Annotated in this window: 49 protein-coding genes and 1 pseudogene (1 of these 50 running past the window's edge); 24 read left to right on the plus strand and 26 right to left on the minus strand. The window is 58.0% G+C overall.

The features are described 5' to 3' along the window. On the minus strand, positions 1-468 hold a 468-nt coding region (locus J5286_RS21325), incomplete at its 3' end, for an acyl-homoserine-lactone synthase (RefSeq protein WP_209215382.1). Positions 469-856: 388 nt separating this feature from the next. Here J5286_RS21325 and repA point away from each other — a divergent pair. The 5 genes from repA to J5286_RS21350 all read left to right on the plus strand — a co-directional run bounded on the left by repA (position 857) and on the right by J5286_RS21350 (position 7,295). Then, positions 857-2,047, plus strand: coding sequence for a plasmid partitioning protein RepA (gene repA, locus J5286_RS21330; protein WP_209192016.1), 1,191 nt, complete (start codon positions 857-859; stop codon positions 2,045-2,047). An 84-nt stretch (positions 2,048-2,131) separates the two neighbouring features. Further along, complete coding sequence (gene repB / locus J5286_RS21335) at positions 2,132-3,127, plus strand: plasmid partitioning protein RepB (RefSeq protein WP_209192017.1); 996 nt, start codon at positions 2,132-2,134, stop codon at positions 3,125-3,127. A gap of 155 nt (positions 3,128-3,282) precedes the next feature. Continuing rightward, positions 3,283-4,527, plus strand: coding sequence for a plasmid replication protein RepC (repC, locus tag J5286_RS21340; protein WP_209192018.1), 1,245 nt, complete (start codon positions 3,283-3,285; stop codon positions 4,525-4,527). 158 nt (positions 4,528-4,685) lie between these two features. Then, positions 4,686-5,984 carry a hypothetical protein gene (locus tag J5286_RS21345; RefSeq protein WP_209192019.1) on the plus strand — a complete coding sequence of 433 codons (1,299 nt, stop codon included), beginning with the start codon at positions 4,686-4,688 and terminating at the stop codon, positions 5,982-5,984. Between the two features lie 57 nt (positions 5,985-6,041). Next, positions 6,042-7,295 (plus strand): DUF4062 domain-containing protein, encoded by a 1,254-nt coding sequence (locus J5286_RS21350; RefSeq protein ID WP_209192020.1) that lies wholly within the window; start codon positions 6,042-6,044, stop codon positions 7,293-7,295. Between the two features lie 161 nt (positions 7,296-7,456). On the opposite strand, the gene J5286_RS21355 is transcribed toward J5286_RS21350, so the two are convergent. Further along, on the minus strand, positions 7,457-8,593 hold the full coding sequence (locus J5286_RS21355) for a site-specific integrase (RefSeq protein WP_209192021.1): 1,137 nt from the start codon (positions 8,591-8,593) through the stop codon (positions 7,457-7,459). 197 nt (positions 8,594-8,790) lie between these two features. Here J5286_RS21355 and J5286_RS21360 point away from each other — a divergent pair, with 197 nt between their 5' ends. After that, a complete protein-coding gene (locus tag J5286_RS21360; protein ID WP_142843346.1) occupies positions 8,791-9,921 on the plus strand; it encodes an RHE_PE00001 family protein in 1,131 nt (376 codons plus the stop codon). 110 nt (positions 9,922-10,031) lie between these two features. Here the strand turns inward: J5286_RS21360 and J5286_RS21365 are convergent, their stop codons facing one another. From J5286_RS21365 to J5286_RS21380, 4 genes are all read right to left on the minus strand, one after another. Continuing rightward, positions 10,032-10,496, minus strand: a complete 465-nt coding sequence (locus J5286_RS21365; protein WP_142843347.1) for a hypothetical protein — start codon at positions 10,494-10,496, stop codon at positions 10,032-10,034. Positions 10,497-10,538: 42 nt separating this feature from the next. Then, positions 10,539-15,401 carry a P-loop NTPase family protein gene (locus J5286_RS21370; RefSeq protein ID WP_237681481.1) on the minus strand — a complete coding sequence of 1,621 codons (4,863 nt, stop codon included), beginning with the start codon at positions 15,399-15,401 and terminating at the stop codon, positions 10,539-10,541. A 59-nt stretch (positions 15,402-15,460) separates the two neighbouring features. Beyond that, positions 15,461-16,918, minus strand: a complete 1,458-nt coding sequence (locus J5286_RS21375) for a Shedu immune nuclease family protein (protein WP_142843348.1) — start codon at positions 16,916-16,918, stop codon at positions 15,461-15,463. Between the two features lie 253 nt (positions 16,919-17,171). Continuing rightward, positions 17,172-17,792, minus strand: a complete 621-nt coding sequence (locus tag J5286_RS21380) for a hypothetical protein (RefSeq protein ID WP_142843349.1) — start codon at positions 17,790-17,792, stop codon at positions 17,172-17,174. A 154-nt stretch (positions 17,793-17,946) separates the two neighbouring features. Here J5286_RS21380 and istA point away from each other — a divergent pair. Continuing rightward, positions 17,947-19,516, plus strand: a pseudogene (gene istA / locus J5286_RS21385) (IS21 family transposase). Beyond that, positions 19,446-20,180, plus strand: a complete 735-nt coding sequence (istB, locus tag J5286_RS21390) for an IS21-like element helper ATPase IstB (RefSeq protein ID WP_142843351.1) — start codon at positions 19,446-19,448, stop codon at positions 20,178-20,180. Before istA ends, istB begins: the two are co-directional and overlap by 71 nt. A 114-nt stretch (positions 20,181-20,294) precedes the next feature. Here istB and J5286_RS21395 read toward each other — a convergent pair whose 3' ends face one another. The 7 genes from J5286_RS21395 to J5286_RS21425 all read right to left on the minus strand — a co-directional run bounded on the left by J5286_RS21395 (position 20,295) and on the right by J5286_RS21425 (position 26,736). Beyond that, entirely contained in the window at positions 20,295-20,720 is a 426-nt protein-coding gene (locus J5286_RS21395) for a protein NO VEIN domain-containing protein (RefSeq protein WP_161991476.1), read from the minus strand. After that, positions 20,717-21,268, minus strand: a complete 552-nt coding sequence (locus J5286_RS21400; protein ID WP_142843352.1) for a hypothetical protein — start codon at positions 21,266-21,268, stop codon at positions 20,717-20,719. The genes J5286_RS21395 and J5286_RS21400 overlap by 4 nt, the downstream gene beginning before the upstream one ends. A gap of 124 nt (positions 21,269-21,392) precedes the next feature. Then, the gene (locus J5286_RS21405) at positions 21,393-22,241 is read right to left on the minus strand and encodes a hypothetical protein (RefSeq protein WP_142843353.1); all 849 of its coding nucleotides are present in this window, start codon (positions 22,239-22,241) and stop codon (positions 21,393-21,395) included. Continuing rightward, on the minus strand, positions 22,195-23,217 hold the full coding sequence (locus J5286_RS21410) for a hypothetical protein (RefSeq protein WP_142843354.1): 1,023 nt from the start codon (positions 23,215-23,217) through the stop codon (positions 22,195-22,197). Before J5286_RS21410 ends, J5286_RS21405 begins: the two co-directional genes overlap by 47 nt. A gap of 90 nt (positions 23,218-23,307) precedes the next feature. Then, positions 23,308-25,341 (minus strand): hypothetical protein, encoded by a 2,034-nt coding sequence (locus J5286_RS21415; protein WP_142843355.1) that lies wholly within the window; start codon positions 25,339-25,341, stop codon positions 23,308-23,310. Next, positions 25,338-25,826, minus strand: coding sequence for a helix-turn-helix domain-containing protein (locus J5286_RS21420; protein ID WP_142843356.1), 489 nt, complete (start codon positions 25,824-25,826; stop codon positions 25,338-25,340). Before J5286_RS21420 ends, J5286_RS21415 begins: the two co-directional genes overlap by 4 nt. Then, positions 25,816-26,736, minus strand: a complete 921-nt coding sequence (locus J5286_RS21425) for a hypothetical protein (protein WP_237681482.1) — start codon at positions 26,734-26,736, stop codon at positions 25,816-25,818. The genes J5286_RS21420 and J5286_RS21425 overlap by 11 nt, the downstream gene beginning before the upstream one ends. 451 nt (positions 26,737-27,187) lie before the next feature. Between J5286_RS21425 and J5286_RS21430 the strand changes: the two genes are divergently transcribed. Together J5286_RS21430 and J5286_RS21435 are read left to right on the plus strand one after the other, a co-directional pair. Then, the gene (locus J5286_RS21430; RefSeq protein ID WP_142843357.1) at positions 27,188-30,517 is read left to right on the plus strand and encodes a DEAD/DEAH box helicase; all 3,330 of its coding nucleotides are present in this window, start codon (positions 27,188-27,190) and stop codon (positions 30,515-30,517) included. 94 nt (positions 30,518-30,611) lie between these two features. Next, complete coding sequence (locus J5286_RS21435; protein WP_142843358.1) at positions 30,612-30,926, plus strand: VpaChn25_0724 family phage protein; 315 nt, start codon at positions 30,612-30,614, stop codon at positions 30,924-30,926. 244 nt (positions 30,927-31,170) lie between these two features. On the opposite strand, the gene J5286_RS21440 is transcribed toward J5286_RS21435, so the two are convergent. From J5286_RS21440 to J5286_RS21455, 4 genes are all read right to left on the minus strand, one after another. Next, positions 31,171-32,805, minus strand: a complete 1,635-nt coding sequence (locus tag J5286_RS21440; RefSeq protein WP_142843359.1) for an FAD-binding protein — start codon at positions 32,803-32,805, stop codon at positions 31,171-31,173. Between the two features lie 11 nt (positions 32,806-32,816). Beyond that, entirely contained in the window at positions 32,817-33,548 is a 732-nt protein-coding gene (locus J5286_RS21445; RefSeq protein WP_142843360.1) for a GntR family transcriptional regulator, read from the minus strand. Positions 33,549-33,635: 87 nt separating this feature from the next. Beyond that, positions 33,636-34,292: an amino acid ABC transporter permease gene (locus tag J5286_RS21450; RefSeq protein WP_237681488.1), complete on the minus strand. Its 657-nt coding sequence runs from the start codon at positions 34,290-34,292 to the stop codon at positions 33,636-33,638. Between the two features lie 5 nt (positions 34,293-34,297). Continuing rightward, positions 34,298-35,041 (minus strand): amino acid ABC transporter permease, encoded by a 744-nt coding sequence (locus tag J5286_RS21455; RefSeq protein WP_161596375.1) that lies wholly within the window; start codon positions 35,039-35,041, stop codon positions 34,298-34,300. Between the two features lie 91 nt (positions 35,042-35,132). Between J5286_RS21455 and J5286_RS21460 the strand changes: the two genes are divergently transcribed. The 3 genes from J5286_RS21460 (at position 35,133) to J5286_RS21470 (ending at position 37,713) form a co-directional block, all read left to right on the plus strand. Continuing rightward, complete coding sequence (locus tag J5286_RS21460) at positions 35,133-35,894, plus strand: SDR family NAD(P)-dependent oxidoreductase (protein WP_142843363.1); 762 nt, start codon at positions 35,133-35,135, stop codon at positions 35,892-35,894. Between the two features lie 64 nt (positions 35,895-35,958). Beyond that, entirely contained in the window at positions 35,959-36,861 is a 903-nt protein-coding gene (locus tag J5286_RS21465; RefSeq protein WP_161596376.1) for a substrate-binding periplasmic protein, read from the plus strand. Between the two features lie 51 nt (positions 36,862-36,912). After that, complete coding sequence (locus tag J5286_RS21470) at positions 36,913-37,713, plus strand: amino acid ABC transporter ATP-binding protein (protein WP_269835159.1); 801 nt, start codon at positions 36,913-36,915, stop codon at positions 37,711-37,713. 339 nt (positions 37,714-38,052) lie between these two features. Here J5286_RS21470 and J5286_RS21475 read toward each other — a convergent pair whose 3' ends face one another. The 3 genes from J5286_RS21475 to J5286_RS21485 are packed head-to-tail and all read right to left on the minus strand — an operon-like array spanning position 38,053 to position 39,890. Further along, positions 38,053-38,601, minus strand: a complete 549-nt coding sequence (locus tag J5286_RS21475; protein ID WP_142843365.1) for a gamma carbonic anhydrase family protein — start codon at positions 38,599-38,601, stop codon at positions 38,053-38,055. Further along, positions 38,598-39,266 carry a dioxygenase family protein gene (locus tag J5286_RS21480; RefSeq protein WP_142843366.1) on the minus strand — a complete coding sequence of 223 codons (669 nt, stop codon included), beginning with the start codon at positions 39,264-39,266 and terminating at the stop codon, positions 38,598-38,600. The genes J5286_RS21475 and J5286_RS21480 overlap by 4 nt, the downstream gene beginning before the upstream one ends. A gap of 15 nt (positions 39,267-39,281) precedes the next feature. After that, on the minus strand, positions 39,282-39,890 hold the full coding sequence (locus tag J5286_RS21485) for a dioxygenase family protein (protein WP_142843367.1): 609 nt from the start codon (positions 39,888-39,890) through the stop codon (positions 39,282-39,284). A gap of 78 nt (positions 39,891-39,968) precedes the next feature. Here J5286_RS21485 and J5286_RS21490 point away from each other — a divergent pair, with 78 nt between their 5' ends. Beyond that, positions 39,969-40,760, plus strand: a complete 792-nt coding sequence (locus J5286_RS21490; RefSeq protein WP_142843368.1) for an IclR family transcriptional regulator — start codon at positions 39,969-39,971, stop codon at positions 40,758-40,760. Positions 40,761-40,762: 2 nt separating this feature from the next. Here J5286_RS21490 and J5286_RS21495 read toward each other — a convergent pair whose 3' ends face one another. Both J5286_RS21495 and J5286_RS21500 read right to left on the minus strand, forming a co-directional pair. Beyond that, a complete protein-coding gene (locus tag J5286_RS21495) occupies positions 40,763-41,638 on the minus strand; it encodes a beta-keto acid cleavage family enzyme (protein WP_142843369.1) in 876 nt (291 codons plus the stop codon). Position 41,639: 1 nt separating this feature from the next. Further along, positions 41,640-42,980: an aspartate aminotransferase family protein gene (locus J5286_RS21500; protein WP_142843370.1), complete on the minus strand. Its 1,341-nt coding sequence runs from the start codon at positions 42,978-42,980 to the stop codon at positions 41,640-41,642. Positions 42,981-43,068: 88 nt separating this feature from the next. Here J5286_RS21500 and J5286_RS21505 point away from each other — a divergent pair, with 88 nt between their 5' ends. From J5286_RS21505 to J5286_RS21550, 10 genes are all read left to right on the plus strand, one after another. Beyond that, a complete protein-coding gene (locus J5286_RS21505; RefSeq protein ID WP_142843371.1) occupies positions 43,069-44,247 on the plus strand; it encodes a CaiB/BaiF CoA transferase family protein in 1,179 nt (392 codons plus the stop codon). After that, the gene (locus J5286_RS21510; protein ID WP_142843372.1) at positions 44,244-45,122 is read left to right on the plus strand and encodes an SMP-30/gluconolactonase/LRE family protein; all 879 of its coding nucleotides are present in this window, start codon (positions 44,244-44,246) and stop codon (positions 45,120-45,122) included. Before J5286_RS21505 ends, J5286_RS21510 begins: the two co-directional genes overlap by 4 nt. Before the next feature lie 14 nt (positions 45,123-45,136). Further along, positions 45,137-46,036, plus strand: a complete 900-nt coding sequence (locus J5286_RS21515; protein WP_142843373.1) for a dihydrodipicolinate synthase family protein — start codon at positions 45,137-45,139, stop codon at positions 46,034-46,036. Beyond that, a complete protein-coding gene (locus J5286_RS21520; protein ID WP_237681483.1) occupies positions 46,036-46,329 on the plus strand; it encodes a (2Fe-2S)-binding protein in 294 nt (97 codons plus the stop codon). The genes J5286_RS21515 and J5286_RS21520 overlap by 1 nt, the downstream gene beginning before the upstream one ends. Then, positions 46,326-47,747, plus strand: a complete 1,422-nt coding sequence (locus J5286_RS21525) for an NAD(P)/FAD-dependent oxidoreductase (protein ID WP_142843374.1) — start codon at positions 46,326-46,328, stop codon at positions 47,745-47,747. Before J5286_RS21520 ends, J5286_RS21525 begins: the two co-directional genes overlap by 4 nt. Then, complete coding sequence (locus J5286_RS21530) at positions 47,744-48,844, plus strand: NAD(P)/FAD-dependent oxidoreductase (RefSeq protein ID WP_142843375.1); 1,101 nt, start codon at positions 47,744-47,746, stop codon at positions 48,842-48,844. The genes J5286_RS21525 and J5286_RS21530 overlap by 4 nt, the downstream gene beginning before the upstream one ends. Then, positions 48,841-49,626 (plus strand): SDR family NAD(P)-dependent oxidoreductase, encoded by a 786-nt coding sequence (locus J5286_RS21535; RefSeq protein WP_142843376.1) that lies wholly within the window; start codon positions 48,841-48,843, stop codon positions 49,624-49,626. The genes J5286_RS21530 and J5286_RS21535 overlap by 4 nt, the downstream gene beginning before the upstream one ends. Before the next feature lie 136 nt (positions 49,627-49,762). Continuing rightward, a complete protein-coding gene (locus J5286_RS31635) occupies positions 49,763-51,295 on the plus strand; it encodes a sensor histidine kinase (RefSeq protein WP_142843377.1) in 1,533 nt (510 codons plus the stop codon). After that, a complete protein-coding gene (locus tag J5286_RS21545) occupies positions 51,292-51,891 on the plus strand; it encodes a response regulator transcription factor (RefSeq protein ID WP_142843378.1) in 600 nt (199 codons plus the stop codon). The genes J5286_RS31635 and J5286_RS21545 overlap by 4 nt, the downstream gene beginning before the upstream one ends. A gap of 114 nt (positions 51,892-52,005) precedes the next feature. Then, positions 52,006-52,494 (plus strand): GlcG/HbpS family heme-binding protein, encoded by a 489-nt coding sequence (locus J5286_RS21550; RefSeq protein WP_237681484.1) that lies wholly within the window; start codon positions 52,006-52,008, stop codon positions 52,492-52,494. Between the two features lie 513 nt (positions 52,495-53,007). Here J5286_RS21550 and purU read toward each other — a convergent pair. The 4 genes from purU to J5286_RS21570 form a co-directional block, all read right to left on the minus strand. Then, a complete protein-coding gene (gene purU / locus J5286_RS21555; protein WP_142843379.1) occupies positions 53,008-53,892 on the minus strand; it encodes a formyltetrahydrofolate deformylase in 885 nt (294 codons plus the stop codon). 79 nt (positions 53,893-53,971) lie between these two features. Next, entirely contained in the window at positions 53,972-54,907 is a 936-nt protein-coding gene (locus J5286_RS21560; RefSeq protein WP_142843380.1) for an electron transfer flavoprotein subunit alpha/FixB family protein, read from the minus strand. 25 nt (positions 54,908-54,932) lie between these two features. Next, entirely contained in the window at positions 54,933-55,682 is a 750-nt protein-coding gene (locus J5286_RS21565) for an electron transfer flavoprotein subunit beta/FixA family protein (protein ID WP_142843412.1), read from the minus strand. A gap of 30 nt (positions 55,683-55,712) precedes the next feature. Further along, positions 55,713-57,671: the 3' portion of a GcvT family protein gene (locus J5286_RS21570; protein WP_142843381.1), read on the minus strand. Its footprint extends 483 nt past the window's final position; only the last 1,959 of its 2,442 coding nucleotides appear in the window; its start codon lies beyond the right edge, outside the window — the gene reads right to left on this strand; the stop codon is at positions 55,713-55,715.

A 57,671-nucleotide genomic window follows, 5' to 3' on the forward strand; every position in this document is an offset into this window, starting at 1 on the left:
AGCAAGGATGCGCTCGAATCGGAGATCGGTCACTGTGACAATCTCGGTGTAGCCATTCGCGAAGCACCATTCGATGATGCCGGCGAACATGGTCAGCGTAGCCTCATGGATGGAACCGTCGCCCCTCCCCTCTGCGAGGGCCGTGTCGACGCAGAAGCGAGAACTCTCGATCATCGCGGCATGACCGATAAGTTGACCGTCGGGGAGAAGCGACGGGAAAACATCGGCCACCATTGTCGGACCAAGCGTAGGAAGGAGCCTCGCGCACCCCGCCAGTTGGCCCGTCTCAGCGATGGCGAGAATATAGGTCGGCCGAAGCGCGTCGAAACCATCCGACTCGCACCCAGCCGATACATCGACTTCCCAACCCAGGCGATCGGAAAAGACCCGCGCACGAAGCTGGTAGTGGATGTGGAGGAGGTGTGCCTCTTGAATCGTCCGTGGCATTGAGAGCGCGAGAATCTGCATGATTTTCTCCGTCGTTGTTGGTTGGCGGGAATTCAGCACAGATCTGGATGGGTTGGCAGTTGTAGGATCCTACAAGGCGCACTCACGTGAGTCGGCCAGGACAAGTGATAAAGAGCGATCGAGGGCGGCCTTGTGTGCCCACATAAAAGCGGGCGAGTTGTAGGATTCACAGTAAAACAGAGCATGAACGCGGTAGGCCATGCCGCTTGCTAAACACATGAAAACGCAACAAAAAGAATTTTGAAACGTGCAGCACGTCGATTTCGCGTTAACCCTTTGTTAACCTTAAATCTCTTGCGGCTATGTGAGAATCGGGAGATAGTTGCGAAAATTATGGCTGTAGGGCCATTTTTTCGAAAGTTTAGCCTCCCAGGAAATAGTTTGCAAAATGAGCCATCAGCAGCCCAACCGGTTTGATATCGAGATTGCCCAGCAAGGGGCGAAGATCTCAAATGCGTTGCATATGCTGCGCAGTCAACAATATCCGCCAGATGCTCGCAAGGGATTGCGCAAGTTTCAACTGGGAGAGGTCGCTGACTTCATCGGGGTCACCCAAAGTCATCTTCGACAAATTCATGCGGAAGGTAAGGGCCCCGAGATAGAATCGGTCAGTGGACGGCGCTACTACACGGCTGATCAGATGTTGGAGCTTCGCGACTATCTTGAAGCCAATAAAAAATCCGACAAGCGATATTACGTTCCCCGGCGTCGTGAAGGCGAGCCGATGCAGGTCGTGTCGGTTGTGAATTTCAAGGGCGGAAGCGGAAAGACCACGACCGCTGCGCACCTTGCACAATATCTCGCCCTCACCGGCCATCGCGTACTTGCGGTCGATCTCGATCCACAGGCATCGCTGACGTCCCTGTTCGGAATTCAGCCTGAACTTGATGATACCGCATCTCTGTACGAGGCGCTTCGTTTCGATGACGAGCGGAAATTCATCTCGGAGGTTATACAGCCAACCAACATTCCGGGCCTTGATGTAGTTCCGGCAAATCTGGTCCTGCAGGAATACGAGTATGACGTGCCCCTGGCAATCTCCTCCAAGAAGGGAGAGGACGGGCGGCTATTCTACATGCGTATCTTCAATGCGCTGAAACAGGTGGACGGCAGGTACGATGTGGTTGTCATCGATTGCCCGCCACAGCTGGGATACCTGACGATCACCGCGCTTATGGCTTCGACAGGCATTCTGATCACTATCCATCCTCAGATGCTGGATATCATGTCGATGAGCCAGTTCCTGATGATGTTGGGGGGCATAATGGGTCCGGTCGCAGAGGCTGGCGCCGAAATGCGTGTCGAATGGTTCCGCTATCTCGTCACGCGCTTCGAGCCGACGGACATCCCGCAGGCGCAGATGGTCGGGTTTATGCAATCAATGTTCGCTCAGCAAATGTTGCGAAATCACGTTCTAAAGTCGACGGCCATTTCTGATGCTTCGATAAAAAAGCAGACTTTGTACGAGGTCGAGCGAGGCGATTTCGTCCGTTCTACCTATGACCGGGCAATGGAAAGCCTAAATGCAGCCAACGGCGAAATCATGGAACTAATCCACGGCGCATGGGGGCGGAAATGACTCGTTTGTCAGCCGTTTTTTCGCGGGGATTAATAAAGTATATCAACCATTTGGCGACGTTCAAAGCGAATTTGGAGGCCTGCTATGGCGCGTGAAAATCCTTTTGCGAAACTGGACATAGCTTCCATCGCGTCTAACCAGACACCGACAAAGCCTGGCTACGGCATGACGGGGGCAGCTAAGACTGTCGTTCGGTCCATTGAGGATCTGGCGGAGAACACCAAGAAGCTGATGGAAGGCGAGGTGATCGTGGATCTGGATCCGCGTTTGATTGACGTTTCCTTTGTCGCCGATCGCCTTTCCGACGATGGCGAAGAGTACCAGGAACTTAAGCAGGCGATCAAGGAGTCCAGCCAGACGACGCCCATTCTGGTTCGACCCAGTTCGTCGGATAGTCAACGCTTCATGGTCGTCTTCGGTCACCGCCGTCTCAAAGTCGCCAAAGAGCTTGGAATTCCGGTCAAGGCAGTTGTCAAAAAACTGGACGACATCACGTCCGCGATCGCCCAGGGGCAGGAAAATTCCGCACGCTCCAACCTGTCGTTCATAGAGCGCGCGTACTTCGCACAGAACCTACTTGCGTCTGGAATGATGAAGGATGTGGTCCGGTCGTCGCTCGCGATCGATGAGGCGATGCTTTCGAAAATGCTCGGTGTCGTGGAGGCCGTCCCGGCGTCGATCCTCAAAGTGCTCGGGGCCTCCAAGAAGATCGGGCGCGACCGGTGGCTTAGCCTCCGTCAATTGCTTCTTGCTCCTGCCCTCCTGAAGGTTGCTACGGAGTATGTCGAAACGGCAGGCTTCGTTGAGCTGACTGAAGACAAGCGGTTCGATGAGCTCCATGACTACCTGAAGCGCTACAAGGCCAAATCGGCTGCAAAGAAGCCCAAGGCCAGTGTGTCCGGGAGGGATTGGACTTCGAGCGATACGTCACTGAATTTCGTGATGAATGCCAAATCGAAGAAGGTTGCGATCGAGCTTTCGAATGTCGAAGCGAAGCCCTTCAGCGAGTGGCTATCAGCTCACATGGATCGTTTGTACGACGAGTACAGAGGATCGAAGCAGGAAAACAACGGAGACTAAACCGCAAAAGAAAAAGGCCCCCAAACGGTAAACCGTGGAAGCCTCTCTCGTATCTCTCGCAGGATTGAGAATCGCATTTCCCGGAATCACAGTCAAGAGTCTTGGCACCGATTTGGTGAGCGGATTTCTTTTGCCTAGCGGAAGGTGAGAGAGAAATGCAGACGGGACAGGTAACGACGCCCTTTGGGCGGCGGCCGACGACGCTTGCCTTGGTGAAAGGGCAATTGGCGGTCGCGGCATCAACACCAGGCACGCGTGTAGAAAAATGGAAAGTATTTCGCGATGTGTGCGAGACGAGGGAGCGCTTCGGTTTGCAAGACAGAGCGCTTGCCGTTCTCGATGCCCTTTTAACCTTCTACCCCGACGCAGAGCTCCACGCTGAAAACGGGCTCGTTGTATTTCCATCCAATGCGCAGCTATCCGTTCGCGCTCATGGGATTACGGAAAGTACACTGCGCCGCCAGCTCGGCGCACTCGTCGATGCGGGACTTATCCAGCGTCGTGATAGTCCGAATGGGAAGCGATACGCACATCGCAGTCGAGACGGTGAAATCGAGCAGGCTTACGGCTTCGATCTGAGCCCGCTGCTTGCGCGTGCCGCCGAGCTTGCCTTGCTGGCTCAGGACGTAGCCGCGGAGCGTATGCGCTTTCGCCGGGCGAAGGAAGCACTCACGATCTGCCGCCGAGATGTCCGCAAGCTGATTACAGCCGCCATTGAGGAAGGCGCTCCCGGCAATTGGGCACATGTTGAAACGATATATGTTGGTATTCTCGGGCGGCATCCTCGCTACCCGGACAGAAAGCAGGTCGAAGCAACACTCGATGAGATGAGACTCCTGCGGACAGAGGTCCTTAACCTTCTGGAAATGAGGTCAGAAACTGAAGATATGCACGGCAATGCCATGCTAAATGACCGCCACATACAGAATTCAAATACCGAATCTATCTATGAAGTTGAACCTCGCTCAGAAAACGCGCGGGGCGAAAGCGTGGCGGAAGAGCCGCACGCAAGGAGTGTGGCTCCCGGAAAGACAAAGGCAAAGCTCGAACAGATCAAGGCGTTCCCGCTGGGAATGGTCCTTCGAGCTTGCCCGCAGATTGCTGACTATGGGCCGGGGGGCGGCATTGCCCATTGGCGCGAGCTTATGACCGCGGCTGTGATGGTCCGCTCGATGTTGGGTGTCAGCCCGTCAGCCTATGAGGAGGCCTGCGATGCGATGGGGCCAGAAAATGCCGCAGTGGCGATGGCCTGCATTCTTGAGCGATCGAACTTTATCAATTCTGCCGGCGGCTATCTGCGGGATTTGACAAAGCGTTCGGCGCAGGGCGAGTTTTCCCTCGGGCCGATGCTATTTGCCCTTTTGAAGGTCAATAACGAAGACAAGCGAAACACTGCTTAGACGTGGCACCGCGGTAAACGTTACGAGCTTCGTCGAAACCGATTCTGCTTGAACCATGGGAACCAGGCATACTTGTCAGCCGTTTTTTTTCATGATTTCCTCTTCTGATACAATGAGTTATTAGCGGTGAAGAACAAATTTCCAGAGGGAACGGCGCGATGTGGAAGGCGAAGGAGAAGCAGCTGAGTGTCGAGCAGATCACTGGTCATGCTGCGAAGAGGCACCGGTTAATCGTCGGTCGAGCACCTGAAAGCACCGAAATGCTGTTCACGCCGGCCGAACTTTACGGTGCTATGGCGCAGTGCTCGAGCAGAGCGAAGATGGATCAGCATGCGGCGAGAGCTCAGGTTCAGATGTGCCGCCACCTCATCGCCAGGCACGTCGATGACAAGAATGATCGATTCGCTCTGTTGGATACTGCCCGGACCCTGAAGGACTATGTCGGAAAGGCCATGACCGGCCTCGTTGGTGATGGCATCGCCTATCTTCAGATGGTTCGAGATGGATACCGTTGGATAGATCATTTCGAAAACCACGCCGTCCATGGTAAGCCGCCAACCACCCGGTCGCCAGACTATGTCTTCAGCCGCACAGGAGATTTGTTCGTCGCCCTTACAGAGTCAAAAGCGACCAAGGGAGCTTCTAGGGCCGCTTTTACAAAAACTGTCAGAGACGGCTACCAAGAACAAGTCGAGCCTTATCTGGGCCGTAAGATTGGCACCTGGATCGCGTCTCATGGCTATGCCGTCGGCAGCTGGATGAAGTCGGTGAAGAAGGCCGAGATTTTCATCGACCACACAGTGAGTTCAGGTTCGTCATCCGGTAATGGCGACGACCCTTCAGAAAAGTCTGATCCGCGGAGCGTGCGGTTCGGCAGCTATTGCGGCGTCCTCACTCTCCTGTTCGGGCCTGATATCGGAGAGGCAGCGCGCGATCGCCGCTGGAGACCTTCCGAGCAGACCTTCACCACCGTTGACTGGCTCAACCGGACATGGATTGTTGGAGAAGACGCCGAGTGGGAGCCGTTGGTCGTCATTGGCGAAGAGCGCCCGATTTTCAAATCAGGACCGGTGCGATTTGTGAATGGTATGGCGCTGGATATGGAAGTTGCTCGGCGGGTCTTTGCTTTGATCGAGTCGAGCGAAGGGGATTTGGATCTCATAGGAGAGCTTCCGGAGTTCCCTGCGGATCTCGTCGAGACAGGTAAGCGTTCCGGTGGCGCAATCTTCCTAGATGGTTTTGCCGTTCTCGGCCGTGACGAAGATCTGAGCAAGTTTCAGAGGATATCGGTGAATCCCCCGGCGCAATCCTCCGCTGTGCTGACTGAGGCTGAAGTCGACATGACCGCCGCGATCACGACGGCACCTCATCGTGTGGAAAGACGACTGCTAACGGCCGGCGAATCTGGCGAGGGCAATCAAGGGGCGCTTGCGCTCATTTATGTCGCTGAAGGGTAGGACTGCCGCGCTGCCACCGTCCACACCCTCAATCAGGCTCAAACAGCGAGAATAATCATGATGAAGCGACCCACGCTATTTCTGTCGTCGACCGTGTATGATTTTGGTGATCTGCGAAGCGCGCTGAAAGATTATCTGGAACTGCGAGGATGCCGGGTTTTGGCGTCCGAGTTCACGGACTTCACGCGACCGCTGGATGAGCATTCATACCAGGCGTGCCTCAACACAATCGAGCAGGCCGACCTGTTCGTCCTGTTCATTGGTCGGCGCGTTGGCGGTTGGTATGATCAGCAAATGCAGATCAGCATTACCCGCGCTGAATTCCGTCATGCCTACAAGCTTGCACAGCAACGCCGCATACGCATCCTGTGCTTCGTTCGTAGTGATGTGTGGGAGCATAGGCAAAGCGTCCGCGATCTTGAAAAGGCTCTGAGAGACGACCCCGAACTGAGTGATCAGCAGCGTGAGCGATATGCCAAGTATCCGACGATGGCGATGGACAACGCGAACGCCATCATCTCATTCATCGACGAAGTCACCAAGAACAACGAGACCGCCAAGGCGGTGAGGGGGCAGGGGGTGGCGCCAATTGCCAATTGGATTTGGCCGTTCTCAACCTTCAGCCAAGTCCGTGAGGCGATCGATCCGCTGGTTCTCAACGGGCTTCCCGTCGCAGATGCTGCCGGCAGAAAGGCTCTCGAGGAGCAACTGTATGTTCTGCTTCAGAAGGCCGTCCCGCAGGCGAGCAAGTCGGTCGTCAACCCGGTGAGCAGTGTTCTGAAGCTGCGGAATGCACTCAACCTAAACAGCGGTGACCTAACTCGGAAAATGCAAGTCCCGGCAGATCGGTGGAACACCTTGGTCTTTCTTTTGACGCTGTCATCGAAAGCGCAACCTGACGTATCCGCTGTCACGTCGCATTTGGGTTCCGGGCTTCTTCTGGCCTATGACCCGAAATCTGGCGCCTTCGAGCAGACGCCGGAATATGATCTCCTGGTCCGGGTGGTCGATCAAGGAAATCTCCTCCAAAAGACTTCGGCGACCGATATGAGGGAGCTGTTCGAACATGGCCGCCAGGTGACGACTGAGGGCGATCGGGTCGTTCCATGCCACCTCTTGGTCATATGGCTGCATGGCCTGATGCGTTGGGTGGAATTCATCGCCTGTGCAAAGGCACTTGCACGATCGCTGAGCGGTAAACCGCTGGTCCAGCCTACGGTGATTCCTACGACGCCGATTATCGATCAAGAGGAGTCGTTGGCCGCGGAATTTGTATCTATCGAGGAGATCAGGAAGTTTGTGAGTGAGTAGCGCAGCACTTATCGAAGCTCGCCTACCAGAGGCAGAGCCCAAAGCGATCTTCGATCTCGGATATGAGCGCAGCGCTGACTTGGGCCTGACACAGGACAGGCAGTCGAGGAGTTACGCCAAGCGTACGCTGACCAACCATCGCGACAAGCACCATATGGCGTTCAAAGCATCCTTGCCGCTCGACCGCTGCGGCGTGTTGCGTTGTTATAGTAGCTCGATGCCTGCTGCACGGATCGATGGCGAGACTGCTCCATCGCCTCAGGAAGCGGTATGCCACGATTGGCCGCCTCCGTCAGGTACCCCGACCGGAGCCCGTGCGCGGAAAACTCCCCCGGATCCAGCCCAGCCATCGCCGCCCGCTGTTTGACGATCGCGTTGATCGCACTCGGCTCCAGCGCCCGCTTCGAAACGTTGCCCCAGCGATCGATCTTGCGAAAAATGCTCCCGCTCTCGATCCTGCCAACCGCAAGCCAGGCATTGAGCGCATCTACGGGCCGGCCTGTCAGATAAACGACCTCATCGTGTTCGGAGCCGGACGTCTTGGTGCGGCCCAGATGAATGGCGAGAGAGGGGAGGGGAGGGCCGCCCTCAACAGTGATTGGCGGCTCGACCGTGAGCTGTTCCCTGCGCAGCCCGGCAATCTCGCTGCGACGGCGACCGCCAGACGCAAACGCCACCATCAGGATTGCCCGGTCACGGATGTCACGAAGGCTGTCGGTGCTGCAGGTGGTGAGCAGCTTTGCCAGGACGTCGCCGGTGACCGCCTTGGCACTCTTACGTTTCCTTGGCCGTGGTGTTGCGCGGACAGCAAGGCGTATCGCGGATTTCAGCGACGGGGAAGAGAAGACGCCGGTCAGGCCACGCCATTTTGTCAGCGTCGACCAACTGGCAAGCCGCCGGCGCACGGTATCGGGCGCGTGCGGTCCCGACGATCTAAGGAAGCCTTGCTCGCGCAGGCTTTGCTCGACATCAGCTGGCATGCCGTGCTGAGGATCGATGTCTCGCTGATCAGGCTGCCAGAGATGATGGGCGACGAATTTCAGCAGCATCGCCTCAGGAGCCGGCCAGGGGAGGGATGCACCCGTCGCCGCCAGCGACCACGCCTGCAGATAGGCAAGGTCAGACGTCAGCGCCCGCAGGGTGTTTTCGCCCATGCCTTCGTTGACGAGATGTCGCAGCGTTTCGACATCCTGGTCGGTGAGCAGTTCTGCCAGTTCGTCGCGCCGGTCGATCGGCAGCACCGCGGCGATCGTGTCGAGCTCAGCGGCGCGGCGATCAACAGAGTTCTTCGAGGACATGCGGACTCCGGTTCGTCGAAATCGGTGCAGTTGGCCGGGTCGACGACGCGGCAACGACGGGAATCTGACAGCTTTGCCCGTCGAAATCAATCACCTCCGATAATGAAGACTTATCGGTGGTCAGCGACCACGAGCACATTTATCGGATGTGAGGAACCGTAACATCGATATGGCGTTCGTTTAGGAAATCGTTTACCATAAAATCAATGACTTATGATCTCGCGAAAATCAGCATTTCTACCCTGATGCGGCCGGCTTTCGACGCCGGCATCGCACTCACCCGTCTCGACGAGCGCATCGCCCGCTCGCCGGTCGGCGCGGGCTTCCTCGAACGGTCGCAGTTCACTGATGCCTGCGCCTCGCTGTGGATCGACGGCGAACTCGTTCATCTCGAAGACCTCGTCCTCCACGACCACACCCGCGATATTCGCACGCCCACACACGAACTGACCATCGCCCGCGACGTTTTACGAACGCGCCGTCGTATCACTGGGCAGTCACCGGATTGGGCCTTGTCGGCAGAGGGTATCCGAGTTTTGCGACAGACTTCGGACATCAGTCCGGCGGGAGCCGAAACGGTTGATCCAGCCGGTGCCACCAAACGCGTCGTCGTGGTCGAACCAGTAGGGGAGGGAGAGGATGACGACGACATCGGAAATCTCCCCGGCGTCGATTACGCCGCCATCGATGCGATCCTTGCTCGCTCTGACGCCGCGATCGAACGAGCCAGAAAGCCTGGCCGGGCTCCGGCCGATCCGATGATCTACGATCTCGACTGGGATGAGGATGCCCGGCTCGACGAATGGCGCGGGGTGTTGCGGCAGGCGGAAAATCTGCCGGCGGTGCTGCAGGCGATCATCGCCCTCGACGCCTGGAACGAGCTTGCCGTCCTCCAGCACGCGCCCTGGCTGGGCCGGCTGTTGGCCGCCTCCGTTCTGCGCCAGGCCGGCGTTACCACCGGTGCCCATCTTGCCGCCATCAATCTTGGCCTCAAAACCATCCCCGTCGATCGGCGCCGGCATCGCGATCGGGAAACCCGGTTGCTCGCCATCGCTCAGGGTTTGCTGGCGGCCGCCGAGATCGGTATGAAGGAGCATGACCGGCTGACGCTGGCGCGCACCCTGTTCGAGCGGAAGCTGGAGGGGCGCCGAACATCATCCAAACTGCCGGAACTGGTCGAGCTCGTCATGGCAAGGCCGCTGGTGTCGGCGGGGATGGTGGCAAAGACGCTGGAAGTGACGCCGCAGGCGGCGCGGCGGATCGTTTTGGAGCTGGGGCTCAGAGAGATGACGGGGAGGGGGAGGTTTCGGGCGTGGGGGATCCTGTAGCACCTGTCACTATTTGGATCGGGACCGCCGCGCGATCCAGATAGCGTCGCTTTGTGGATGCGCGCCGATCAGAGAAATCCTGCATCCATTAAGTGACCCTTCCACAGTGGTTAGACCGGGTCCGCGCGTTTGCGGGTCATAAGTCTACAAGCCAGATGTTGATCTCCCCAGCGGGTCGCGAACGCTTCCGAGACTTCAAACCAACTCCCATCGTTGCCGGCGCCGTGGTTGGCGCCCATGCACGAACATTGGCATTCATGGTGCTGGGCATTCATGCAGGAAGGGGAACATTTCTCCTGCTCGCGATAGGGCTGGATCACATAAAGCTGCCTGTATTTCTCCAGCGCCCGTGTCACGAAGTCGTTGAACCAAGCTTTTGGCAGTTCCCAGCATTGCAGAGGCTCGATCCAGGCAGGCTGCAGCTTTTGCCCGTGATGCAGCCAAAGCCGATTGTGCTGGGAGTAAGGGAGGCGTGCCCGTATCCGCTGGCCTTTGCCGCCGCGTCTCAGAACTACAGGGATTGTCTTCTGGTTCCAGACGCGCCGGAGTTCGCTGTCACTGATATCTGCCCCCATTGACATCCCCCTCCTGTTATATGATCTCGGTCCCTGACAACCTCAGCGTAACAGCTCCGGCAAGTCGTAGAGCAGCTTCATCGCGTCGGGCCAGCCGACGTCGGAAAACAGCTTGAGGATCTCAAGCAGTTCGGTGCGGCATACTCCATCTTCAAAAAGGGAACGATAATCCGCAAGGTAGCGCGTGACGATACCGACGATCAATTTGAGCGCGAGGCTTTCGTGGTGATATCCCTCTCGCATGCCGGCGCCTAACAGGATCCCGTGGAGCGCCTTGAAGACACCTGGGGGATCACCAGGGATCAAATATTCGTAGAGCTCGATGAGATGATGATGCGTTGCCGGCTCGTGAGACTTCGACAGCAGTGCCAGCATCGGGCGATAGTCGGCGAGGAAACTGCTCATGGCCTCAGAGGTGTCAAGCCCTTGACTTGGGTTGCTGCTCTCCTGGTATGCCCCTGAACCGAAGTAGAGTTGGTTCATGAGATGGTGGATGATCTGCTCTGCCGCCCGGTATCGGGCAATCGCCGCGTCTCGCGCGGCACCCTCCCTGTCGTCAGCGATCAAAACAGCATAGCTTTCTGTCGCGGCAGCTGAGCAGACTTCAAGGATAAGCATTGACCCACGCTGCGCGCGATCCGAAAGCGGCTGGTCATTATCTTGGTCTGACTTATAGCGCGCGATGAACGCCTCGCGAAGCGGCGAGATGAACGCCATAAGCAGGTCCTGGTTCGTGACCAGATCCTTCAGCCATTCAATTAGCCACTGCAGCGCTTTCTCTCGGCTCTGTCCAGCCCAGAGCTGAGCTACGAGTCCACCCAGAACTTCGGAAAGTTCATCGCGGCCGGAATTCTCTCTCCGAACGAAGCTGTGGCGGCGCTGTTCGACGATCTCCATCAGCCCTTCCGCGCGGTCGACGTCGCTCCAGATCAAACGTGACAGGACGTGAGCGACGTGGAACGTAAGTACATCGACATTTGGTTCATTGCGCACGATGCGCTCGGCCAGCTCCCACATTTTTTGCGGCGCGACACGACTTAGTACCTGCAGGTTTTCGGCCGCTTGCACCCGCACCACTGGTACCGGGTCCGCCAGAACCGCTTCAATCATGTCGATTATTTCGGGGCGATCCTCTCCGAACCTATTTGCAAGGTGCACATAGGCCTCGGCCGCATATACACGAACTGCCCAATTGCCATAGCTGCGTACGTTGTCTTCACCGTCTTTCGACTCCGGGAACCGGCTTGCCCAAAGGCGACCCAGAACGCCAAGCAATAAAGCGAGCGAAGGCATACCCTCGTTTTCGGGGACATACGCTTCGCTACCAGCGATCATTTCGATCGCATTGCTAATATTGCCCCAGACAGGCTGTTCGACGCTTGCATGGAGGGAAGCGGCGTTCGCGTCGAACAGAAAAATGGTCGCTTCTGTCTCCAGCCACAAAGCCGACAAAGCAGTCGCGTTGCTTTGAGAGGGAGTTTGCCTCACCCTCTCCGCAAGCGCTTCCGACTGGTCGATCATTTGCGCGTTCATGCCGTCTTCGACATCGACGCCTTCTTCGGCGAGGATTTGGCGCATCATTCCGCGCGCAGGCCCTGAGGTGACCGTCATAGTTCGAAGAGGCGGATTTCCGGCAAGCTCGCCCGCGTTCGCCAGTTCGGCGCGGAACGCACGCATCGCATCTGTTGCTATCGACGCCTCATCGACGGAAGAGAGGAAACGGCTCAAGACCCGTCGCCACCAACGCTGTTCATATTCGTCGCTGAACAGATCTGGGCGAAGAACCTCTGCTTCGAAATCCGCGCGACCCTCGATCGAACGGTGAGGATAGGCGGCGGCCACAAAGCGAACGGCATCCCTGACTGTAACCTGATGGGTGAGGATCGTAAGATTGCTCGCATACGGCCACAGCTCCCCTGCGAGCTCAGCGACCCGCTCCGCCCCGACGCCTAGCAGCCGCGCCCACACGGCAGGACTTGAATATCCAATTGCGGCTGCCTCGATGCACTCGACAAATGCAGCCGTCGGGCAACCTCGCAAAAAGCCGACAAAATGGCCAAGAACATTATCCTCCGTGCCGCTACCCCGTCCGTTAGATTGATCCCACGCGAGTTGCGCAAAATCGTTGCCAATGAGATCGAACGGCTCGCGCCCGGCGACGAATACACGGCGCCGTCGATCGCCAATCTGAAGATCACGATCAATTTCACCCAATGCCACCTCGATCGCAGCGCGCGTGCCTGCATATGCCGATAGGTCAAGCAGCTGCCGCGCGTCCTTGCCCAGATGATATCGACAGTGGAGATAGTCCTGTCTGCGGTTTGAGGAAAGCGGCATGATCCGGCTGGGCTGGCCGCCAAAATGCGAGACACTGTCATCGCTGATTTCGCGCGAGTAAAGCACTCGGTAAATTTCGACGGCGAAGTGGGTATCTGATCGGGCAATCGGCAAGATCTGTTCCGTCAGCCAGCTCGCTTCCTTGTCGGCGTACGCCGAAAAGTGTGGATCGCGCAGGATACGATCCAGCAGCGCCCGGGATGCCGCAGGCTCGGCAGCAAAACTTTTTCCTACGAACCGGATCGCATTTATCGCCGTTTGCTGCATCGGTGGCTCAGCCGTCCAGGCGAGGGTCAAGAGAGCTCGCGAAGTACGGCCGAATAGGTTGAGAAGCGGCACATCAGACAGATCAGCTTTTTCGAACAATATCTGGAGCAGGAGCCGCGTCGGATCGGACATTTCGCGAACGCCTGTCGTGATCGCGGTGTCAGCGACCTCTGCCCACGCAGTCGCCGTCTGGCGCGCAACACCTCCCGAGGTATCGACCAGAAGCCCAACGAAGCGCGCGAGCCGTGACAACAGCGTCGCCATCGCACCATCGGCGGCACGGGCTTGGATCAACGAAATCAGGCCCGCAATGTCAGATGGCGAGTTCACACCCTCTAGCGCCGTCCGCAAGGCGACATTCGCCAATACAGGATCGACGTTGGCATTAGCGTAGATGTCAGCAATCAGCCGCCAAACAGCACGCTTTCCCTCGCTATCGCTACGCCATAGCCGCTCGACGGCAAAACGCAAAGCTGGCGCGAGCATCAGGGCGATCGCACTACCGCCTTTCAGCTGCGCGATCAGGAGCGGGGGATCGTCCCATTCCAAAAAGAACCGTCCGGCGACATGATCGAAGAGAACGTGATGCGAAAAGCTGACGAGGTCCCCCGTTTCAGCAAGCACACCCGAAGCAATCACTTCATCGACATTATCATTTGCAATGAGCACCTTTCGGACCGCGAGGCGGCTGCGGCGAACCATCACATCAACCGTCGCGCCAGCGGCGCGATGCAGCGGCGTGCCCGGCAGCCGTCGATCCTCATAAGCGTCGATCAGATCCGATTGGGTCGAGACTGTTCGAATACTGTCCGGATCAACGCCATCAGAAAGCAGTTGTGCAGCGAGCGAGAGGTTGAAGATGTTTCGTAGGAGATCGCGCAGCCGCTCAGGTGCCGCATCAAGCAAGTTGCCAAGTGCTCTCGCGTCCGCGCCAGCCTGACGGAGATCTGGATTGCTGAGGCGCGGCACGTTGAAATGGCGAACATTGCGTAGCGTCGGATCGGCGTATTCCGGGTCGGGCGGGGACCCGGGGAGTGCGTCGCGAAAACGCCGGCCATTTCTGAGATCGAACGTGCGGATAGACGCCGCGATCGTCCAGGACTTGTCCTTTGTAGCCATTGTTTCAATTAGCTGCGCGAACACGGCTTCGGCAGGACCGCCGCGCGCTGCATCGAGAGCGTCGATGATGATCAGTTTTCGACCTGCGCCTGGCGCTGCTGCCAGTACCTCGGCTAGCGGTCGAGCGAGCTGAAGCTCGGATTGGAGATCGGTAGCAGTGGCAACGCCTGGGAAGCGATCGACCGAGAGAAAGATGACCCTCTCGCCGGCGGCGCGGCGTGCTTGTGCCAGCGCTACCAGGGCTCCGGTTTTTCCCGCGCCGGGCTCGCCGATGACAATAAGCGAACCGGTCGCGATGGCTGACGCCATGGGGCTGTCACTTTGACGGGGAATTGGTATCCCGCCCTCGATCGGCAAGCGCGTATGGCCAGTCAGCCGGGTAAGCTCTGCATCGGTAACGGCGGAGAGGCGAGCGAAATCGGCGTCATAGCCGGGAGCACCTGTATCGTTGTGATGCAGCGCGCGGAGTGCTCGCAACAGCCCTTCGCGATCCGCTGGCGCACCGCTGCCAATGAGGTTCCGGACAATGGTTTTGAGATCTCGCAAGGGTGCGTCGCCTGCAGCCTCCGAGCCGTAGACGCGTGATCCGAGCACGCGGGAGGCCTCGCGCCAGTTATCTTCGCCCTCGTCCATCGAGAAACGGACGACTTTGAAAAGACGGGCCATCGTGACAAGCTCGTCGTCGCTTGGAGGGTCGACGACAAGATCCACACAGGCGGCGCGTGCGTGGGTCTCGAAGAGTTCCAGTGCGTCGGCTTCAGCCCGGCTGCGCTGCGACTTCACCGTTGTCCAGGTGCCTCCGGTATCGAAAGCCCGGCAGCCTTTCTCGAGCTTATCGAGCGTACGGGGCGCGGTGGTGCTTACCGCAAGGATGGCCCGATAACGCGCGACATCGACGGCAACACCTGTTGTTCGCGCTTCGACCATGGTCCTGACAAGTTGTGCGATGGTTTTGCCAAGTGGGCTTTCGGCACCCTGCGTCAGGCCAGCGCTGGTCTTGCTCTGAAAGTCGATCCGGGTATCGTCATCCTGTCCAAGCTCGATGTCATCGAGGCCTTCTCCAGTCTCCAAACGCAGGCTGACTGGAAGTGCCGCGTTCGCAAGTCCAAAGCGTCCGCCGACCGGAATACGGGCCAGGATATGCGCGGCGAGCCATGTACCGACCTCGGCCTGAAAATCCATGCCTCCCTCGGTCGCGCGTCCACCAGCAGGCTTTGACGTTCGAGCGGCTTTGCGAGCAGTCATCCAAGCAGGTCCTCGAATTGGCGTGCGTGGCTCGGTGTAGTTTTGGGGGCAATCTCGGCCTTTCCGCCAAGTAGATCGCGAAGCGACTTGAGCTTTGAGAGCAGCTCATCGAATGTGATGATGGCTACGCCAGCGAGACTTGCACGATACAGCTCGAAGGCACGCTTTCGTGGACCTTCGGGGATGATACCCGCTAGAATCATTCCCCTGACGCCATAGGTTTCGAGCGGGACCGCGCGGTTCTGCGATTGAAGCCGATAGATGTCGCTACGCAGCTTGTCGATCTGGTCAATCACCTGCGCCACGGCGCCAACTAACTCTGTCGACGCGGTGTATACGCCCCCCCGATATTCCCTTTTGCCGATGAGCTCTTCCCCAGGAGTCTTGATCTCGAGCACCGCTATACTGTCGGTCAGCTTGTTGGTGAGCAGGAAATCGGCAATCTTTTCGCCGGAGCCATTCAGGATCCTGCCTCCCACATGCGCTTGGCCCTGCACGAGCAAAACCGGCACATTGAACGCCATATCGAGAATGAAGGGGTTGGCCTCGAGGAGTTTTTGCCATTGCAGTTCGGTCGTTCGTTCAGCGAACCGCTCCTCGATACGTGCAATCAGTTCATCGAGCGAGGCGAGTTCAATCTCGTCGTGCAGCTTCAGCAGGCCGCCGCGCTGCGACTTCATCGAAGTGCGGACGGACGCCGAGGCCATATTGACCAGGGCTGCCCGGTCGTTATCCGAGAGCTTGGTATCCGTGATCGTGTCACCAATCACGTCGGCGATGTCATCGGGGGCGCGGTCAAAGACCCTTACTGGGAACTTTTCACTGTCCAGGCGCGTCAGAAGATTGGTATACGCAGCCTGTAGCTTCTTCCGCCGCGTCAAAACCTGTGCCTTCTTCTCGAACCTGTTTGCATTCAGGCGTAACTCGTCGAAGAGCGTGTAGCCGATCTCGTATGTCGTACCATCATCCGTCACGCCGACGTCCAGCTCGCGCTTGTAGGTGACACGCAGGTTCGTCACGCCTTCGACTTGCCTGATAGCATTCACGATAAACGAAAGCTTGCGCTCGAGGCCGAGACCGAAATTCGGGTCTTTGACAAATCCCTTCGGCATGCCCTCGGCGAGGAAAGCCTGAACATCCTCGATGGTACGAAATTCGTTGAAATCCTGAAAGAAATCTTCGTCTTCAATGATCTCAATCGACACGATAGGATCATATTTCGGCATCAGGAAATCTTCAGATTCCGGCATGGTGTTGATCGGGAAGAGCGTGGTTGTGTGCTTGCCCGCATCGAAGCGTATGAGCACCTGCGTCGTATTGATTTCGGTGAGGTCAGCGATCGCGATTCGCCGCTCGGATGGTGTGAAGAACACCTCGACGAAGCCGGGCCCCTTTCTCTGCAGGAAAAGAGTACCTTTGTCGTCATCACCGAACTGGGGGCCGAAGGTTGCCATACGCTATCCTATAAATATTGGGAAAACATAGGTGTAACGAGTACAACCTGCAATCGGAGCGGACGGAAAAGGTGGCACTTGCAGGCGAACGGCGCTGTCCCTCTTCACGGTGGTTGCGCCTGCTGAGATCAGAGCAAGCTACCCTGTTCGATAGGCGCGCCCTATCTTGAAACAATTGAAGATCCATAAGGCTCGCGACGAAATAATCAGCGCGTTAGCAGGTGAAACCGACTGGATGCCGTCGTTGCTATCATCATCCACATATGGTGTTCATTTTCAGGAGAAATTTCTTTCGAAGATCTACAGAGTGCGGGTCGGCCAAGGTTGCCAGATATCGATCAAACTCCGCTTCCAACTCTGTGTGGAACAGTGTGCGGTTCACAGTGATCTGACCATTATCGAAGCGCATTATTGGGCCGCTGACCCCGACCGTCATCTTTTCGGTCGCCCCGCTGTGATGGAGTGCGCATCGCCCTTGGCTATAGAACTCGTCAGCCTTCTTCGTCGCCACCATGCCAGCGCCGAGACAATCGATAAATGGCTGCCAGTTGCTCAGGAACTCTCTGAACAGCCGACCGCTTTGACGTGTGTGGTTGGTCACCCCCTCACGGAAACCCTGAATTGTCTCGAGAACGAGGCAATCCAAGGCGAGGATCGCGAAGCCATATGTCTGCGGCTTGTTAGCTTTATCGACATCGATCAGGGTCTGTGCTGGCTTGATGAAGCGGCCCTGTATGCGATCCCTCAGTACATCGACTGCCTTCAGCCATTCCCCCTGTTTCGGATTGTCGGGATCCAGTTCGAGGCCGCGCCAGAACGCGACTGTGTACTTCGGGCTGATCTGGAGGCTACGGCTCTGTGTCGTGTCGCTCATCGGCCTAGCTTTCGAGAACCGCGACACCTGACCCCAACACAGATGTGTTTCGGCGTGGAATATTGACCCCTCTGGCGGGGTGACCGGCGTCCAATTTTGACCCCCCACCTGTTTCGTCTGACCATCCGTCTTTCGCTGGCGGATGGAGGGGGAGTTGAAGCGAGTGGATACGATTGCGCGTGTTCGTCGAGCCTTCCATGTTCAGGGCTGGTCGGTGAAGAGGATCGTCCGGGAGCTGCATGTTTCCCGCAACACAGTTCGCAAGATACTGCGATCTGATCAGACGGACTTTTCCTACGAGCGCGAACGGCAGCCGCTTCCGAAGACCGGGGCCTGGAAGGCTGAGATCGAGCGCTTCCTGGCCGCGAACGAAGGCAAGCCATCTCGTGAACGGCTAACGCTGATCCGGATTTACGAAGAGCTTCGGGCGCTGGGTTACGATGGCAGCTACGATGCGATCCGGCGCTATGCGAAGGGATGGTCGAAGGATCGAGGGGCCGTGACGGCCGAAGCCTACGTGCCGCTCTACTATGCGCCCGGTGAGGCCTATCAGTTCGACTGGAGCCATGAGATCGTCTTGATCCAGGGCGTGACGACGACGGTGAAGGTTGCTCATGTCCGCCTCTGCCACAGCCGGATGATGTTTGCGCGGGCCTACATGCGTGAGAGCCAGGAGATGGTCTTCGACGCGCACGACAGGGCCTTCGACTTCTTCCGTGGCACCTGCACGCGCGGCATCTACGACAACATGAAGACGGCGGTGGAGGCCGTCTTCATCGGCAAGGAACGGCTCTATAATCGCCGTTTCCTGCAGATGTGCAGCCATTATCTCGTCCACCCCGTAGCGTGCACGCCAGCATCCGGCTGGGAGAAAGGACAGGTCGAGAACCAGGTCGGCCTCGTGCGCGAGCGGTTCTTCACGCCACGCCTCAGGGTCAAAAGCCTGGAGGAACTCAATGTTTGGCTGCTCGACAAATGCGTTGCCTATGCCAAGGCCCATAGCCATCCCGAGCAGACGGCGCAGACGATCTGGCAGATGTTCGAGGCTGAACGTGGGTGCCTTGTGCATTACGTCGGCCCATTCGATGGTTTCCACAGCGTTCCGGCCTCGGTGTCGAAGACCTGCACTGTCCGCTTCGACAACAACAAATACTCGGTTCTATCGACTGCCGTCGGCCGCCCCGTCGAGGTTCATGCCTATGCGGACCGGATCGTCATCAAGCAGGATGGTATGACGGTTGCGGAACATCAGCGCAGCTTCGGCCGCGGCAATACCGTCTATGATCCCTGGCACTATGTTCCTGTCCTCGCTCGAAAACCCGGTGCCTTGCGCAACGGCGCTCCCTTCCGCGAATGGGTTTTGCCAACAGCGATGGAGAAGGTCCGCAAGCGGTTGAAGAGCGCCGATGACGGGGATCGGCAGATGGTCACCATACTCGGATGTGTTCCTGCTGATGGTCTTACCGCCGTTGAGGCTGCCTGCCAGGAAGCACTCGATCACGGCGTCTGCTCTGCCTCGGTGATCATCAACATTCTGGCGCGAAGCCGCGATCCGGCTCCCGCCGCAACCCTGCAAATCCCCGATGCGCTTCGGCTTGCCCATGAGCCGGTCGCCGACTGCGACCGTTACGACAGGCTCAGGAGGGTAAGCTGATGGAACGCACGCAGGTTCTCGAACTGATGAGCACGCTGAAGCTTTACGGAATGCGCAGCGCCTACGATGAGGTCATGGGGAATGGCATCAAACGACAACATGAACCGCCGCGCATCGTCGGCGATTTGCTGCAGTCGGAGATCGCAGAGAAGCAGGCACGCTCCATTCGCTATCAGCTCAGCATCGCCAAGCTGCCACTCGCCAAGGACATCGACGACTTCGACTTCGCCGACACGCCCGTCAATGAATCTCTGGTGCGGGAACTGGCCACCGGCACCTTCGTCGCAGACCAGCGCAACGTCGTCCTCGTCGGCGGCACGGGAACCGGCAAGAGCCATCTGGCCATCGCGATTGCCCGTGCTCTCATCCGCAACAGCACACGTGGCCGCTTCTTCAATGTTGTCGATCTGGTCAATCGCCTGGAAACGGAAACGCGCAACGGCAAGCAAGGTCGGATGGCCGACTACCTCACGCGACTCGACTTTATCATTCTCGATGAACTCGGTTACCTACCGTTCGCGCAGGCCGGGGGTCAGCTCCTGTTCCACCTGATCAGCAGGCTCTACGAGCGCACCTCGATCATCGTCACCACGAACCTTGCATTCGGTGAATGGCCGTCGGTGTTCGGCGATGCCAAGATGACGACAGCACTCCTCGATCGCCTGACCCATCACTGCGAGATCGTGGAAACCGGAAACGAGTCCTGGCGCTTCAAGAACCGCTCTCAAAGCTAAAGCCGAAGATACCCATCACCCGCACTTGGCCTACCCTCTGCAACCCCGGCCAGCGCCGGGCAGGCCAAGCGCTGACCGCCTACAGGGGGGTGAAGATTGGACGCCGATAAGGGGTCAACATTCCGAGCCGATTGACAACACAGAGAAGTCGTTGGGCCGGATCTGCTTTCGAACCTCTGGCGGATAGCAATTCCCCCCGCCCTCATAGTTCCTATGGACCGCGCGAGCCTGCTCGTTCGTCAGGACGTAGAATGTCGGTGCCATCGTCCTCAGATCGAGTTCGATGAAGATGAAGAAGTCTGCGTCGCCCTTCTTGTTCATCTCTACAGGCCAACGCGTGATCTCGGTAGGCCGCCGCAGAAACTGTCGAGTCTTCACTTCAATCGATTTCGGCTGTCCATCGACGACAACGATGACATCGTGACCAGGTGCGCCTTCCGGCCTCATATAGGCGGCAAGTCCGAGTGTGTTGAGCTTTGCCACGGTTAGCAGCTCGCCCAGCGTACCGGATTGTGGGGATGACAGTTTTTCCAGCGTCATTGCTCTTCGTATTCCCCAAGAACTTCAACTAGCGGCCCAAGTCCGGTCGTTCCATCGGCGGCCGGGTGGCGGATCCGGTTCGCGGTCAGATGGACGGCCATGAGCGCCATGGCTGGTGTCTTTCCCTGCACCCTGTAGCGAACGCCATCGAGAGCAAATGTCGCCCGGGCTGGGCCGAACTGGATGCTAATGGTGCGATAGATTTGCGGATACGAGACCATGATGAGTTTCGATATACCCGGCACGGATGTCGTCCAAGCATTGTCCTGACCGCTCTCTCGAACCTTGTCGAAGGTCTCAGTCATCGACTGCGGCGGCCACATATCGAAGGCCATGACAGACTGGATCTTCCGATCGAGGAAACTTCCCGGGTCCCCGGTCGCGAGATCGTCCATGATCTCGTGGTATGTAACTTTGCGTGGTCGTTTGTTCTCCGGCTTTCGCCGTTCTGCCGCCAGCAGCCTACGCTCCTGGCCCGCGGCCTCCGCCTCATTGGCGCTGCGGTGCAGTCCAAATGACCGGAGGATCTTCGCTATGATTGTCCCCATGTTCCCCCCGACGGCGAATTGTCCCTAAAAATGCTAGGAATTCCGCTCATGGCCAACATATTTCGCCTTCTCTAAAAATCGGACATACTGGTTTTTCAGAGGCGTGATTTCCTATAAGCCTCCTCTATCGGAACCTCGAATTTCGCTCTGCGAGATGGCCATCTATCCGGTTTAGAATGGTCTCAAGACCGAGATAGCGGACGTAGCCGCCTCCGCCCCGCTGGATGATGCCGTCCAAGAAGATCTCGAAGGAATGACCATCACTCGCTAGTCGTGTGACAAAGACAGCTCCACCACTCATGCCGTCCAAAGGCTGCGCGTCCTCAGGATATCGCAGCACGCCGAAGATATTGCGGGAAGCAAGGTCTCCCGACTTGCAGATTGGATGGATCCGCATACCGCCATTCTCCATGACCATTCGCTGGAGATGGCTCGGCAAGCCTGAAGCTAAAGCTAAATCACCAGCGCGACCAGTGAGGCGACGTTCGACGGGGAAGAACTGCTCTCGCGAGTATGCTGGTAGCATTTCGTATTCCACCATACCGATCACATAGTCACTTTCGTCCTCGTTGGCCTCAGGCGAGAAAAGGTATGTGTTGAACGGAATGCTGGTGCTGTCGGTGCCATCGTCCATCAGCACCACCAGATAGTCCATGCGGTCCTTGAAAGCTGTTACTGTTTCGCCCGAGATTGTTGCTATCTGGTGGCGCGTGAAGACGGCAAAATGTCGTCCTCGGTACTGGAAGAGAACAGCGGTGCCCTGAAGACCGAACTGATAACGGCGAGCGACCGTCCCATCTTGCAGAGTGAGCTCGAACCCATCCAGACCGTAATATTCGTCACCAGGAGCGGCGAAACAAAGTGGGCGGATACATCGAGCAGCGATCGTTGGCTCCTGCGGATCCGTGAATTTCAACATAGGAGGATCAATCCTTTCGACGGCGAGCGCGGATTTCGTCAATTTGACGGTCAATCTCTGCCTCGGCGGCCGCGCAGCTCTCCGCGAGATCGTCGCGAAATTGCGAGGTGTCCCTCAGAAAGTCGACATAGGTGGCCACGGCCAGATGGGTGTTTGCCTTAGAGCGCAAACGCTGAACCCGCCGCTTCCATCCTGGTATGGGATCCTTCTTGATCGCCAGGCGGTAGTTAGCGGCGAGCCAGTCAACAAGTTCATGGATGGATCTGTCGGAAAAGCCATTCTCGCGTGCGAACTTATGCCCCTCCGGCAAGAAGGCCAGCCGCCATATCTGGCAATCGATCGTAGCCTGATCTCGCGTGATCCCCTTCCCCTTGGGATACACGCCAGTTGAGATGACATCCAGGTAAACGCTGTTCTCGGTGACGATAGAATCCATATGGTCCGCGAGCGCGCCGATCGTCTTGCCTCTATCGAACTGGCACCGATCCCTCAGCGTTGCACATGCCTTCTCGAAGTCACCTAGTTCGGCCGGATTGCGTCTGCTGCTGTTGAAATACTTTTTCGCGCGTTCCGGGATTACCATCTTGTTGCCGTAGTAAAGACCACGCCCAGGAAAGGCCTTCAGAATGTCGCATGCCACCGAGAAGTAGAAATTAGCGATAGCTGGCAGGATGGCTTCGTGCTGGAGGCCGACATGGTACAGCTCGTTTCGGAATTCGTGCATTATTGCAACTGTCCGTGCCTGTTCCTCTGTGACCATCTTCTCGATACGTGCGAACTTTAGCTTCGCGTCGAAGGACTGTCCGACAGCCTCGGCCAATTCCAACTTATGGGTGTACGCCTCCTCTAAATGGTGCCAACTCTTGAGGTGAACATACTTTTCTGTGGCGAGCTTATGGGCTGCGAGCTCCACCGCATTGTCGGTCAGCATCAGTGCAAACCGAGCATCATGAACGCTGCCCTTGTCCAAATGTTCGAGGGCGAGATCCATTTGATCGAGGAGAGCCGCGTAAAAGCTGAGAGCTGTCATCCTAGGTCAATCTCGTCTGCTGCCGGTCGAGCGCGCTCGCCAGAGAAGTGTTTCATCTTGCGCTCTCGACGACGCCATAGCAATTCGGCTTCAATCAGCTGAGGAAATTGGTTGGAGGACGTGGCCTTTAAGAATGATTTTGGTGCAATCGATCTCGCCTATTATCGGTTCTAGGATCGACAAATCTTCACTCGTGGAGAAAATCACCTGTTGTCCGCGACCCTTTGATGTTGCTGCTCGTCGCAACAGCTGCTCGAAGCTGACCTTCGAAGATGATTGCTGACGCGGTTCGTCGAAGACCAAAACACCTGGATGGTTCGTGCTGTAAGAAGCGGCCAGTTCGAGCAGCCCAAGCTGATAAGCCCATTTCAATCGTATTGCATCGCTTGCGGATGTTTCAAAACCGATCTCAAAACCCTCAACTTCAGGGCGATACGTATCCTGGGAGATAGCAAGATCGTCGGGTTGAAAGGTTTTAAATCCAAACTGCCGCGCCTGTGCACGTAGCAATTCAGACAGACGGTTGAGCTTTGCCTTATCGCTGTCGGATAGCTCATCGTCAGGAAGCGCGCTTCTCTGTTGAAGAAGCGTCATGTACTGCTCAGACAAGGCGCTGAAACCGTTCACCGCGTCATCAAAAAGAGACTGCAGCTCGGAGAAATCTCGAATCTTCCGTTCAATCAGAATGCGTTCTTCGATCGCTGACGCCGAAACGCTCGTCGCCGGTGCCACTAGGTCAGCTCTTAGTGTTCTAATTGCCGTGTAGGCTTCGCTGAGGTCTCGATTTAGCTGTGAAAGTAATCCTTCACGCTCTCGATTTTCCTCTTCCTCGCGCCGAAGGATGTCTTCAAACATCCTGATTTCAGACTTGATGTAAGAGATGTTGTCTTCGATAGGCATGATCGATGCGAGTGCATTTTGAGATAGTAAGGTGTCTTGCAATCCTTGTTCGCAGGTGGGGCAGCGGTCAGGGCTGAGGGACCATTGAACGCCTGAAAAGCGCTGTAGCTTTTGAACATCCTGGTTTTTCTGCAGATCTTCTCGCAGAGTCTGGATGCGCCGCGTCAGGGCATCAACGTCCGCTAATTTTACCTGCCTCACCCCGTTTAATGAAAGGCGCTGGACATTGAGGCTCTCTGCGTGCGCGATCACCTCGGCGAGTTTGGCTTCTATAGCTGGCACATTGTCGGACACAACCGGTACTTCGGCTTGGGAAATAGTGTCGAGTTCGGACTTCAGCTCCCTAAGATGCTCATCAAGTGGCGTCCACCCACCTTGTGTTGCTACTGACACAAACGCTTTCGTGATCGCGTTCAAATCAACGATTGGCTTTCTACCGAGTGCCTCAATGCGGGAGGCAGATCGATTCAGCAGCTGGCTGAGGTCTTGCCAGTTTGTCTCCCACCTGCTGGTAAGAAGGTTGATGCGTTGATCTAACTGTTCACGTTTGCGTTCAATCTCATAGGCCTCGAGCTCCGCGATGAACTCGACCGCTCGTTTATGGACTTCTCGAATGCGGAAATATGTCGGGATGGCTGCGGGAATGGAGGACCACCCGGACTTTTGCTCCACCCAGAAAAGCGGGAACACGGTTTCGAGATAGAGCTTGATGTCTTCCTTCTCGTAGCCCCGAACTACGGGGAGCTCCCAGCCAAGAAAGTTCTCGAAGAAATGATGAAACCCGTCCTCGCGTTGAGCAGCACCCGGATCTCGCACGAAGAACTGCTGGGTCCGATACTGGCCTTCAGGCTCAGACAGGCCAGGGCCGAATTGTACTGTTATTAGGCGGTCATCGAGTTTTGAGACGACAGGGCGATGGACCGTCACTGTTGTGCCGACTGAATTTTCCAGTTCAAGCATCACGTCAGATTCAACGACCCGCACGCTTTCGCCACTATCTGTTATAAGATGGCTTGTCATCGCGTGTGGAAGAGGAATCTCACGGCGAGGGCTTAGCATCCGTTCCAAACCAAGAACGTAAATCATCCCTTGAAGGCAGGTTGATTTACCCATGGTGTTGTCGGCCCAAAGAACATTTAGCCCGTCGGTGAAACCGAGTTCAACTCCGTACCAGCCCTGCTTTGTAAGCGCACGAAGCCTGAGGCGTCTCAATTTGAAGGTCATACAAGATTCTCCGGACGCCAGACCGCTTTCATAAATCCATCAGTCAGCTTCGGCGCCACCTCAGAAAGGAAGGCTCTCTCAGCGTCAAGAACGCCGCTGTCTTTGGCGATTGCCTCAGCTGCTTTGCGACCCTCGTCGGTCAAAACAACCACCGATCCTTTATTGACGCTCACGAGACCCATCGAATGGCTGAGAGCCACCGCGCGGTTTAGCCAAGGCTCGACTCTCACCGAAACGTCGAGTGGACGATACCGTCCCGCGATCAATCCAAGCGCCTCCTCCCGTCCTTCTTCGAGCCGCACATTGTGCGCGAGAAACTGGAGTTTCTGAAAGCTCGCCTTTTTCCCGCGACTGTAAAATACACTTAGGAGCAGTATCGCCATTCCCCAAGCCATCCGCAGGTCGCCGGCGACAGGCTCTGGGCGGACGGTGAACGTGAACTTGGATGTATTAAGTATGTCTAAGAAAGGGCTTTCACGGGACATTTGGGAAATCCAATGGGCATTGCATTATCCATTCAGAGACGGTTCCGAACACGAGTTGATCGATGTTCTCAGGCGATAGATTTGGCGCCGCCCCCTTGATTGCTTCCTTGAGGTTCATAATCTCATCGTTTAGGATGCCGCTTGCCGTAACTGCAGTGGGGCCGGCAAACTCTAAATGGCGCCTCCGGCTTGCAATCACTGTGGCAAGATTGTCATGCAACTCGGGTGCCTGGGATCGAAGAGCACTCATAAGTGCCGCGCCCTGCAGATGATAACGAGTAGCATCCGCAACTGCATCTTCGAGCTTCTGAGGAGTTGTACGCTTCGCGAGCTTCGTGCGAGCGGTTGATAGCAAATCCTGTGAACCCTCCTCCTTCTCCCAAGAGCTAATCTGCGGATTTGTCGGATTCGGAATGCTGAGTTTGATCAACGATAGTTGCGCTGCATTGAGCGTTAGGGCATCAGCGCCGAAAAACGCTTGATCATGAATAAGGACCTCAAAGTCAGTGTCGAGATAAGGCAGTGCTTTCGATCGGAGCTCTGTCGTCTTGTTCGCGCAGTGTATGTTCACGTCCTTGCTGTCGTGTAACGGGCTGAGCAACACCCATCTCTTTATCGGCGCCCCGAGGAAGAGTTTCGATACAATAACGTTGTTTTTTTGTAGTTTTCCAAGATCTTTAGTAATCTTATCTTTTTGCTTTTTCGCGCGTTCAGCGACGCCGATGGGCTCTTCTACCGCGTAACACTGATATGCGACGCTGTCCTTGTTGCAGTAATAGTCGATACCGAGATCACCCTGATCTTTGGCGGGCACCTTGTGGACGTTTAATACGCCATGCCGACAATTCAGGAGGCCAAGCGCAAATATCTCCCAGTCGTCGGGATTCCAAATAATAGTGGTTGACGGCAAGACTTCCCCCAGCATTCAATATAGGCAATCTACATGAAGGACGGTTGCGTGCAATGAGAGACGAGCGGCCGTAGGTAGCAACATTTAAGTTTTTGATCTCATTGGTGGGCGGTCCCGGACTGAATAAGCTGTGGCCTGATGGACCAACCGCAATTTCCCGATGCGAAAGTCGCCATACTCGCGATCACCACGAAATCAGCTGATCCGGGTGCGGTAAAACGGGAGCACGTCTGAGTCGATCGTCGCAACGTCAGCAATCTCAGGCTTGTCGTTCCCGACTTCGACCTGTAGGCGCGCTCTTCGGCATCGAGCCAGCCCGGCAGCATTCGGCCGTGTAGTGGATATCGTTCCGTCGAACTCTCCTGTGGAACAGGCGGCTTCCAAGAGGTCGCCCGACCTTCCCGGCGTTGCGGTGGTCGGGGAGACCCACTACCTTTGAGGGTATAGTCAAGTGACCGCATTTCATTTGCCTGGAGGCGATGTGGATACGCTTTTCAAAGAAGATCTCGAAATTTCACTTCCGCCGCAATTCGCGATAGCTGGTAAAATCCATGGTGCCTCTGTAAGAAAACTTGCCCATCCCGGCTGTAAGCTGATCGCCTCTGCGAACGAGTTCACCGAAAAGCGAGTTCGGGGTCTGTTTCTCCGCAGCCCCGATGGACGGCGCGAGGTGGCGGTGATCCCCCGAAAGACGGACGTGGATCTGCCCAGCGACGAGATACTGCGCCATCCGGCGGCGGTGAGCCTCGCGGAATTCCGGAAAGACCCGACCCCAGGTGTCTGGATCAAGCCCGCCGCCGCCGATGCCAGTAGCATCCCGTTCGAGAAACTCGTAAGCGAATGCGCGGAGATACGCGCATCTTGGCGAGGGGCATTCACCTTTGCCGAAGAGCGCATAGTTGGAGACATCGTTGTCCAGCCCGGTCTCAGGAAGCCGCAAATAGGGGCGATACATGCCGCCCTTGGCCATTGGACCGCTTCTTCCGCCCCAGCAACCATCGTCATGCCAACCGGAACTGGCAAGACCGAGACGATGCTAGCGCTGATGGTCGTGGCCGAGGTCGAGCGGCTTCTTGTCGTCGTGCCGAGCGATGCCTTGCGGACGCAGATCTCGGAGAAGTTCCTGAGCCTCGGGGTTCTCAAGGACAGCGGCTGTCTCGCTGTAGACGCGAAATTGCCCATCGTTGCGACCCTCGATGAAATCCCCAAGTCGGTCGAAGAGGTCGACGACATCTTCAGGCGGGTCAACGTCGTCGTCACGACGATGGACGCGGTCGCCAAGGCAAGCGGAGAAGTCCAGTTGAGGATGGCAGAGCTTGTCACCCACCTTTTCGTTGACGAAGCGCACCACATCGCCGCCAAGACGTGGCGAGAATTCAGAGCCCAGTTCGCAAACCGCATCGTCCTGCAGTTCACAGCGACGCCGTACCGGACCGACGGGCGGCGCGTCGACGGCAAGTTCATCTACAACTACCCGCTCGCCAAGGCATTTGCTGAAAAGTACTTCAAGAAAATCCACTTCAAGCCGATCTACGGGCTTGATCGTGACGACGCCGACCTGCGGATCATCGAGGCCGTCAAGGCCGCGCTGGTCCAGGACGAGGCAGAGGGCCATGTTCATCTTGCGATGGCGCGCTGCCGGATAATCGATACCGCCGTCAAGCTGCATCGCCTCTATTGCAAGCTTCTGCCGGAGTACAATCCAGTCATTGTCTATAGCAGCCTCTCGTCGAAGGCGAAGATGGAGGCTCTCCGGAAGCTGAGGTCCGGAGAAAGCAGGATTGTCGTATGCGTCGACATGTTGGGAGAGGGCTTCGACCTTCCTGAACTCAAGATCGCGGCGCTGCACGACAAGCATCAGAGCGAAGCAGTTACCGTTCAGTTTGTCGGGCGGTTTACGAGGACGAGGAAAGATCTCGGCGACGCGACGGTGATCGCCAACGTCGTGGCCGGCGGCATGCGGGACAGTCTTCAGGCACTCTATAATGAAGACGCCGACTGGAACCATCTGCTCGAAGGCCTCGGAACCCGTAACACTGCCCGCGAAGAGCGGCGGCAGGAAGTATTTGAGGGTTTCGATCTACCACCGACGGATTTTCCGCTGGACCAGGTGACACCTCGCCTCGGTGCGGTCGTCTACGAGACCACTTGCGAGCGATGGGATCCAAACAAGATCGTTGATGCCTATGGGCCCGGCTCCATAGTCGAAGGGCCGTCGATAAATTACGCCGAGCGGCTTGCGATCTGGGTTTTGAAGTCCGAAGAGAAGCTCAAATGGACGTCGATGAGGCAACCCGTAAATACCGCGTATCATCTTTACGCGTGCCACTGGGACGACGAACGTCAACTTCTCTATGTCAGCAGTTCTAACCTGAGCGACCTTCACGCCCGGCTGGCCGAAAAGGTTGCCGGGGCCGACGCGAAGCGAATTCGCGGCGACGATGTTTTCAGGGTGCTCGACGGCTACAAGCGCTTGATCCTCAGCCATCTCGGTCTTTCGGAGGCCGTCCGGAAGCCGATCCGGTATTCCCAGTTCATGGGCAGCGACATAGCTCCTCAGCTAACCGACGATCCTGCCAATCGCGGCCGGATGAAGACGAACATTTTCGGGCAGGGTTACACGGCGAGCGGCAAGTCGACGATCGGGTGTTCCACGAAGGGTAAGATCTGGTCATACGAGTCCGTCCATGGGTTCGCAGGCTGGATGGAGTGGTGCAAGACCATCGGTGCCAAGCTGCAAGATTCATCCATCCAGCCCGACGGTATCCTGCGCCGCCTGGTTCAGCCCACCAAGCTTACTTCGATGCCTCAAAAGCACGCCGTCGCCATCAATTGGCCAGAGGCGGTCCTCCATGTCGATGACGACCGGGTAGATTTGGTTTTCGGCGACGTCTCGGTTCCGTTCTACGATTGCGAGATCCGCATCCTGTCTCAAGTTCCGGGCACCGAGATCGTTATGAGGGTCGGCGGAGATGACAGGTTTGTCGATTTCACGATGACCATAGACGGTTCCGGTGCGCACTATACCCCTACGGTCGCGAGCGGTGTCCGCATCGGTAAAAAGACCACGGATCTGGTTTCATGGTTCAAGGACGATCCGCCTCATATCTACTTCGCTGACGGGAACATGCTTCTGGCGTCCGAGCTACTCAAGCTGCCGGATGACCACGCTCCGCCGTTCGATCCCGAGCGCCTGGTCGTACGCAACTGGACGGGCGTCGACATCAGGAAGGAGTCGCAGGGGAGGGACAAGGACGCGACCAGCATCCAGCGGCGCGTAATCGATGAACTCCTGCAGAGCGGTGGGTTCGATGTCGTCTTCGACGATGACGGGTCCGGGGAATCCGCGGATGTCGTGGCCATCAAGAAGGAGGGCGACGTCATTACGGTGGCGATGTTCCACTGCAAGTACGCGAGCGATGCCACCCCGTCAGCGAGGGTCGGAGATCTCTACGAGGTCTGCGGTCAGACGCAGAAAGCAATCCGGTGGAGGGAGCGGCCCGACCTGTTGTTCGCCCGACTTAGAAAGCGCGAGACTGCGATACAGAAGAGATACGGTCTATCGCGGCTGGAGAAGGGCAGCGTTATCGACCTGATCCAGTGGCACAACCGCTGGAGCGAGTTCGACTATCGTTTCGAGATGACAGCCGTCCAGCCCGGATACTCGAAATCGGAGGCGATCCGGCAGCAAGACAAGGGGCAGCTGGAAATTCTTGCCGCAACGCAATCGCTGCTCATGGACACGTGGGCCATACCATTCACGTTCCAATGCAGTCCCTAAACCGAAGATTTTGAATCTACAGGAAATCGGAAGCGTCAGTCCCTGAGAGTGCTAAATATGGACGATCCCGCTTCCGCTTCGACAGGAAAATTATATGGCCGGTAATGAAGAAGACGTTTTCCGCAAAGCCAAGTCTGAATATCAAGCTCTGCAAATTTTGCAGGTGCTGATGCTCCGTGAAGCGTGTGGTCGGTCTAATGACAGTATTTTGGGGGTGTGCTTGGATAAATGTGGCATGTACGGAGCCCCGGAAGAAATTCGGGCGGTCATAGGTTTCCTTGAGCGATCCGGCTTGGTACGCACGGACAAGGTCGAGGAGTACGTGATCGTCGCGATCACAGATGCGGGCGAACGAGTTGCCGAGGGTAAACAAGTCGTTGATGGAGTGGCGCGCCCGACGCGAAAATAGTGGAGTTGATGACGATACTTCATCGAGCCCGGTCGTGAGAGGAGAAAGATCGGTTGTCTCCAACAAAATCATATGGATACATCATTTCAATGATGCCGCGACTACGGGTGCCAGGTTCGGATCTGTTCAAGGCGTTCCCGATTTCTCAGGTCGGGCACAGGCGATCCTGCTCGGGGCGAGTAGATCCAGGACCTTCTTACAACAATGCTCCTTTCTCGTTCCGACGTGCTTCCGAGGGTTCGCCTCATTCATGCGCGCCTTCGGGCCGCCTGCATGGGCGGCTCCGGCCTGAGTCAGGGTCACCTTCTCCACTCGATCTCAAATTGACCCCGGTGGCATAGGAAGCGGCGAGGATCGGCCCCAGCGTTCCGCCGTGGCCAGGGTAACCCTTTCCGAAGATGCTAGTGGCGACGTTTCCACAGGCGTACAGCCCAGCGATGACTGTCCCGTCGCAACGCATGACTTGCCCATGAGCGGTGGTCCTTAAACCGCCTTTGGTGCCATTATTGCCAGGCAGGATTTCGACGGCATAGAAGGGACCTTCGTTGATAGGTCCAAGGCATGCATTAGGTACGACAGTTGGGTCGCCATAATAGAGGCCGTGAGCGTCTTCCCCACGTTGAAATGCGCGATCACGGCCTTCAAGTGCGTCTTCGTTGAAACGGGCGACCGTATTCCGCAGACCTTGGGCCGAAATCGAGAGTTTATCCGCAAGCTCAGCGAGCGAGGGTTCGGAGTGCATCCAGTTCGGAGCAGCCTCGGTCGGAGGAACTGAGGCGACGGTGTAGCGGGTCTTGAACGCATGGTCGAAGATCAGCCAGGCGGGCCGATTCAGGTACGAAAAAGATCCTGGATCAAAGATATTGAATGCCATTCCAAGATCATTGTATGAGGTCGCCTCGTTGACAAATCGCTCTCCCTTGCTGTTCACCAAAATAGAACCGGGAAGTGCCAGATCTCGAACGATGTTCCGCGTTAGGGGCATTCCATCTAGCTGTTCGCCGGGAATGTGGTATGCCGCTGTCCACCACGCCTCCGTCATATTCGCGACCGCCGCGCCGGCTTCCAGTCCGAATCTCAATCCATCACCGTCATTACCCGGAGGTGTCGTGGCGGCGCTGGTGAAACCGGGCAGGAAAGCGGCCACCATATCCTGGTTCCATTCGAAGCCGCCGGTTGCCAAAATGACGCCGATGCTTGCGGAAATAGCTCCTTTCGCGGTTTCAATGCCGACACAGCGTCGACCTTCGAACGAAAGATCAGTCGCGGGCATGCTGACATGAAAATCGACGCCCGCCTGTGCGCAAGCCTGAGCCAAACCTGCGACCAATCCCGCACCTTGCGTGCGGACATTTCGCCCTTGACGATCTGTGACAATGTCGACAGAAATGCCCTTCTTAGCTTCCGTTGAAGTCACTGGTTGCCGCAAGGTCGAATAGCGCAGTTTCTGGAATAGCAAAGGATCCATGGAGGGCTCGAACGGCAGGGGCTCCACCGAGCGCCCGGTCTTGGCACCTGCCCATCCGGGATGATAATCGGGGCGGTCAACACTGAAAAATCGTAGATCCGAGCGCCCTTCGATAAACCGCAGCATTTCGGGGCCATTCTTCAGAAACGCCAGAAGCAATTCGGAGGACGTTTCGCCGAGCGTTAGACGGTCAAGGTAGATCTTGGCGTCGCCCTCGTCGTCGGCGAAACCGGAAGCAGCCATCACATGATTGTTTGGGATCCAGATGCCGCCACCAGATATCGCCGTTGTCCCACCGATGAGGTGAGACTTTTCGAAGACGCCGACCGATAGTCCTTGATCAACTGCGGCGAGTGCGGCTACCAGACCGGCGCCGCCGCTTCCCAGCACGATGATGTCATAGCTTCGCATGTTTCGTGTTCCTAGATAACCGATCTGCTTACCCGTCTGTCGTGACTGTTCAAGAGGTTCCGGCGGGTTTCTTCCGTCAATGTGAGAATGTTCACACGGACATGTGCCTCAATTTCGCTGGCAGCTTTCTTGTTGACATAGGCTTCGATGATCCACTCATGCCCAGCGAGGGTAGACTTACCGCTGTCCCGGCCCAAAGTGTGAAGGATCGTCGCTTCCGTTCGAGGTTGAATGAAACGGTTGATCATGGCGATCCTCGACCGCAATTGGCCGATCTGATCCACGATCGTGGTGTTTGGGCACCGTCGGTTGATGACAGCATGAAAGTCGAGATTTCCCTGGGTCCAGCTCGGCAGGTCGAACGACGCCAGCGCCTTTGCCATCTCGGCGTTGATAGCCTTCAGCTGTTTGATGTCGCCGGCAGTAATTCTCGGCGCCGCAGCGCCAGTGACGTAGCCCTCCAGCACCGCCAGAAGCTCCATCTGCTCGGCCCAAAGGTCCGGATCCGCGCCCGCGACGATTGCGCCCGAATTCTTGCTGAAGATCACGAGGCTTTCTGCCTCAAGGCGACGAATAGCCTCCCGGACTGGAACCGGACTGATCGACAACTCCTTTGCCAGTGTGTCGATCACTAAGCGCTGCTTTGGCGCATAAAGCCCGCGATCGATCCCCTCCTTGATATAGTCGTATGCGAGCTGCTGCTTGCTTTTTGCTGCTGTGGCAGGTGCCATCACCTTTGCCATGCGGTTTACTCTCCAACGACGATGTCAAATATAAAATCAGATTTGATTTCCCTTCGACCTAGCGGCTTCGACAGCTGTCGGCAAGCCTTACCGCTTCCAAGCCAGGCGTCGTTCCAGGCTTATGCTCAACCTGGAGAGTGCAAAGACGATGATGATGAAAATCAGACCAACCGCGGTCAGATACTCGAATTGCTTGTAGGTGATGGCTGCCTGGGCATTGGCGACATAGACGATATCCTTGACGCCGATGACGCCGACGATGGCGGAATCCTTTAATATCACGATGAACTGATTCAAGAGAAGCGGGATAGCGGTCCGCAGCGCTTGAGGCCAGATGATGATCGAATTCGTTTTCCATCTCGTCATGCCCATGGCAGCGGCTGCTTCCCATTGGCCGCGATCAATGGTGAGGAGTGCAGACCGATAGATCTCGGCGACATATGCTGTGTTCAGCAGTGTCAACGAGATGATGGCCGCAGTAACCGGATCCATTTTCCAGCCGGTGACGCCCGCAAGGGCGAAATATACCAAAAGCACGTAGACGTATGGCGACAGCGAGCGAAAGATCTGGATGTAGAGAAACCCGACAGATCGCCCAACGGGGGATCTGCTTCGCAACAGGGAAACGATCACCCCGCCGAGCGCCATGGAGCAGGCGAGGGTTATTATCGCAATCAGAAACGTAAAGCGCAGCCCGTACAGCATCGCGGGCATGAAATTCAACACAGTTGTCCAACTATTCATGGCGCTCACAGCCCCCTGCTTTCGTTCAGACGGTTCTCGATAATATTCACCAGCATTGAAAGAAGCAGCATGGTCGTGATCAGCAGTGCTGCGACTGAAATGTAGGCTTCGAAAGGCCTGTAGTGGTTCAGACTGATGTCTTGCGCGGCAAAAATAAGTTCTGGTACCGCGACGACGGCAGCATAGGTGGACGCTTTGAAGCAGATCACGAAGACATTAAGCAGAGGTGGGATCACGACTCTGATCACCTGAGGAAATAGAACCGTACGATTGATGCGGTAGTCTGAAAGGCCAAGCGCTTTGCCGGCCTCGATTTGTCCGACGTCGATCGAATTGTAGCCGGTGCGAAAGATCTCGGACGCGAAGGCTGAACTCATAATACCGATCGCGATGATGATCGCCTGCGGACCGGACAATGCCAGACCGAACTTCGTGGCAATACCGAAGTAAATCCACAGAAGCAGGAGATACATCGGGAGACCCCGAACGATCTGCACGTACACGTAGGAAATCCCGTTGGCAATCTTCGAGCGCGATGCGGATCCGAGATATGAGATGAACCCGATGACGCATCCGATCGCGAAGCCAGCAAGCGCAAAATAGAGGTCATAGGCCAGCCCCCAGAGAAAGCGTGGCCACTGCGCCAGAACGATCGAGAAATCGAGGTCCATTTCGTTCCCTTTCAAGCCCAGTTCCATCTTGAGCGTCTGATTATCGATACGCCGACGGAGGCGCTTCGTCAACATCATATACGATTTCATATTGCAAGTCAGATAGTTTCGGTTCATAAATATAGGCAAGGGAACTTCTTGAGGCCCTTCGCGACAGATTGGATGAACGATGCGATTTTCAGGAAAAGCTGTTCTTGTCACAGGCGTTGCGAGCGGTCTCGGGAGAGCAGTAGCGCAGGCGCTGGCGGTCGAGGGGGCACAGCTGGCCCTTGTTGATCGTGCAAGAGAACCGCTCGACCAACTCGTTTCAGAACTTCAAAAGAACGGCTGCGAAGTTATTCATTTCGTCGGCGACGTCGCGCAGGAGCAGACTTCCAAGGAAGCAATTGGTCTGGCTCTTCGGCAGTTCGGCAAGCTTGATATTTTGATCAACAATGCCGGGATCAATCCCACAGGCACCATTTCACAGACTGATCCGGCCACTTGGCAGCATGCTTTAGACGTCAATCTCAAGTCGGCGTACTTGTTTTGTCGGGAAGCCATTCCGCACATGATCGAGGCTGGCAAAGGGGTGATCGTCAATACGGCGTCGATTGCCGGGCAACGCGCCTCAACAGGCGAGTCCGTTTACGGCGTCTCTAAAGCCGGTCTGATCATGCTGACGCGGACAATCGCGCGAGATTATGGAGCGCGGGGCATTCGGGCGAATGCGATCTGCCCTGGCGTATTGGAGAGTGTCATGGCGGATCGTCTGACACGCATGTCTTCAGATCAAGTCCTGGCACGTGATCAGCGGTTTGCGCCAACTGTTCCGCTTGGTCGCTTGGGGACCTACGAAGAAATTGCCAAGTCTATTTTGTTCTTGGCGAGCGAGGATGCCAGCTACGTCAATGGCGCGCAGCTGACAGTAGACGGCGGTCTGACCGCCTAGAAAAATTGCACCCCGCTGTCTCGGGCTGCATGCCGATAACCACATTGAAAAAAGGGGAATGCTCATGCATACGAAGAAAGACAATGAAATGCAGGCTGACCGACGTTCGCTTCTGACTGCCGGGTTGTTTGCCGGAGGCGCTGCGGCCGTGGTGCTGGGAGCTAGTGGTGCCGCCCAAGCTCAGGATGCCAACAAGGAGTCCGTTTTGGACAAGGCGATCCGCACCAAGAAAATTACCGTTGCGGCTAGCCTGAAGTATCCGCCGAACCTCTATCTTAACGATAAGGGCGAACCGGATGGCTATGAAATCGCCATCATCCGCCGAATGATGAACGATATTTCCCCCGACATTCAGGTGGAGTTCGCCGACATGGACTTCGGCCAGATGTTTGCCGCCGTTGAGTCAGGACGTGCCGACATGATGACCACCGGCACGATCTTGCCGAGCCGATCGCTACGGGGGTGGTTTGCAGGTTGCGCCGTTACGTTCCAGCCGGTTTACATCGTCGGACGACAAGCTGCGGAATTGACATTCGATCAGATGAACAACTCCAGCTTCAAATTCGCGGCTCTTCAAGGCAGCTCGCAAGAAGCAAAGATCCGCGCGCTCTATCCCAAAGCCTCAGTATCGGTTTTTCCCGACCAGACCGGAGCCATTGGCGAGGTGATGTCTGGTCGAGCCAATGCCACCCTGCAATCGCTGTTCACGATCGTGAATACCAAAAAGCAAGGCGTCGACCTCGCGATCATCGGCAACGCGCCGGCCTATGTGGATCACAATACGTTCTTCATGCCGACCGGCGATATGAAGATGTACATGTTCGTGACCAACTGGCTGTTGTTCAACGCCGCCGGCGGGATCATCAACTCCTTGTACCGCGAATATATTGGCAAGGACGCAATTGCAGCCGGTCTGCCATATCTCGCAGTCGGTCCTGGCGGCAGCCCGCTTCGCATTGAAGCCTAAGCCTTCTGGGGCGGCTTGACCAGGCCGCCCCGCTTCGGCAAGGAGCGCAAATTGGAACACGTCAATACAAAAAAAACCGTCATCTCGCTGCGAGGTGCAAGCAAATGGTTTCCAAGTCCCGATCTTCCAAACGTTCGGGGTCTGAACAATGTCTCGCTGGACGTTCTCGAAGGGGACGTGGTTGTTCTTCTGGGTCCTAGTGGCTCGGGAAAGAGTACCCTCCTCAGATGTCTTAACCTGCTGACCATCCCGGATGAGGGACACCTAAGGGTGGGGTCGATTGAGTGGGATGCGCAGATCTATCACGGCACGCGCTCAAAGGAACGTCGCTACAAGCGCGACTTCCAAACGCTTCGCCGCGAAACCGGGATGGTTTTCCAACATTTCAACCTTTTCCCTCACATGACGGTGCTGGAAAATGTGATGTGCGGCCTCATCCACACCAAGGGCCTTTCCAAGGCAGAGGCGAGGGAGACCGCACAAAAGGAGCTCTCCAAGGTCGGGCTTGCTGACCGGGCAGAGCACTTTCCCGGTCAATTGTCAGGTGGACAGAAACAACGGGTCGCCATCGCACGTGCTATCGCGACGAAGCCCCTCGCAATGCTCTTTGATGAGCCAACATCTGCCCTCGATCCGGAATTGCGTGGCAGCGTCCTGTCAGTGATGCAGGATCTTGCCAGGGAAGGTATGACCATGGTCGTCGTCACCCATGAGATGGGTTTTGCACGGGCCGTTGGCAATCATATCGTCTTTCTGGAGAACGGTGAAATCATTGAGGAGGGCATGTCTGCCACATTCCTCGACAATCCCAAGACCGACCGCGCAAAACGATTTCTATCGGAAATCGCCTAAAGCCAGCACGGATGACAGAGCGAGGGAATACACGCAAAGGAACGGCCGAAGGTCAGGAGTTCAGAAGGCGTCGAGAAACCGATAGCTCGCAGGGCAAAGGTGCGACAACATCCTAAGGTTTCTCATCGTCGTCCGATAGTCCGGGAGCGAGGCGGTAGCCGGCCAAGACGAGGGTGTCGATGTCCAATGCTGGGCTGATGCACATCAGCGCGCGTTTTGAGCGCTGAAGCCTCACGGTCCGCCGATCCTCTCCTCACGGGCAGCTCAAATAGGAGGCTTGTAGCCTTCGATCTCGCGATGCCACTTGGCCTTACCGCATTGGCCTGACCGGGGCATCGATCAAGCCAGCGGGAGTGGCGTTAGATGATCCCGGAACTGCGATTTATTCCAGACATACTTCCGCGCCGTCCGCTCCATCCCCTCGATTGCCTCGGGCGTAAGCGGGCGTGTTACCTTGGCCGGCATCCCCACCACAAGCGATCCATCAGGGATGTCCATCCCCTCGGTCACCAGCGCGCCTGCGCCGATCAGGCAATTCCGTCCGATCCGGGCTCCGTTGAGAACAGTGGCTCCCATACCGATCAGGCTGCCATTGCCAATGGTGCAGCCATGCAGCATGGCCTTGTGGCCAATCGTACAGCCAATGCCAATGGTCAGCGGAAAGCCGGGATCGACATGTAGCACGCAATGTTCCTGAATGTTGCTGTTTTCGCCTATGACGATGGGTTCATTATCGCCGCGCAGCACTGATCCCCACCATACTGAAGCGCCGGCTCCAAGCGTCACCCGACCGATAACTCGCGCATCCGGCGCGATCCAGAAGTCGCCATCCGCAGGAAGGCTGGGGGAGTGATCCCCTAGCCCATAAAGGTTTGACGGCGCACTCATTCGAAGAAGGTCGCGTTGCGGCCGCCGACGACAATGTTGAACCTGAAGCCTTTCTCAACGTCGATTCCGGGTGTGTCATAGGGCTTGCCGATGTTGCGCTCGAATGCGTCTCCCATCAGGATTGCCATCGGGTCGGTCGCGTTGTTGGGTTCGTCCGGGAAGTACATCTGGGTGACCAGCCGAGCTGATCCGCCGCTGACCGATAGATGAATATGCTTGGGCCGCCAGCGCCCGATGTCAGGGCGGGCCAGATAAGCGCCAGGGCTGATGGTCCAGAACCGGTAGTTGCCGTCATCGTCAGTCAGCACCCGACCCATACCGAGGAAGCGATCGTCGAGCTTCAGGCCTGAGTGATCCTCGACATGGCGGTAACGGCCATAGTGATTGGCGTTCCAGATTTCCAACAGCGTGTTGCGCAGTGGTCTGCCGCTTTCGGTCCGCACGGTTCCCGTCACCTCGATAGGAATGCCGTCGGCGCGGGTAAGATCGGGTGAAATCCGGGTCATATCCCATTCGTTCTGGCGAGAAAGCACTCGCGCGGGCAGGTAGGGCACGAAGCTTTCGCGGGCCGCAGCAGGGATCAGGCGCAGCCGCTTGCGCGGCGTCCGCTGATCAGAGGTGTTGTCGGTCGGCCCTATTCCGAGCTGCCGTCCAAGTTTTGTCATGTTAGCATCCTCCTATCAGCTTTCGAAATCGTCGAAGAACGGGGTCTCATTCTCCCCGGCCATCACTATATCCAGACGATAGACCTCGGCCCCGTCCACCGTGCGTCCGTCCGGTCGCGCGATCAGCCGTGAGCGATCCGCATCGTCCAGTTCGGAAAGCAACGGGTCTTCGTCATTGCCGGGTTGGTCGGCAAAGAAGACCTGCGTGACGATTCGGCTTATCCCGTCTGAGAACAACGTTACCGTGATGTTCGGCGCTCGGCCCTCGGCGGCGCCGGGAAGAATGGTACGGAAGGAATATTCCCCGCTGGCACTGCGAAGCCTACCGTAGCCGTAGAACCAAGGGTCGATATCGGCGTGCCCCGCCATTCTTGGCGTGCGATACACCCCCTTGGCATTGGCCTGCCAGAACTCCATGACGACACCATTGGCCAGATCCCCATGCCGGTCCAGAACGCGGCCGCGAAGGATGATACGCTGCCCGCTGGCCCCGCCGATCACGCCCGGATGAATGCGGGTCAAATCTTCCAGGCTTTCATCTCCGAAATAGATCGGAAAATAGGGGCCGCAGGTGTCTTCATTGGTCGGTGCCAGGGCATTTTCTTTTCGATGCTCCTGTGTCATTGAATTTCCTCCGTTGAACCTATCCGGTTTTAGATATAAAACGTCGGCGCAAATCTTGACAAAAGACTGGCCCGACGCGTGAGCGAATCCTCCAACCATTCCATATACTTCGTCCCTGGCCTCCACCGGGGGCTGCGCGTTCTCGAAATCCTTGGCGAGGCGGGCAAGCCGATGTCGCTTAGCGAAATCTCGCAGGTGATGAAGCTCAGCCGGTCGTCGGTATTTCGCCTGATCTATACGCTGCGGCAGATGGGCTTCCTCAAGGAGGCAGAACAGGCCAACAGTTACACATTGGGCGCACGGGTTTTGAACCTTGGCTTCGCCTACCTCAATCAATTGCCGATCACGACAATCGCACGCCCGCATCTTTCGGCGTTGCGGGACAAGACCGGCGTCAGCGCCCATCTGAGCGTGCTTGAGGGTCACGACGTTCTCTATCTCGGGAGCCATCAAGCGCGCACGGGGTTCGTCTCGAATATGGTAACGGGAACGCGCACCGCCGCCTATGCATCGGCGATCGGATGGTGCCTTCTGGTGTCGCTGAGCGATGACGAGCTTGAGGCGTTTTGCGAGGGGCAGGAGATGACCGCCTATACCGAGCACACTCCGACCAACGCCGCAGCGCTCAAGTCCCGCGTCGATCAGGTGCGCGCCCAAGGTTTTATCGTCTCGCGTGGGTTCCGGGAACCCGGCGGATCCAGCGTTGCGGTTCCAGTGCGCGACAACAGCGGGAAGGTTGCCGCATGCATCAATATCTCTGGGCCGGACACCGGCTTCGACTTCGATCGGCTTGATAGCTTCTACATCCCCGAAACCCGGGCGACTGCGTTGCAAATCTCGCGCGAGATGGGATATGGCGGGCCTGGCTGACATCAGCTTAGACCAAGGATAGTGCGGGCCTCCCCGGAGCTGGCGATCGTGCCGCCAAGGCTGTGGATGATGGAAGTGCCCTTTTCCACCAGTTGCGCGTTCGACCGGCAGTATTCACCCTTCTCGATATAGGCCGTGTCCTCCATCCCGATGCGGCAGTGACCGCCCAGAAGGAAGGCTTGCGCTAGCATCGGGAAGGCCATCCGTCCAATCCCGAAGGCTGCCCATTCCGTCTCCTCCGGCAACTGACTGACCAAGTAGGCCATGGTCTCGGGGTTGGCCACCGCGCCGAAGCGAACGCCCAACACCATCTGCACCATCAGCGGTTTCTTGATAACGCCGCGCGAAAGGAAATCCTTCAGCATGTGCAAATCGCCGGAATCGAAGATCTCGATCTCAGGCTTTACGCCGGCCGCGTAAATCCGCCCTGCCATGATCTCCAGGTTACGTGGCGTGTTGATGACGCTAGCTTGACCCGACCACATGGTGTTGAAGTCGAGCGTGCAGATATCAGGACGCAGCTCTTCGACATGGGCCACGCGCTTGTCGGGTGCACAAAGCGTCGAGCCGGGCGCGGCAATCTGCGGATCGTCGTCAGAGGGGATGAAACGGCCGCCCTCACCGGTGGTCAAATTGAGGATGACCTCCTCATCCTGTTCTCGGATCCGCTGCACGAGTTCGCGATAGAGCTCGAGCCGCATTGAGCCCTTGGCGGTCTCGGGATCGCGCACATGCAAATGCACGATGGAGGCTCCCGCCTTGGCAGCGTCCAACGCCTGTTCGGCAATCTGTTTCGGCGTGATCGGCAAATGCGGGCTGTTTTCAGGCGACATCAAATTGCCGGTGATGGCGGCTGTCAGGATGGTTTTCTTGACCATGTCACTTCTCCACCTTGTTAAGAACCGTTTCGACCGCTCGCGCGAGCAGGTCAACGATGCGCGCGATCTCGTCCGGGGTCGAGGTATAGGACGGGGCGAGCAGGACGTGGTCTCCATTCGTCCCATCGGCGCAGCCCTGCGCCGGGTAGCACATCAAGCCGAGATCAAGCGCGGCTCTCTGGATCTTTTGCGATAGCCTCGCTGCGGCAGGAAAGGACGCCTTTGAGGCTTTGTCCGCTACCAGCTCTACGGTCCAGAACAAACCTCGGCCCCTGACATCACCGATATTGGGATTTTGGCCGAACCGTGCGTTAAGCGCGTCACGCAGCTGTTCCCCGCGCGCCCTGACGTTTTCAAGCAGGTTCTGGTCCTGGATCACTTTCTGCACCGCAAGCGCGCCGGCAGTGGCGACGGCGTGGGACATATAGGTGTGTCCGTTCCAAAGAAGGCCGCTACCGTTCTGAATCGCGGCAACGACCTTCTCGGCGGCCATGACGGCGGCGATCGGCTGGAATCCCGCGCCAAGACCCTTGGCAAGCGTTGTGATGTCAGCGGCTATACCTTCCTGTTCCAGCGCGAAAAGGCTGCCGGTGCGCCCCATGCCGCACATGACCTCGTCGGCGATTAATAGAACGCCGTGCCTGTCACAGATCTCGCGAATGCGCTGAAAATAGCCTCTCGGAGCGGGTTGCGTGCCGAGCGAAGCCCCGACCACCGGCTCCGCCACGAAGGCCATGACGGTGTCGGGACCAAGTTCGCGGATGCGCTGGTCCAGCAGGTTCGCCATGCGCTCTGCGAATGCAGCCTCGGATTCGCCGTCGTGGCGCATCCTGTATTCATAGGCGGCGTCGATGTGACCGACGTCCATCAACAGCGGCCGGAAGGGTGCCCGCCTGCCGGCGTGCCCCCCGGTCGCCAGTGCTCCCAGTGTGTTGCCGTGATATGAGGGGGCCCGTGCGATGATCCGCGTACGTGCGGCTTCCCCGCGTTCAAGATGGTACTGCCGCGCAAGTTTCAGCGCCGCCTCCATCGCCTCGGATCCGCTGCCCAAAAACATCACCCGACCATCGCCTGTGCCTTCGGGTGCGCGTTCCACAAGGAAACTCGCAAGCTCCTCGGCCGGTTCGTTGGTGAAAAAGCTCGTATGCGCAAACGCGACCCGGTCGATCTGTCTCTTGATGGCGGACCTGACCCTTTCGTTATCGTGGCCGAGGCACGACACAGCGGCGCCGCCGCACGCATCCAGGTAGCGCTTACCGCTCTCGTCGATCAGAAAGTTTCCGTCTCCGCCGACAACAGTTGGAAGCGTCGCGTCGAGAGAGCGGTGCAGCACGTGGGACATGGGCTCGATTCCGTCTTGCATATAGAACAGCGTTTTGTATACTAAACAACATTAAAGGACTCAAGCGATTTCCTCTCGCGGTGGAAATATGGAGTTTGTCGTCATGGGCGCTTTGGCCGGCCTTCGGATTATCGAGGTATCGCAGGTTCTCGCCGGGCCGTTCTGTGGCTATCAGTTTGCATTGCTTGGGGCAGAGGTTATCAAGGTCGAACTGCCCCACTCGCCCGATTGCGCGCGCGGGCGCGGTCCTTTGCCTGCATTGAATGCGGACGGAATAGGACTGACCTACCAGGTGCAGGGTGGCAATAAGAAGTCGCTGGCCCTCGACTTCCGCGCCGAACCGGGGCGTGCGGCGCTTCTCAAGCTGGTCGAAAGAGCAGATGTCTTTCTGGAGAACTACTCCACCGGGGTGCTGGATGGCTTCGGGTTGGGCTATGAGGATTTGCGAAAGTGCAATCCGAAGATCGTTCACTGTTCGATGACCGGGTATGGCGAAACGGGGCCGAGGGCAACCAAGGGCGCTTATGACAATACGATTCAGGCCAGTTCGGGTACCATCGCGCAATGCGACGGCCAGAAGCCAGGAGTGTCCTTTGTCGATTACGCGGCTGGTTATTCTGCTGCTTTCGCCATTTCCGCCGCGCTCCTGCAACGCGAACGTACAGGGGAGGGATGCCATATCAGCGCCTCTATGTTGGAGGTGGCGCTGTCGCTAATGGCGCCGGAAGCAGCATCGAAACAGGTCCCCGAGGCAAGGCTGAAGGTTCCCGAGGCGGGTATTTCGGCCTTTGACACGGCGGATGGCCGCCTGATGCTGGGGGCTTTCAAGCCGACACAATATCGCAAGCTCGGCGCGTGCCTCGCGTCGCTGGGTCATAATATTCCACTTCTCGCTGGCGTCAGCGACTGGAACGATGTCGAGAGCCATTCAGCCGCGATCCGCGCCTCGCTCGAGCCGGTATTCCGCGAGCGCACCGCAGAGGAATGGCAGGCGGTTCTCGAAGCCGCCGACATTCCTGCCGAAAAGATCCTGCCGCTGGAGGAGGCCGTTGCCTCGCCTCAGATTGCAGCACGGGGCTATTTCGCACCGTCTCCCGACGATCCCTCGATCCCCCTGCCGCTCGCCGCCTATCGGATGAGCCTCGGCGGTCCGATGCTAACTGGCGCGCCGCCCAAACTGGGGCACCATAACTACCAGATTTTGGAAGGTCTGGGATATAGTCCGGAAGAGATCGCGGCACTTCGGAATTCTGGGGTGATGCAATGACTCTCCGGCTGACCGCAGAACCGGCCTTCTATTTGCCGGAGGAGTTACGCCACAAGGGCGAGCCGTCTGCCTGGGCCAAGATGACCCGCCCGGGGCAGCCGATCCATTCTTTCCTCGAGGCTGCCTTCTTTGACGAGGCGCGCAGCCTGTGGCTTTCGGACGTGCCCTATGGCCGCGTGTTCCGCGTCTCGCCCGAAGGCGCGTGGGAAGTAATGCACCGGATCGACGGCGAACCCCATGCCATGCGCATAGCACCGGACGGTCGCCACATCGCGGTGGACTACCGCCAAGGACTAATCGAGTTGACCGGTCATGATAGTTACAACGTGCTGACGACCGGCTTCGAAGGCCAGTCTTTCCTTGGGCTTTCCGATATGTGCTATGGAAAGGACGGCACGCTTTGGTTCACCGATAGTGGCCGCACCTCATTGAGCGATCCGCGCGGGCGGGTCTATTGCATTTCGGCCGCGGGCGACATGCGCCTGCTGCTCGATCGCGTCCCCTATTCCAACGGGATTTGCCTGTCGCCGGACGGCGCCTGGCTCTATATTGCCGCGACCCGTGCCAACCAGGTCTGGCGGTTGTCCACCTGCCTGCCCGAGATGGGTCAGCCGATGGCGGGCACTTTCTTGCAACTCTCCGGCGGATTAGGGCCAGACGGACTGGCCACCAATGCCCGGGGTTGGCTGGCCGTGGCGCAGGCGCAGGCCGGGCGAGCGTATGTTTTCGACGAGCTCGGCGACCCGATCGCCGAGGTTCGCTTGCCTAAAGGGCTTTGGACAACTTCCGTGACCTTCCACCCGGACGACCAGACCCGCCTTTTCATTGTCGATGCCCAAACAGGCACCGTTTTCACCGTCGACATTCCTGATTGAGGGATCCTAGTTCAATGAAAAAAGAAGACCTCTACGGCTACGTGCCCGCCATCGTCACGCCCTTCAGCGACACGGGCGAGATCATCGAAGACGCCTTTGTCGAGTTGTTCGAGTTCCTGATCAATCGCGGGGCGACCACCATCTGCATCGCGGGCGACAACGGCGAAAGCTGGGCGCTGTCGGCGGCTGAGCGAGGCCGGCTGGTGCGACTGGCCAAGGATACCGCAAAAGGCCGCGTATATGTGATGATGGGCATTTCCGCTCCCACGATCGCCGCTTCCCTTGCCTATGTCAGAGCTGCCGAGGAGAACGGCGCGGATGCGCTACTATCGATGCCTCAGACCTATGTGTTGAAAGCGTCTCAGGCGGAGCTCATGGCACGGTTCGACAAAGTTTCGGCGGCGACGGCCAAGCCGCTTGTGCTGTACAACTCGCCCCGCCGGATGGGTTTTTCACTGAGCGTGGACCAGACCGAAACCCTGATGAACAACCATAATGTCATAGGCATCAAGGAAAGTCAGCGTGACTTCTTCTACCACACCCATCTCTTGCAGCGCCTCGGCGACAAGATGTCAGTGATGACTGGTCCTTGCCACTATATCCTGCCGAATTTTGCGCTCGGGGCCAAAGGCTTCATCGCCACTGGCCCTGAATTCACAGACCTGAAGCCGTCCGAAATGGCGACCGTCGGCGCCGGTGCCCCTGATGCGATCTGGCGCCACGCCCATTACCAGCTTACCGTCCTTTATGAATTGCTGATGGGTACTGCCACATGGCCCGCGTCCTTCAAGGCGGCATTGAACTTGATCGGCCTGCCCGCGGGCGTTCCGCGCGATCCGGTCATGCCTGCAACCGTAGACGACATCGACAAGATCAAACGTACCTTCGACCAGCTTGGGATCAGCTATTCCTGATGCGCCTCACGCCCGATCAGTCCAGCCATGTTCGACGAACGCCGTTAGTGGATTTTACCTTCGACGGTACTGGGGTTTCTGGCCACGACGGCGAAAGTCTGGCGGTCGCGCTGATGCGGGCCGGCCATCTGCACCTGCGCGACGCTCCCGAAGATGGTGGAGCGCGCGGGCTGTTCTGTTGCATGGGGCTGTGCCAGGAATGCGTCGTGCGTATCGACGGTATGGTGGTCGAAAGCTGCCGATCTACCGTCGCGCAAGGATTGGCAGTCACCTCGTTAAGGCGGCAATCATGATGCACAATAGCGATGTCGCCGTGATCGGAGCAGGTCCTGCCGGAGCGAACGCTGCACTGGCCGCCGCGCGCCATGGCTTTTCCGTCACCCTGATCGACGAGCAACCCAGAGTCGGGGGTCAGGTCTGGCGCGCTAAGAGCGCCGCTATTCTGGAAGCTCCCGCTACGCCTGAAACTGTGGCGGGAAATCGGCTGCGCCAGGAAGTCGACGAAAGCTCTGTCACCCATCTCAGTGAGGCACGGGTCTGGCAGATCGAACGGTGCGAAGGGGGCGCGAATCTCTACCTGCTGCGGCAGGGCCGCAGTGACGTTCTGCACGCGCGCGCCCTGATCATCGCCACCGGCGCACGCGAATTCGTGCAGCCGGTGCCCGGCTGGACGACACCGGGGGTGCTGGGATTGGCGGGCGCGACGGCGCTGTTCAAGCAGGAACTGGTACTGCCCGGCAAACGCACGGTCGTCTCAGGCACCGGGCCGCTGGTATTCTACGTCGCATCCGAAATCCGCCGTCTGGGTGGTGAGGTAGCCGCAGTCATTACCCCCAACAGCCGGGGTGACTGGCTTCGCTGCCTTCCAGCGATGGCATCACGCCCTGATCTGCTGTTGCGCGGCGGCCGTTGGATCGCCGATTTGGTCCTGAGCGGCGTACCGATCTACTGGCGCCATGCGGTAACACGGGTTGAAGGCGAAACCCAGGTCACCGGTGTCGAATTCCGCAAGCTTACCGCCGACTGGTCGCCGACTGGTGCAGTACGACGCATCGAAGGCGACAGTTTGTGCCTCGGCAACGGACTAACCCCGACCACCGAGGCCGCGCAACTGGCAGGGTTGGGACTGGAGCATAGCCCCCGCTTAGGCGGATGGATACCGTTACACGGCGTGGACGGAACAACCGACATCGCTAGTATTTTCCTGTGCGGTGATGGCACCGGCATTCGCGGCTCGACGGCGGCAGAAGTTCACGGCCGGCTGGCCGGTTTAAGCGCCGCCGAGCATCTAGGCGCCGATACCAAGGGCGAACGCGACCGCCTACGCGCCGTCTACGAACGGGCGGCCCGCTTCGGCACCGCGATGACTGGCCTTAGCCTTCCCCGCGCGGGGCTTGCGCGGCTGACCACCGATGAGACCATCGTTTGCCGCTGCGAAAGCCTCTCACGGGCTGATATCGTTGCAGAGATCTCCAGCGGCGCTGGTAGTACCAATGCCGTGAAGTCAGGCCTCCGTGCAGGGATGGGTCCTTGCGGGGGCAAGTTCTGCCAGACCGCCGTGTCCCGCATGATCGCTGAGGCCGAGGGTGGGGGCGAGGCCGACGTGCCGCCCCCGACACCGCGGCCGCCTCTGCGCCCGGTGCCCGTTGAAGCGCTAGCCGGCGACTTCAACTATTCCGACCTGCCAATCCCAAAGCCCGCACCGCTATGACCATAACCTATGACATAGCCATTGTCGGCGGCGGTATCATGGGCTGCGCAAGCGCGCTTCGCATGGGCGAAGGGGGAATGCAGCCCCTCGTTCTGGATCAAAGCGATCTTGGGCAGGGGGCGTCGGGCGTGAATGCCGGCACGCTGAGCCTGCAGATCAAGCGCGTCCGGCTGATGCCTTATGCGCTGAAGGGCCACCACGAATGGGAAGCAATGGGGGAGGCTGTCGGCTTTCACAAGACCGGCGGCTATACCCTGGCCTTCACCGAACGGGAGGCCGCGTTACTGCACGAGCGCCAGACGCTCAAGGCCGTGGCGGGAGCCCCGATCACGTTTGTCTCGGACCGGCAAATCCGCGAGGCGGAACCGGGCCTGACCCGTAAGGTGTTGGCTGCGAGCTATTGTCCCGAAGACGGCTATGCCAATTCATCATTGACGGGTCAGTATTTCCGTCGGCGACTGCGCGACGCCGGGATCGCGTACCGCGAACGTTGCCCGGTGACCGCAATCGAGCGTGGGTTGAAAGGCTTTACCTTGACTACGGCTGACGGCCAGGTTCATGCCCAGCGCCTGCTTTTAGCGGCGGGGGCCTGGCTGAAGCCCGTCGCGGCACTGCTGGGTGTGGAGTTGCCGGTTCAGGCCCGGATCAACACCGTGTCGGTGACCGAGCGAATGCCGCCGCTGGTCTCCAGCGTGATAGGCCACGCAACTGGACTGCTCACCATGAAGCAAAAGCCCAACGGCTCCGTCCTCGTCGGCGGCGGCTGGCAAGGGCGCGGCGCGCCGCAGGAGGGGCGCGGCCAAGTCATGGCAGAAAGTGTGCAACCCAACCTTGCGCTGGCGCAATACGCACTGCCAGCGCTGGCCAAGGCACGGGTGTTGCGAAGCTGGACGGGGTTCGAGGCCAACGTACCCGATTTTTACCCGCTCGCAGGTGCGCTTCCCGGCGTCGGGAACGCATTCGTCCTAGGCTGTGTCCGGGGCGGCTACACCATCGGCCCCTATATCGGCAAGCTGATGGGAGATTTCATATTGGGCCGGGAGCCTGAACTGCCTCTCTTCGATCCCGCCCGTAGATTTGAGGAGGAAACGACATGAGCCAGATTTCGACCGACCACTGCCGCTTGGACGGCAAACTAGCCATTGTCACCGGTGGTGGTAGCGGCATAGGTGAGGCCACCGCCAGGATCTTTGCCGATGCCGGTGCCACCGTGGTGGTTGCCGGGCGTCGCATGGAGCCGCTGGAGCGCGTGGCGAAGGAGATTGGTGGCCACGCCATTGCCTGCGACGTGTCTGACCAAGAGCAGGTCAAAGCCATGTTCGCAAGCGCGTTGAAGATCAACGGCCGGATCGATGTGCTGCTAAACAATGCCGGCGGCCCAGGTCCGATCGCCTCGGTGGCCGAGGTTGATATGGTTGCATGGGTTGCCTGCATGAACATCAATCTCGTGGGTGCAATGTACTGCCTGCAAGAAGCCGCGCGGATCATGAGCGCGCAGAGATCCGGTTCGATCATCAACATGTCCTCTCTCATGGGAATTCAGGGTTATCCGATGCGCTCGGCCTATGTAGCGTCGAAATTCGCGCTGATCGGCATCACGGAGACCATGGCGCGCGAACTGGGGCCGGTGAATGTGCGCGTCAACGCGCTGATGCCAGGAGCAGTCTCGGGGGAGAACATGGATCGCATCCTGAAACGACGCGCCGAGGCCGAGAGCCGTCCCATCAAACAAATCGAGCGTGAGAACTATACCGATGTGGCCGCGCTCAGACGCTGGGTCGCGCCGGAAGAGGTAGGTCGCGCGGCGCTCTACTATGCCTCCGACCTCAGCTCGGCGATCACCGGCGACAAGATGAAGGTCGACTGCGGACGATTTTGATAAGGGCAGAGCAGGATATTACAGGTACTTTGAACTATGTGAAGGACGAGGGTGTCGGGTGCTCTCAGGCCGCGATTGGATTCTTGTGACCACAACCACTTCTAAACACTGGCTCGTATGCATTGGACTGTGGTTCGTGGCCGTTTCAGGGTTTGCACTTTATTCCTTCGAAACCTCGAAGCAACGGCTGGCCGGTGAGTTGGAAGCGGCCGGCCAGACCTTGCACCGGTTGATCTCCCAGCGCGTGGCACAACACGACGCACACATGACCAGCCTCATTGCGGTTACCAGCGGGGCGCAGCCTGCTCCATTCAGCGCCGTTCGGCACGTGATGGAAACCATCATCCGCTTTTATCCCCGTATCGCTTGGATCGAACTTATCTCGCTCGGCGACGGCGAGCCCGAGGACCACAGGGTGAAAGTGCTGCTGAGAGTGCCAGAAGGCGGAAGCGAGGATCTGGCGGCGCTACGCGGTGCATTCGCGGAACAGGAGCGTGGTAAAATTGCCGTCTACGAAAATCGAAACGGCCGATATCTCCTGGCAAAAAGGGCATCTTTGCCTTCGGAAACCGCAGTGGTGCTTTCCATCGATGCCCGGCTTCTGTCCGATCCCGAGGAACGGCCCGCATGGGCCAGGGTTCGCCTGATGATCAATGGAAAGCTCCTGCTCGATCTTCCAGCACAGGACGGCGTCGATACAGCCGCTTCGTTTATTGCTCCCTTACATTTTGAATCGGTCATCGACGGCGAAAATCAGCGGCTGTCGTTGTTGCTTGATCGGTCCGTGCCACTTGCAGCGCTGCTGCCGGCAAGGCACGCGGTCGGCTTTGGCGTCATGACCGCGCTGGCTTTGATTGCGGCTATGTTTGCGCTGCGGCAGCGATCGACAACGCTGCGGTTGCAGCGGGAGATGGAGGAAGCCGAGGCCCGCGCGGCGCTGCACGAGCGGGAAACATTGCTTGCACATGCTTCGCGCGTCAATGCAATGGGTGAGATGGCGTCTGGCATCGCTCATGAGTTGACGCAACCACTGACAGCGATCCTCAGCCGAAGCCAAGCATCGCTCAGGTTGGCCGGTGCAGACGTAATTGACATTAAACGCATTTCCAGTGCGCTGGAGGTAAACATCCGGGAAGCAAAGCGAGCGGGAGAACTGCTAAAGCGGATGCGCGACTATGCTTCCAACAAGGCGCCGAAACCGGTTCAGTGCTCGCTGAATGAGATCGTCAAAGAAATCATCGCGCTAACCAACATAGATTTGAAGCACCGCGGCATCCGCCTCGAGTACAGCCTCACGCCGGAACCACTGGATGCCGTCGCCGACGCCATCGAACTGGAACAGGTGCTGCACAATCTCATACGTAATGCGGCTGACGCATTGGAAGGAGATTACTCTCAAGCAACGCTCATCCGCATAGAAACGCGAGCAGTGGGCCGCGAGGCCAAAATCATTGTCAGCGACAGCGGACCAGGCATCGCCGTCGAGGCGCTGTCAAAACTGTTCCACCCCTTTTTCACCACAAAGCCTGAGGGGATGGGGCTCGGGCTGTCGCTGTGCGCGACGCTGGTCGAACGTATCGGCGGCAAAATAGAAGCCGAAAATTCCTCAAGCGGAGGGGCAACGTTCACCATTACGTTGCCGCGCGCGTCAAAGAGCGATGCATCGTGAGCAAGTATAAGGTCTACCTAGTCGATGACGACGAAGCCGTCAGAGAGGCGATCGCCTTTCTGCTAGATACCTACGGAGTCACCGCCGAAACCTTCGGTGACCCCAAGACATTGCTTGCGCATATCAACAAGGAGAAGCCAGGTTGCCTAATCGTTGATTTGCGTATGCCGCTGGTTTCCGGGCTGCAACTGCACGCGCAACTGATCGCCCGCGGCATTGACTGGCCCACGATTATGATCACCGGCCACGGTGATGTTATCGCCTGCCGTAGTGCATTCAAAGCCGGCATCCAGGACTTTCTTACAAAGCCGGTTGATGGCGAAGTTTTGTTCGCGGCGCTCCAGCAGGCCTTTGAAAACCTGGATGCGCGGCTGGAGAGGTGCGAGGCCCGACGGCAGTTGGCGCAGTTGACGGGCCGCGAACGCGAAGTTCTCGAGATGATTGCCAACGGATGGGCGACCAGGGAAATTGCAGCAGCGCTCGGCGTCTCAGTGCGTACTGTCGATGCACATCGGGCAAAAATTGCCGGGAAACTCGGGACCAGTTCGGTAGCCGATTTCGTGCGGTTGACACTCACCAACAAGACGACGCAATAGGTAGTTCTACCTACACCGCATGGTGGCAACGCGGATTCTGTGATGGAAGTCGATTAAGTACGACTTGTGCCGGGAAAGCCAGACGCTTCTCCAACCAAAACCAGGAACCACACTGTGATCAAACGTTTTCTCGTAGTAGCATTCGCCTTCAGCTCCACGATCGGCGCGGCCCAGGCCGATCTCCTTACCGAAAAGAATATCCCTTCAGACCTCGCCGTCCGAATGGCGAGTAATGCAGTCGAAGCTTGCGCCGCAGACAAGTATAATGTGAGTGCGGCCGTCGTCGATCGTGCGGGTGTCCTTCGCGCCCTCGTTCGTGCAGACAACGCTGGTCCGCACACCGTTGACTCTTCGCGCGCCAAGGCCTTCACCTCTGCATCGTTGCGGATACCAACCTCGAAGCTGGCGGAGAATGCCGCGAACAATCCAGCTTCGGCCCAAGTGGTCAACATTCCCGGCTTTCTGGTGCTTGGGGGGGGCGTGCCAATCAAGGCTGGCGACGTGGTGATTGGCGCGATTGGCGTCGGTGGAGCTCCAGGGGCGAATCTCGACGAGGCATGCGCTGTCGCCGCAATCAAAGAGGCTGCTGAAGCGCTGAAATAGCCCCGTCCCACGCGCGACGCTTGCCCCCGGCAACTGCCGGGGGCATTCGATTGCTCTGGGCGCTGCGATACTGACGGCGGCGTGCCAATCATATTTGCCCAACATCACAGCGTTTGGGAGAACCTAGGAGGCCAGCTGGTTGATGTCACGCCGCCACGTTTTTGGCGTGCCGGCTGTTTTAGGGGCGCACCCACAGCAGTCGAGTTCTTTCCCCTTGGCTGGCGACCCTGCCGACGGCTGTCGCGGACTTTGTCTCGGCCTGAATTTCGATATGTCGAGGCATCTTACCGAGCGGGAAATCGGTTAGCTGCGCCGGTGCCTGGAGACAGTCGTGGGATCCCGCTTGCCAGGCTCAAAACCAGTTCATGGTTTGGGCGAAGTCGTTTTGCTGATTTTGCAACGCCTTAGATTTTGATTTTGCGGCTGCAGCTCTCGGTGGTCCTTAGTTAGGATCCTTTCAAGGCGCGAGACAAAAAAGCTACTAGTGTCGTCAACTATTTACCACTTATTTTGTCACCCCATTCGCTCCGACTTGTAGGATCCAGGGCTTGCCGGAAAGACAATGGTCTTGTTGCCGTTCATGAAGACGCGGTGGTGGATATGGGCGTGGACGGCACGCGCCAGAGCCTGGCTTTCAACATCGCGGCCGATTGAGACATAATCGTCCGGTGATTGCGCATGGGTGATGCGGGCAACGTCCTGCTCGATGATCGGACCTTCATCGAGATCCTCGGTCACGTAATGAGCCGTAGCCCCGATCAGCTTCACGCCACGCTCATAGGCCTGTTTGTAGGGATTGGCACCCTTGAAACTTGGCAGGAAGGAATGGTGGATGTTGATGATCCGGCCCGACATCTTCTTGCAGACCGCGTCCGAAAGCACCTGCATGTAACGGGCAAGCACGATCAGCTCCGCACCGGACTGCTCGACCACTTCCATCAGCCGGGCTTCGGCCTGCGGCTTGTTCTCCTTGGTCACCTTGATGTGGTGGAAGGGGATGTCGTTGTTGACGATGACCTTCTGGTAATCGAAGTGGTTTGAAACGACGCCGACGATGTCGATCGGCAGCGCCCCGATGTTCCAGCGATAAAGCAGGTCGTTCAGGCAATGGCCGAAGCGGGAGACCATCAGGAGCACCTTCATCCGGTGTTCGCTGTTGTGCAGTTCCCAGTTCATCGCAAACGTGTCGGCGACCGGCTTGAAGCCTTTTTCGATCGCAGCCTGATCAGCCCCCTCCTCCGACATGAACGTCAGGCGCATGAAGAACAGGCCGGTCTGCAGGTCATCGAATTGCGAGCTATCGACGATGTTGCAGCCGATCCCGGCGAGATAACCGGTCACCGAGGCGACGATGCCGCGCGTGGACTGGCAGGAGATGGTCAGGACATAGGCGGGCATGGCTGGGTTCTCGCAGACAACAGGGCTCGTGGCCGCAACGCGATGCTGCGACCGCTTCTCGCGGGTGGAGACTGAGGGATTAGAAGCTCTTCTCGAGTTCCGGCAGCAGTTCGAACAGGTCGCCGACGAGGCCGTAGTCTGCGACCTGGAAGATCGGGGCTTCCTCGTCCTTGTTGATGGCGACGATGACCTTCGAGTCCTTCATGCCGGCCAGATGCTGGATCGCACCGGAGATGCCGCAGGCGATGTAAAGCTGTGGTGCGACCACCTTGCCGGTCTGGCCAACCTGCCAGTCGTTCGGGGCATAGCCCGCATCGACGGCAGCGCGCGAGGCACCGACGGCCGCACCGAGCTTGTCGGCAACCGGAAGGATGACTTCCTGGAACTTTTCAGACGAGCTCAGCGCACGACCACCCGAGATGATGATCTTGGCAGACGTCAGTTCCGGACGATCCGACGACGACAGGGCATTCTTCAAGAAGGTGGAAAGGCCCGGATCAGCCGCAGCCGAGATGGCCTCGACCGAAGCAGAACCACCTTCCGCTGCGGAGGCGAAGGAGGCGGTGCGAACGGTGACGACCATCTTGGCATCGGTGGACTGAACCGTCTGGATGGCATTGCCGGCATAGATCGGACGCTTGAAGGTGTCGGCCGAGACAACCTCGATGATCTCCGAGACCTGGGCGACATCGAGCAGGGCCGCGACGCGCGGCAGCACGTTCTTGCCGACCGAGGTCGCGGCCGAGATGATCGTGTCGTAGTTGCCAGCCAGCGAAACGATCAGCGCTGCCAGCGGCTCGGCCAGATTGTTGGCAAGTCCTGCGTCGTCAGCAACGAGAACCTTCGCTACGCCCGAAAGCTTGGCTGCCTGATCGGCGACGGCCTTGGAGCCGGCAACGAGCACATGAACGTCGACTCCAGTCCCACTGGCGATCTTGGAAGCCGCCGTCAGCGCCTTGGCGGTCTGGTCGGACAGGTGGGTGTTGTCGTGGTCAGCCAGAAGAAGAATGGCCATGATGTAATCTCCTCAAATCTTCCGGTTAGAGCACGCCGGCTTCGTTCTTGAGCTTGTCAACCAGCTCTGCGACGGACTTAACCTTGACGCCCGCCTTGCGGCCGCCTGGTTCCTCGGTCTTAAGAACCTTCAGCCGTGCCGTCGTGTCGACGCCAAAGTCAGCCGGCGTCTTCTTGTCGAGCGGCTTCTTCTTGGCCTTCATGATGTTCGGCAGCGAGGCATACCGCGGCTCGTTCAGACGCAGGTCAGTAGTCACCACGGCCGGCAGCTTGATGTCGATGGTTTGCAAACCGCCATCGACTTCGCGTGTCACGGTCGCCTTGTCGGCACCGATTTCGACCTTGGAGGCGAATGTACCCTGAGTCCAGCCGAGCAGAGCCGACAGCATCTGGCCGGTCTGATTGCTGTCGTCATCGATCGCCTGCTTTCCGACGATGATCAGGCCGGGCTGTTCGGCTTCCGCCACGCCCTTGACGATCTTGGCAACGGCCAGCGGCTCGACGGCATCGTCCGTTTCAACGAGGATGGCGCGGTCGGCACCCATGGCGAGTGCCGTGCGCAGCGTTTCTTCCGCCTTGGCCGGGCCGACCGAAACCACGACGACTTCCTCAGCCTTGCCGGCTTCCTTCAGCCGCAGAGCCTCTTCAACGGAAATCTCGTCGAACGGGTTCATCGACATCTTCACATTGGCAAGCTCGACACCCGCACCATCCGGCTTAACCCGGATCTTGACGTTGTAGTCGACAACACGTTTGACCGTGACCAAGATTTTCATCATTCTAGTTTCCTCAGATAACGTTGACGATCACATGCGGCCGCGCAGGGCCTGCGGATCGTAGGGAGATTCTTCCAGTACGCGCGCCATGCGCATCTCGCCGAGGATCGGCACTTCAACCTCGGTGCGCGGGACACCGAGTTCCGGTGGCAGCAGCGCGAAGGCGACGTCATGGCCGAGCGTATAGGCATAGCTGCCCGACGTGATGCGGCCGACCAGCTTGCCCTCGTGATAGACACCCTCGTAGATCAGCGAGCTTGCGCCATCGGTATCGATGGAGATCGTGACCGAGCGCCGCCTGATGCCCTCTTTTTTCTGGCGAACAAGCGCCTCCCTGCCGATGAAATCGCCCTTGTCGAGCCGGATGAAGCGATCGAGATTGCTTTCCCAGGCCGTCAGTTCCGGGTTCATGTCACGATACATGGCACGGTAAGACTTTTCGAGGCGGAGCGATTCCAGCGCGTGGTAGCCGATGAGGCGCAGGCCGTGCGGCTCACCCGCCGCAAGGATCGCCTGCAGCAGCTGCCGCTGGTAGGGCAGCGGGTGATAGAGTTCCCAGCCGAGTTCACCTTCATAGTTGACGCGCAGCATCCGCACGTCCGTCGCCAGGCCGACCGTACCGGACTTGACGCCGAACCATGGGAACGCCTCGTTGGAAAGATCCATCTCGGTCAGACCCTGCAACACGTCGCGCGCCTTCGGACCGACGACAGTAAAGCAACCGCGTTCGTTGGTGACGTTTCGCAGCTGCACGCTGCCGTCCTTCGGCAAAAGCTTCGATAGGTCATCGAAATTCCAGCGCTCGGCGCGCGGCGTCGAGATCAAGTAGAAGCTGCCGTCTTCAAGGCGCGCCACGACATATTCAGCCTGCACGCCGCCGTTCTTCGTCAGATGATGGCTTAGGTTGACGCGGCCGGCTTTCGGCAGGCGATTGGCGAGAATAGTATCGAGCCAGGCTTCGGCACCGGGGCCGGACACTTCGAACTTCGTCATCGGCGTCATTTCGACGAGACCGACCGCCTCGCGCACCGCCCGCACCTCTTCAGCCACGTAATGGCCTTTCTGTGTCCAGCGCCAGCTATACTGGTCCTTGGCTTCAACACCGTGCGGAGCAAACCAGTTCGGCACTTCCCAGCCGTTCAGGACGCCCCAGACGGCACCGCGCTGCGAGAGGATATCGTAGGATGGGGCGGTCTTCTGCGGGCGCGCGGCCGGCATGTCCTGACCGGGATAATGCAGCTCGGCATGGGTGCCCCAGCTTTCCTTGACCTTGTGCCGTGTCCATTCCTTGTTGGCATAGTCGCCGAAACGGCGGGGATCGAGCTCGGAGGTATCGAGGCTGTTGGCGCCTTCGACGATACGCTCGGAGAGATAATAACCGATCGCGCCGCCCCAGAGGATGCCGCCCGGCACGCCTTCGGCGATCCAGACATTTTCGAGCCCCCAGGCCGGGCCGACCAGCGGCAGCTCGTCAGCCGTCATCTGGAAGGGGCCGCGCACATTGGCCTTGATGCCGACACGGCCGAGCGCCGGGACCATCTCCATGGCAGCTTCCCAGTTCCAGGCCACCGCATCGAAATCTTCTTCGACCAGATCGGCGCCGAACCATTCGGGCACGCCGTTTTCGGCAAAGAGCTTCAGGTGTTCGGTCTTCTCATAGGGACCGAACATCAGGCCATCGCCCTCTTCGCGCAGATAACCCTCAAAACCTTCGTCACGCAGGATCGGCATTTCCGGCAAGCCCTGGCGCTTGCGCTCCACGATCTCTGGCACGGCATCGGTGATCCAGTATTGGTGCAGGATCGGGATGGCAGGGATTTCGAGACCCAGCATCGCACCGGTCTGGCGGGCATAATTGCCGGTCGCCGCGATGATATGCTCGCAGATGATCTCGCCATTGTTGGTGATGATCTTCCATTCGCCGCCGGGCAGACGCTCGAAACCCTTGACCTCGGTGTTGAGGTAGATCTTGGCGCCGCGGTCGCGTGC

Source organism: Rhizobium sp. 16-488-2b (genome assembly GCF_017741815.1).
Lineage (GTDB): Bacteria > Pseudomonadota > Alphaproteobacteria > Rhizobiales > Rhizobiaceae > Rhizobium.

Bases quoted from the DNA above. Each gene is read 5' to 3' on its own strand.
- J5286_RS21370 (WP_237681481.1), bottom strand. From the start codon at position 15,401: ATGGATTTTCAGGCCGAGGTCGGTACATGGCTCGCCGCGCATATCCTG.
- J5286_RS21510 (WP_142843372.1), top strand. From the start codon at position 44,244: ATGACTCTCCGGCTGACCGCAGAACCGGCCTTCTATTTGCCGGAGGAG.
- J5286_RS21455 (WP_161596375.1), bottom strand. From the start codon at position 35,041: ATGATGTTGACGAAGCGCCTCCGTCGGCGTATCGATAATCAGACGCTC.
- J5286_RS21480 (WP_142843366.1), bottom strand. From the start codon at position 39,266: ATGACAAAACTTGGACGGCAGCTCGGAATAGGGCCGACCGACAACACC.
- J5286_RS21355 (WP_209192021.1), bottom strand. From the start codon at position 8,593: ATGTCCTCGAAGAACTCTGTTGATCGCCGCGCCGCTGAGCTCGACACG.
- J5286_RS21415 (WP_142843355.1), bottom strand. From the start codon at position 25,341: ATGACCTTCAAATTGAGACGCCTCAGGCTTCGTGCGCTTACAAAGCAG.
- J5286_RS21505 (WP_142843371.1), top strand. From the start codon at position 43,069: ATGGAGTTTGTCGTCATGGGCGCTTTGGCCGGCCTTCGGATTATCGAG.
- J5286_RS21350 (WP_209192020.1), top strand. From the start codon at position 6,042: ATGATGAAGCGACCCACGCTATTTCTGTCGTCGACCGTGTATGATTTT.
- J5286_RS21485 (WP_142843367.1), bottom strand. From the start codon at position 39,890: ATGACACAGGAGCATCGAAAAGAAAATGCCCTGGCACCGACCAATGAA.
- repA (WP_209192016.1), top strand. From the start codon at position 857: ATGAGCCATCAGCAGCCCAACCGGTTTGATATCGAGATTGCCCAGCAA.
- J5286_RS21565 (WP_142843412.1), bottom strand. From the start codon at position 55,682: ATGAAAATCTTGGTCACGGTCAAACGTGTTGTCGACTACAACGTCAAG.
- J5286_RS21530 (WP_142843375.1), top strand. From the start codon at position 47,744: ATGACCATAACCTATGACATAGCCATTGTCGGCGGCGGTATCATGGGC.
- purU (WP_142843379.1), bottom strand. From the start codon at position 53,892: ATGCCCGCCTATGTCCTGACCATCTCCTGCCAGTCCACGCGCGGCATC.
- J5286_RS21520 (WP_237681483.1), top strand. From the start codon at position 46,036: ATGCGCCTCACGCCCGATCAGTCCAGCCATGTTCGACGAACGCCGTTA.
- J5286_RS21420 (WP_142843356.1), bottom strand. From the start codon at position 25,826: ATGTCCCGTGAAAGCCCTTTCTTAGACATACTTAATACATCCAAGTTC.
- J5286_RS21445 (WP_142843360.1), bottom strand. From the start codon at position 33,548: ATGGCAAAGGTGATGGCACCTGCCACAGCAGCAAAAAGCAAGCAGCAG.
- repC (WP_209192018.1), top strand. From the start codon at position 3,283: ATGCAGACGGGACAGGTAACGACGCCCTTTGGGCGGCGGCCGACGACG.
- J5286_RS21465 (WP_161596376.1), top strand. From the start codon at position 35,959: ATGCATACGAAGAAAGACAATGAAATGCAGGCTGACCGACGTTCGCTT.
- J5286_RS21535 (WP_142843376.1), top strand. From the start codon at position 48,841: ATGAGCCAGATTTCGACCGACCACTGCCGCTTGGACGGCAAACTAGCC.
- J5286_RS21380 (WP_142843349.1), bottom strand. From the start codon at position 17,792: ATGAGCGACACGACACAGAGCCGTAGCCTCCAGATCAGCCCGAAGTAC.
- J5286_RS21515 (WP_142843373.1), top strand. From the start codon at position 45,137: ATGAAAAAAGAAGACCTCTACGGCTACGTGCCCGCCATCGTCACGCCC.
- istB (WP_142843351.1), top strand. From the start codon at position 19,446: ATGGAACGCACGCAGGTTCTCGAACTGATGAGCACGCTGAAGCTTTAC.
- J5286_RS21395 (WP_161991476.1), bottom strand. From the start codon at position 20,720: ATGACGCTGGAAAAACTGTCATCCCCACAATCCGGTACGCTGGGCGAG.
- J5286_RS21375 (WP_142843348.1), bottom strand. From the start codon at position 16,918: ATGGCAACCTTCGGCCCCCAGTTCGGTGATGACGACAAAGGTACTCTT.
- J5286_RS21365 (WP_142843347.1), bottom strand. From the start codon at position 10,496: ATGGGGGCAGATATCAGTGACAGCGAACTCCGGCGCGTCTGGAACCAG.
- J5286_RS21460 (WP_142843363.1), top strand. From the start codon at position 35,133: ATGCGATTTTCAGGAAAAGCTGTTCTTGTCACAGGCGTTGCGAGCGGT.
- J5286_RS21435 (WP_142843358.1), top strand. From the start codon at position 30,612: ATGGCCGGTAATGAAGAAGACGTTTTCCGCAAAGCCAAGTCTGAATAT.
- J5286_RS21500 (WP_142843370.1), bottom strand. From the start codon at position 42,980: ATGTCCCACGTGCTGCACCGCTCTCTCGACGCGACGCTTCCAACTGTT.
- J5286_RS21345 (WP_209192019.1), top strand. From the start codon at position 4,686: ATGTGGAAGGCGAAGGAGAAGCAGCTGAGTGTCGAGCAGATCACTGGT.
- J5286_RS21400 (WP_142843352.1), bottom strand. From the start codon at position 21,268: ATGGGGACAATCATAGCGAAGATCCTCCGGTCATTTGGACTGCACCGC.
- J5286_RS21495 (WP_142843369.1), bottom strand. From the start codon at position 41,638: ATGGTCAAGAAAACCATCCTGACAGCCGCCATCACCGGCAATTTGATG.
- repB (WP_209192017.1), top strand. From the start codon at position 2,132: ATGGCGCGTGAAAATCCTTTTGCGAAACTGGACATAGCTTCCATCGCG.
- J5286_RS21410 (WP_142843354.1), bottom strand. From the start codon at position 23,217: ATGACAGCTCTCAGCTTTTACGCGGCTCTCCTCGATCAAATGGATCTC.
- J5286_RS21440 (WP_142843359.1), bottom strand. From the start codon at position 32,805: ATGCGAAGCTATGACATCATCGTGCTGGGAAGCGGCGGCGCCGGTCTG.
- J5286_RS21560 (WP_142843380.1), bottom strand. From the start codon at position 54,907: ATGGCCATTCTTCTTCTGGCTGACCACGACAACACCCACCTGTCCGAC.
- J5286_RS21525 (WP_142843374.1), top strand. From the start codon at position 46,326: ATGATGCACAATAGCGATGTCGCCGTGATCGGAGCAGGTCCTGCCGGA.
- J5286_RS21450 (WP_237681488.1), bottom strand. From the start codon at position 34,292: ATGAATAGTTGGACAACTGTGTTGAATTTCATGCCCGCGATGCTGTAC.
- J5286_RS21475 (WP_142843365.1), bottom strand. From the start codon at position 38,601: ATGAGTGCGCCGTCAAACCTTTATGGGCTAGGGGATCACTCCCCCAGC.